The sequence below is a fragment of the Kosakonia sacchari SP1 genome (assembly GCF_000300455.3).
Taxonomy (GTDB): Bacteria; Pseudomonadota; Gammaproteobacteria; order Enterobacterales; family Enterobacteriaceae; genus Kosakonia; species Kosakonia sacchari.
Genome location: NZ_CP007215.2, coordinates 1725913 through 1783583, shown reverse-complemented (window position 1 = coordinate 1783583; position 57671 = coordinate 1725913). Strand labels below are relative to the sequence as shown.

Genomic DNA, 57671 nt, shown 5'->3' with positions numbered 1-57671 from the left:
ACTGGGAAAAAAACGACGGACTGCTGCCCGCCGTGGTACAACATGCGGTTTCCGGCGAAGTGCTGATGCTGGGTTATATGAACAAAGCGGCGCTGGCAAAAACGCAGGAAAGCGGCAAAGTGACTTTTTTCTCCCGGACTAAAGGGCGCTTGTGGACCAAAGGTGAAACCTCGGGTCATTTCCTTAACGTGGTGAAAATAACTCCTGATTGCGACAACGATACGTTGCTGGTTCTTGTTAACCCTATCGGCCCAACTTGCCACACGGGAACATCCAGTTGCTTTGGCGACACCAGCCACCAGTGGTTGTTCCTTTACCAGTTAGAAGAGCTGCTCGCCGCGCGTAAAACCGCCGACCCGGCAAGTTCTTACACCGCCAAACTCTACGCCAGCGGCACTAAGCGTATCGCGCAGAAAGTGGGTGAAGAAGGTTTGGAAACCGCGCTGGCGGCAACCGTAAACGACCGAGAAGAGTTGACTAACGAAGCTTCTGATCTGATGTATCACCTGCTGGTACTGCTGCAGGATCAACAGTTAGACCTGACTACAGTGATTGAGAATTTACGCAAGCGGCATAAATAGTAGACGTAAAAAAACCGGGCGCTGCCCGGTTTTTTTGTGCTTATGCTTTCGATTGACGATTTCGGAACGCATTACGTGTCAGCAAGAAACCTGACCCCAGGATACCCCCGAGTAAAATTGCCAATACCAGAGTAATTAACTTACGCGGGCTATCGCGATGGATAGGCAAAGTTGGTTTCATCACGTAACGATAAGCATGGATATTCTGCGGATTAACAACAATCGTCTGAATATTAAGAAGATTTTTTCTTGTTTTGTAGTAGTCATCAGAGAATATCAGTGGACGCGATGACTCATTCTTGATCATCGACTCCAGCGCTGCGCTGCCAAGCAGAAACAGCGTGTCCTGAGATACATTTTCCGTTTGTCGCACTTGTGGGGAGCGGACTTCTGCCTCTTTAGCAACAGAAAGCGCCTGGGCAATCTGTTTAATTCTGAGATCTTTTTGTTCTTGTGCAACCTTTTCTTGTGTCGACAGCGACTCAACTAAGTCGCGAGTGCGTGATTTGACACTGATTTGTAAATCATCAATTAGCTCTTTGGCGATTTGCTGATCGATTTTTTCAATGTATTGGGCCAGTTTTTGCTGCGCATCCTTGGCTGTTTGTGCCTGGTAGGTAAGTTTCAGCGGTAATGATTGCCCTTGCACCGCGGTATCGATAGTCAGTTTCTCGGGTTCTTCCTGGTTTCCCAGGGTTTCTGACAATGCCGAGAAGGCGGAATTAAAACGTACAATCACGCGCTGTTGTATACCTGCGATGTCATACTTTTCGTCGTTACTTAATATGCTCATCGCATTGGAATATCCCGCTATCTGCCCGGCATCCGGAGCACTGATCACCGCGATCGAAGTCCATTTTTCTTTGGCAATGCTTAAATAGACACCAGCAACAATAACAGCGACAAGAATAAATAAAGCTACAATCCACTTACCGCGCCAGACTTGCGATAAAACATCTAACAAATCAATCTGTTCTGAATCATTACTCTGCCTGGCAGGTAAACTTTGTTTTTCGTACGTCATAGCGACCCTAAATGAGAAGCGCAAAAGAGAATTATAGAGCGCGAGTTTAGCGGTTCGTTATTTTTTTTCTATAGGACTTCATGTAAATAAGTTTTACTGGGCACCATTTAAGAACTATGACCGCTTTTATAACTGATAGCGATTACCGGTCTGGGATCATACAATAGACAGATTGTACGTTTTAGATGTTAGAAAGGATTAGCTATGAAATTTCTGGTCACCGGCGCTGCCGGGTTTATCGGTTATCACGTCAGCGAACGCCTGCTGCAGGCGGGCCACCAGGTGGTGGGTATTGATAACCTCAACGACTATTACGATGTCAGTCTGAAACAGGCGCGTCTTGATTTGCTGGTCTCTCCCGATTTCCATTTTCATAAAATCGATCTCGCTGACCGCGAGGGGATGGCACAGCTGTTTGCGCGTGAGAAATTTGACCGCGTTATTCACCTCGCTGCACAAGCTGGTGTCCGTTACTCGCTGGAAAATCCGCACGTTTACGCAGAATCTAATCTGATTGGACATCTGAACGTACTTGAAGGCTGTCGTCATCATAAAGTGCAGCATCTGCTATATGCTTCCTCCAGCTCCGTTTACGGGTTAAACCGTAAGATGCCGTTCTCCACCGATGATTCGGTTGACCACCCGGTATCACTCTACGCGGCAACGAAAAAAGCCAATGAACTGATGTCGCATACCTATTCGCATCTCTATAGTCTGCCAACGACCGGCCTGCGTTTCTTTACGGTCTATGGCCCATGGGGACGCCCGGACATGGCGCTGTTCAAGTTCACTAAAGCGATGCTGGAAGGTAAGAGCATAGATGTATACAACTACGGCAAAATGAAGCGCGACTTCACCTACATTGACGATATCGTGGAAGCGATTATCCGTATGCAGGATGTGATCCCGCAGCCAGATGCAAACTGGACCGTCGAAAGCGGCTCACCAGCGACCAGTTCCGCGCCTTACCATGTTTATAACATTGGCAACAGTTCACCGGTTGAGCTGATGGATTACATCACGGCACTGGAAGAGGCGCTGGGGATTGAAGCGCAGAAAAATATGATGCCGATTCAGCCCGGTGATGTGCTGGAGACGAGCGCAGACACCCAACCGCTGTATGCTGTGACTGGCTTTAAGCCCCAGACTTCGGTCAAAGACGGTGTGAAGCGCTTTGTTGACTGGTACAGAAATTTTTATAACGTGTAAAAAAAACGGCCCTGACTGGGCCGTTTTACTTTCTGCAATAACAATTAGTCGTTACCGAATAAATCGCGGGTATAGACCTTCTCTTCCACATCCGCCAGCTCTTGAGCCATACGGTTGGAGATAATGACATCCGCTTCCTGTTTGAACGCTTCCAGATCGCGTACCACGCGGGAGTGGAAGAATTCATCTTCCTGCATGACCGGTTCATAAATGATGACCTGCACGCCCTTCGCTTTGATACGCTTCATGATGCCCTGAATCGAAGAGGCGCGGAAGTTATCGGAACCACTCTTCATGATCAGACGATAGACACCCACCACCTTCGGTTTACGCGCCAGGATGGAATCCGCAATAAAGTCTTTACGGGTGCGGTTAGCATCAACGATAGCCGAAATAATATTATTCGGTACCGACTGATAGTTCGCCAGCAGCTGTTTGGTATCTTTCGGCAAGCAGTAACCACCGTAACCAAACGATGGGTTGTTGTAATGATTGCCGATACGCGGATCCAGACATACGCCTTCGATAATCTGACGGCTGTTCAGCCCCAGGCTTTCTGCATAGCTATCCAGTTCGTTGAAGTACGCCACGCGCATCGCCAGATAGGTGTTAGCGAACAGTTTAATCGCTTCGGCTTCGGTTGAATCAGTGAACAATACGCGAATATCTTTTTTGATCGCGCCTTCCTGCAACAACGCGGCAAAACGTTCGGCGCGTTCGGAGCGTTCACCGATAACGATGCGCGACGGGTGCAGGTTATCGTACAGCGCTTTACCTTCACGCAAGAATTCCGGTGAGAAGATAACGTTATCAATACCGTATTTTTCACGGATGGATTGGGTAAAGCCCACAGGAATAGTGGATTTAATGATCATCACCGCTTGCGGGTTGATCTCGTGAACATCACGGATCACTGATTCCACACTGCTGGTGTTGAAATAGTTCGTTTTCGGATCGTAATCCGTCGGCGTGGCGATGATGACGAAATCCGCGCCGCGATAGGCATCGAGTTTGTCCGTCGTCGCACGGAAGTTCAGCGGCTTATTCTGCAAATACTCCTGGATCTCCTTATCCACAATGGGAGAGATCTTCTGATTAAGCATATCTACTTTGGACTGAACGATATCCAGCGCCACCACTTCATGGTTCTGCGCAATCAATATCCCGTTCGATAGCCCAACGTAACCTGTTCCGGAGATTGTTATTTTCATTCGATAAGCAACTTTTGTGAGTGTATGAAACCGGAGATGACGATCCCGTCGCCACCCGCTTAATATCAATAACTGTTGGGGTTTTTACCTCTTCTGTTGAGGGACTGTCAAGGCGACAATCAGCTGTCAACAGCAGCGTTTATGTATGGTTTAGCAGGCAATAATCGACAAAATGAATATGACTGCCCGAAAAAACGGCGGTTAAGACGAAAAAAAAGCCCGGTTTTAGCAACCGGGCCTGAGTAAATCAGAGGGGTGATTATCAGATTAATCCAGCCACTCGGTATGGAACACGCCGTCTTTATCGGTGCGCTTATACGTGTGCGCGCCGAAATAATCACGCTGAGCCTGGATCAGGTTCGCTGGCAGCACCGCAGAACGGTAGCTGTCATAGTACGCCACCGCTGCAGAGAAGGTCGGTACCGGAATACCATTCTGCACGGCATAGGCCACTACGTCGCGCAGCGCCTGCTGATAGTCATCCGCGATTTTCTTGAAGTACGGTGCCAGCAGCAGGTTTGCGATAGCCGGGGTCTCGGCATAGGCGTCGGTGATTTTCTGCAGGAACTGCGCACGAATGATACAGCCAGCGCGGAAGATCTTCGCGATTTCGCCGTAATTCAGATTCCAGTGGTGCTCGTCAGAAGCAGCACGCAACTGGGAGAAGCCCTGCGCATAGGAAACAATTTTACCGAGGTACAGCGCACGGCGTACTTTCTCGATAAATTCAGCTTTGTCCCCTGCTGTTTTCGCCTGCGGGCCAGACAGCACTTTAGATGCGGCAACACGCTGCTCTTTCAGGGAAGAGATATAGCGCGCAAACACGGATTCGGTAATCAGTGACAGCGGCTCGCCGAGGTCCAGCGAGCTCTGGCTGGTCCATTTACCGGTGCCTTTATTCGCTGCTTCGTCGAGGATCACATCAACCAGGTATTTACCTTCTTCATCTTTCTTGGTGAAGATATCTTTGGTGATGTCGATGAGATAGCTGCTCAGCTCGCCAGCGTTCCACTCACTGAAGGTTTTCGCCAGCTCTTCGTTAGAGAGATTCAGACCGCCTTTCAACAACGCGTACGCTTCAGCGATCAGCTGCATATCGCCATATTCGATGCCGTTGTGAACCATTTTGACATAGTGACCCGCACCGTCCGGACCAATATACGTCACGCAAGGTTCGCCATCTTCTGCAACTGCAGCAATTTTGGTCAGGATCGGAGCAACCAGATCGTAGGCTTCTTTCTGACCACCAGGCATGATTGATGGACCTTTCAGCGCGCCTTCTTCACCACCGGAAACGCCGGTGCCGATGAAGTTGAAACCTTCTTCAGAAAGTTCACGATTACGGCGAATGGTGTCCTGGAAGAAAGTATTGCCGCCATCAATAATGATGTCGCCCTTATCGAGATATGGCTTGAGGGAGTCGATAGCAGCATCGGTGCCTGCCCCCGCTTTCACCATCAACAGGATGCGGCGCGGGGTTTCCAGGGATTCGACAAATTCTTGTACGGTGTAGTAAGGAACCAGCTTTTTGCCCGGGTTTTCGGCAATGACTTCTTCGGTTTTTTCACGGGAGCGGTTGAAAACTGAAACGGTGTAGCCGCGGCTCTCAATGTTGAGCGCCAGGTTGCGCCCCATTACCGCCATACCAACAACGCCGATTTGTTGCTTGGACATTACATACTCCTGTCAGGTGTGGTCACCGCGGCATATGCGCGGCTTGAAATGTGCTAAAGATGTTAACTCAAGTTTGCTGATGTTTGTACATCTTAAAGGGTGTATAGCAAGGATTGCACTATTTTAGATGTTTCACGACAACCGCAGGATTACCAGCTAAGACAACATTTTCCGGGAAAGATTTTGTAACAACCGAGTTCGCTGCAACCACTATATTATCCCCAAGCGTTACCCCGGATAATATTTTCACATTATCGCCTAACCACACATTCCGGCCCAATGTAGTATCTCCTTTGACCTTAAGCGGCCTATTTTTGGGATAAACAGACAGCATATCAATATCGAATGAATGATCATGGTCAGTTATTAAAACATCACTTCCGATAAGGCATCCATCACCTATAATTATTTGTGATGCAGCGGCTATATGAACGTTTTGACTAAATGCAACATCATTACCGATGGTGATTGTTCCGGAGCCTATGGCATCTATCCAGGTTTGATTACCCAAACTTACATTGCTGCCTAACATTATATTCCGGGTCCCGCGAAGGGAAATAGATCGTCCTACGCGTAGCTTTTTAGTCCCCAACGCAATGGAATAATAGCAATTTCGCATTCTATTATATGGAAGGTAAAAGACACGAAGAAAAATCATCAACAATCGTTCGTTAGCCATCACATACCTCAAGATTTTATGACAAAATATTTTTTCTCGAACCGTTCTCAAGGCCATTTTTGTAACATAAGAATCTAATTATACTTTTCACATGCCAAATAAAACTTTTAGAAAATAACTTTCTGTTAGAATGCGCGGCAAGATGAATAGCTTGATGCTGGGGGTAATAGACGACTTTTTCACCATGAATCTGGTTAGCTCGATAACAAATGTCAATATCTTCACAATACATAAAATAACGAGTATCAAATCCACCGAGTTGGCGATACAAATTGCAGTTAAACATCAGGAATGATCCAGAAGCCCAATCCACTATCGTCGGTTTGTCGATTTTAGATTTATCAATAATTGTCTTATTTACACCAAAAATATATGAACTAGCGAAATCGACAGCGCGTGGATAACTTCGAATAGAATTATCGTACCTGGTACGTTCAAAGTCCTTAAATAAATTAATCGCTGCGATCTTTTGGTTATTTTTATTCATATCTTGAATGAGATTCGCGATTACAGAGGGTTCAATCGCAACATCCGGATTTAAAACCAGGAACCAATCATCCTCTTGCAATCCTTCGTGTTTTTGGCAAAATTCGAAGATAATATTATTATTTTCACCGAAACCTTTCGCTTCCTGATTCGAAAGATATTTAATATTATGTTTTTTGCACCATTCAGAAAGTCCATACTCATTGACATTATCAATAATAACCACATTGTAATATTCAGCGAGTCGGGGAAGTGAGGATAACTTTCTAATTACAGAAAAATGATTATGTGAAACGATAGAAATAAAAACTTTCACTTTGCGAACCCTTGAATCATATCTTTGGCATAACACAACCAAGTATTATTTATTTCCAAAAAAGAGTCCTTACGCTGTAATAAAAACTCTGCATCATCGTTATTTTTTCGTAAATTTCCATTAGTCGACAGTCTAGTGCTGATAATATCACTCACTAACTTAGCAGAACAGTCACTATCGACGATCTCAACACTTTCAAAATCAAGATCAGAAAGTAAACATCCAGAAGGTATTGGTGTTGAAACAATGTCACAGCCACAAACATATGCTTCCAGATTAGGCAATCCTAAACCTTCCCATTTTGACAGACAAAGAAATAATTTTGCATTCGATAGTATTTTTATAAATTCATCACGATCCAAATTATTGATAATAAAAGGATACTGGTAATCATGGCGTGTTCCATTAATAGCGATCACATTCCAACCACGCTTAGCAAGCTCAATCAATACATCCAGTGTTTTTTGTGGTGCTTTATATTCACCATCACGAATCACGGCAACCACGTCATGATTTCGTAGTTGATTACTGGCAAAAGTAGTAGGCAATTCAATAGGTATATAAGAAAAACCTTGTACATTAGATTTAATGCCAATCTTATATGCCAAATGAGGATTAGTAAATATTAAGTTTTCTGATGAAAGATAATTACTCCACAGTCTCTTACCAATCCACCGTAACTTCTGAGGGTAAAAATCACATTCGATGTCTTGTACTAAAGCAAAGCGAGATTTTTTGATAAAATTTAAAATGCAAGTCAAGTGATGACTCGCAACATAATTTTTAACAATAAGAGCATGAATTGATAAGAATAAAAAAGAAACCAAATTCAAAAATGAGTTTAATTTTCCTCTTTGCGGTTTCAATAAAGTAACATCGTTGGGTCTTTTAATTTTAAAACCTGAGCAACAATACACATCTATACCCTGACTGGACAGATATTTTGCCAAAGACAGAGTAACCAGGTTCCCACCGGAAAGCGCAAACCGGGGAATCGAAATATAAACGGGTTCCATTATTTTACCTTCATATAGCGCAAATCTTTATATTTAATACACATATACGCACGGTGAGCAAAATAATAAACATGTAAAAATACTCGCACGCCTATATTTTTTCCAAAAACGATTTTTTTAGATTGAACCATTTCGTTATATCGCGTACGTAATTTCTCTGAGTTGCAATTCAAAGTAGATAACGTTAAATCATGTGTAAATGAATAATCCATAACATAAATGACAGCAGAAAAGTCTCGGGCATACTTCATAATTGCATCATCTGTACAGTAGTTACGCAATTTCGGGTTATATCTAAAACCAGAACGCCGAATAAACGCAAGTGATATGATCATTCCACTATTAATCGCCGAGATTTCGCTGGAAATATAGCCTATTGGCTCGTGATCGAAATATGATCCTTTGATAAAAAATATTTTTGTCGGACTAATAACAGTATTTTTATAGTAAATAATAGGCAATATTATTTCAGGTTGTCTTTTTAATTCTGTACTGCTCTCAAGCTCATTAAAGTAACCAACATCAAATGTGGAATCCTGATCAAAAAGAATAAGAAAATCGTCACTCTCTTCGACTTTATCCAACACACTATTATATATTTGAGATAAAGGAAGATTCTGCGGAGTATGATGATATTCGGTCGTAACATTGAGAGCAGAAAAAATGCTAGTTACCTCACCGATATCGCTCTGTTGGTGTTCTGTTGGACTATTATCCCAAAAAATTAGATTATATTGATGTCGCGAAGCGTGTAATCTTGACAAAGACATTTTTAATGACAAAAATGTCGGCGTTTCCAATATTCTTTCGTTATAAATGATAACAAGTAATGAAAATTTCATCTTAGCTATTTCGGTTCTCAGTGAAGGTATTGAAAATTATCCAAAGGTAAAATGCCATCATTACTCTCTCAGAGAAAAATATGGGACCTTTCAAGACAAAACTGAATATCAATAAGACAAAAGTGATAATTAGTCCCATTTTAATCAAACCAGACTTCAAGTGAAGGTATATAATATAATTATAAATAAAATTCCCAGTATAAGCCAAGGTAAAAATAAGTCCCCAGATACCAAAAGCAATGTAATTAAGCAAAATCCCTGAATCTGTTTTATATAAAAAATGAAATTGTGTGCTTATATCAGGTTGCGCCCAAAAACCAAAACCGGTGAAAACAGGGACATCCCATGGAATAAACAAGTAATTATCCAACAGTTCGTTCGTTGATTCTGTTCTAAGTGAGCCAGTGTCAATAAAATTGTAGATCGGTTCAAATACAAACCTTAAGAAGAAATCGAACTTCTCCTCACCAAGTATTGCAATAATGAAAATGATACTTGTAACTATGCTGACGCAGAAAAAAATTGTATAGATACGTTTCCTTGGAGAGTATAAATAATAAAATAAAAAACAATAAAAACGAGAATGAAGCCGCTGCGACCAGCAATTAATGACAGAGCAATAATAACTAAAGAAACAGTAACGAATCTAATATTATCTTTATATTTTAGAGAAAAACACCACTCATAAAAAATAAAAAATAATAACCCATAGCATATTGATGTATCGTATATCGATAATCCACCAAGCCCGGTGGCTCTAAAGTGCCCTTCTTCAGAAAGGTGTTTCCATTCACTTGTAAGATCTATAATCGAGTTAAATTCACTACGAAACGTCGGCAGGGTGAGTTGAGCAATCGTAAAAAGAAATTGAAAACATAGTGCAAAAACAATCGCTGAGCGCAACAACTTCTGTCTTAAATATGGTTCGTCAGCCGCTAACCTGAGCACTAAATGTCTTATAAACAAACAACATCCCAAAGGAATCAAACATGCTTTTGTAATATACCTAAATATTAAAAAAAGAAAATCTGAGTTTTGGCTAATAAAAAAAGATAAACAACATAAAGCTAAAAGGACACCAATGAATATGAATTGCGTAACAAGGTTTTTGGGTATTCTATAGTTAGAAAAACATAATAAAAAACCTATAATTGCAAACAATGCTGGTGGATAAACCTTAATCCCACCCAAAATATAACTCCCAGAAAAGAGGCTGAAAGTTACAATCAAATTTAACATTGTTTTTTTTAGCAGATTACCAGTTAGCATAGTTGAGTACTAGAAGTTAAGTTTTTAGAATTTATGGTTACCGTAAATCTGAACGATTGAGACTTAGCGATTCCTAAAATTGTATTTAATCAGTGAGCTTCCGCCTTACTCCATCAATAATTGAAGCAATCCCGGTGACTTGTACCTGCGCAGATGTCGTATTAAGAGCAAACTCGCGGCATTCAAGTTTCATTTTATTTATTCCATCGAGACCTTTAAGGACAAAGTCAGATATGGATTTAGCCAATGCTAAAGATGTAAATTCATCTGCAAGCTGCCCCGTCTTGCCATCAATTATTAAGTCTTCCGCAACCCCCATTCGAAAAGAAATGACAGGCAGACCAGACATAATTGACTCATTAATCATCATTGGGCCAGCGTCTTCAATGGAAGTACAAATAAATGCATCCGCAAGATTGTATAAGTAAGGGTAAGTATTTTTATCTTTAATGAACTTTAGTTTAGTATGGCTAATTTTATCAAGAGAATTGTCGATTTCACCGCCGACAGTTAGAATAGAAATTTTCTCGTAGACTTCATGATTATTATTTTCTAAAATATTTAATGCGTCGAGTAAAAATTTATAACCTTTTCTTGGCACATTTAAAGACTGAGCGCCAACAAATAGAATAATTTTGTCATCCGGGAGCTTAACGTCGAGTTTTTTCTCTGCTAAGGATCTTTCCCGCAATTTAAATATTTCTTCGTCAATTCCGATAAGTACTTTCTCACACCCTAATCTGGCGCGTATAACGCTTTTGGAATATTTATCATCGAGCCAACTACTTGCTGAAAGGAATAAGCAATCCATATCAGCAAAAAGTGATCTACGTTCTTCCAGTTTTTTCTTAGCCAGTATATTAACACCAGGAAAATTTAATGCCGGACAGACCGAACATTTTTTTTGAAAACCAGTACATTCCCAAGGATAATGGCAACCACCTGTCAGCATACCAGCATCCATCATATAAAACGCAACCGGTGCTTTGTAATGCTTCTGGATCTTTTGGATATCATTCTCGGAAAGAAATCCTGAGACGTAATAGACCATTATCAAGTCAGGTTTAAATTTAACTGTCTGAATGATATCTGGCACACTTAACGTTGTTCCATATAGAAGATAAGCCCGATCTTTGTCAGTCTTTGCCCTAACTAGTAAGCGACGTATTATTTTATACACTATCTTAAAGGCAAAGATTCGCTTCGATGATGCCGAATACACATTTTTATCTTGCGATGTTTTTTCAGCGACATACATCACCGAATGATGTCCAAACCGCTGCAAATTTATGTGAGTTCGGTATGCACCAAAAAAAGCGCCACGATCATCGCCAGTTGATAAATGCAATATATTCAATTTAACATCCCTTATACTTGCTATTTAGCTTAATCATAACCTATTCAGACAGACAGACAGACAGACAGACAGACAGACAGACAGACAGACAGACAGATAATTTTCACGATTGAAATTTTATTCTTCTTAATGTTTTTTTAAATTTCATTCTGAAACTATAAAATATAACCATCGATATTAATAGATTAATAACTGGTGCGACTATCACATATATTAGCGGAAGCATTAATAATGACATTAACTGATACCATCCATTAAAAACGATAAGAGATATACCGAGTGTTGCTACTATGATTATAATAAATGGTATAATCAAACCAGGTATATTCCTGAAAAAATAGAAGCCGCCCCAGGCAATCCAGAAAAGAAGTGAGTGTGAAAAAACAAAGAGAGCGCTATACGAAGCCCCATAGAATTTTGCAACAAGCACTGATAATGGAATCGCGACCGCAGAGTAAGTCGCATACGCATAAAAATGCTGCTTAAGTTTATCTTGCGCATACAAGCAAATGAAAACAAAATTAATTAACCCGACAAAAAATGCCCCTCCCACAAGCCATTGTGCATAAATATTAATATGTACAGCGAGTTCAGCACTACCGACCCAAAGGGTAATTAGCTGATCACCAAAAATAAAGAAGAATGGAATAATTGGGGAAACAATAATAACATATGCTAACAATGACTTGGAAAAAATATTTATGAAGTCATCGAACCTGCCATCATGAAAAAGGACACTCAATCTTGGTAACAAGTACTGCGTTAATGGTATCGTAAATATTGTGATCGTTGCAGCGAGTTGTGCTGCAATTTGATAATGGGCATAATCACTTAATTGTACATACTTTGACAATACAATTTTATCTATCTGCGAGGCAATCACCCATATAGTGGATAAGCCTGATAGTTGTAATGAAAATTTTATAATATTTAAAAAAGATAGCTTCTCGTCATTCTCATATTCATAGCCACTTTTGGTATTTTTTTCGAGGTACTTAATATTTTTAATACTAAGATAAAGCATGATTAGAATAGTAATTAGCAAATCGAATAAAGTGACTAAAAGTATTGTCTGAAAAAATGTCACCAAATTATTCGACACATACTTCAATGCAAAATATGACCCTATGTAAAAGAAACTTGTGTAAAATACACCCCATATTGCATTAAGTTCCTGTCGCTCCATTCCATTAATAAAACTGGATAAGAATGACTTTAGGTACATTCCTCCCAAAATCATCCCAATCAGTTTCATACAAGCAATGACAGTATCATATTCAATGGTCGTATTGAGCCATTTCTCTGCAATATAATTTGCTTGAAAGTAAAAAGCAGCTATCACGAGAGTGAAACAAACAGAAAAAACACGCATACCTTTGAAAAAATTGCCAAAACTTGTTTGAATTTTAGTTCATTAAATCTATTTGTTGAAACAAGCTTGATAAAAGTACTACCGATACCTGCATCTAATAAGCCAACCAGACTAATTAACATTGAAAAAAAAGCGACCAGACCGTAATTCTCGCTGCCTAATATCCTTAAAATCACAGGCACAAATATCAAAGGCATTATGGCCTTATAAATTTGCGCAGAATATAATACGAATATTTTTTTTAACATATAGTCATCTTAAACTCTCTGTGCACATTTAAGCACAGAGAGAACTCATTATTCACCAAAGAAATTACTTATTTTTTCTATAATATTAGAAACCTGCTCTAACTCTAACTCAAAGTACATGGGTAATCTTAATAAATTATTTGTGAACTTATCACTATTTTCTAAAGTGATATCTTCATTATCTTTAAGATAGAACTCACTCTTATTCAGTGAAAGATAATGGAATACAGAGTGAATACCATTTTGCTTAAGGTGTTCAATCAACCTGGTACGTACGTCTAAATTTTCGCATACGATATAAAACATATGCGCATTATTTGTAGCAAAATCAGGAATAGTTGGTAGATCAATATAACCTTTCGCTGCGAGAGTACTTAATCCTTCATAATAACGCTCCCACAGAGACTTCCTTTTAGCCTGAATCGAGTCAATATTTTCAAGCTGCGCATATAAATACGCAGCAATAATGTCTGATGGTAAGAAAGATGAGCCAATGTCTACCCAACCATATTTGTTCACTTCACCTCTGAAAAAAGAAGCACGATTGGTACCCTTCTCACGAATAATTTCTGCTCGTTGAATATATTTTTCATCGCTGATTACTAACATTCCACCTTCACCGGAAATAATATTCTTGGTTTCATGGAAGGAAAATGTACCAAACGTACCGATGCTACCTAACGGTTTATCTTTATAATATGAATCAATTGCTTGAGCAGCATCTTCTACTACAGGTATACCATACTCTCTCGATATAGACATAATTTCATCCATATCGCATGCAACGCCAGCATAATGAACTACAACTATTGCTTTCGTTTTAGATGTAATGCTATTTCGGATAGCTATGGGATCTACATTCGGATTATCTTTATAGCTATCTACAAATACGAGTTTTGCGCCACGTAGTGAGAAGGCATTGACGGTGGATACAAAGGTGTAAGATGGTGCAATCACTTCATCATCAGGCTGTATATCCAGCAAAATTGCAGCCATTTCCAGTGCATCGGTACATGAGGTCGTTAATAGTACTTTTTTGAAACCGTATTTTTTCTCAAAAAATTCATGACATTTTTTTGTAAATATACCGTCTCCGGAAATTTTACCACCGCTGACAGCCTGAGAAATATAAAGCAGTTCATTCCCCTGTAAATAGGGTTTATTGAACGGAATCATTTTTTTTCCTTATTGCAGATCTGTAAAACTACTCGCTTGCATATCTTTAGCTGAAAGAATCAGCTTATCTATCGACAACGGCCATTGTATGGCTAATGTCGGGTCATTCCACGCGATACTGCGTTCTGCTGCAGGAGTATAATAATCAGTGGTTTTATATAAAAACTCTGCGCTCTCACTGAGAACCAGAAAACCATGTGCCAAGCCTTCTGGTATCCATAGCTGCCGTTTGTTATCTGCGGATAAATTAACCCCAACCCAATGGCCGAATGTGGTGGAACCACGGCGAATATCTACCGCAACATCATAGACTTCACCAACGACGCAGCGTACTAGTTTCCCTTGTGCATAAGGTGCAGCCTGGTAGTGTAAGCCACGGAGAACACCTTGTTTCGACCGGGAATGATTATCCTGGACAAATGTTAACTGACTGCCAATACTCTCTTCCAATGCCGCCTGGTTGTAGCTTTCATAGAAAAAACCACGGTCGTCAGCAAAAACTTTGGGTTCAAGAATCAGGACATCCGGGATTTCCGTTTTTATAACATTCATTCTTTTAATAACCTTTGATCATCTTCATCAGATATTGACCATATGCGTTTTTACAAAGCGGTGCTGCAACCTTTTTTACCTGTTCAGCATTTATAAACCCTTTACGAAACGCGATCTCTTCAGGGCAGGACACTTTCAATCCCTGACGTTCTTCTATCGTCGCGATAAAGTTGCTCGCCTCAATCAGGCTTTGGTGAGTACCGGTATCGAGCCATGCATAGCCGCGCCCCATCATCGCTACGGATAAACGCCCCTGCTCCAGATAAATGCGGTTGATGTCAGTGATTTCGAGCTCACCACGAGCAGAAGGTTTCAGGCTTTTCGCCATTGCAATAACATCGTTGTCATAGAAATAGAGGCCCGTCACGGCATAGTTGCTCTTCGGTTCGGCCGGCTTCTCTTCCAGACTGATCGCTTTGCCTTTTTTATCAAATTCAACAACACCGTAACGTTCTGGATCGTTGACGTGATAAGCAAAAACCGTAGCACCGTTTTCCCGATTGACAGCACCATCCAACAATTTAGGCAAATCATGACCATAAAAAATATTGTCGCCCAGCACGAGCGCGCAATCATCATTGCCAATAAACTCTTCACCAATAATGAAAGCCTGAGCCAAACCATCCGGGCTCGGCTGTACTTTATATTGGAGATTGAGCCCCCACTGGCTTCCGTCGCCAAGTAACTGCTGGAAACGCGGTGTATCTTGCGGCGTACTGATGATCAAAATGTCGCGAATTCCTGCCAGCATGAGTGTCGACAGTGGGTAATAGATCATCGGCTTATCATAAATCGGCAGTAATTGTTTGCTTACTACCATGGTTACAGGATAAAGACGCGTACCTGAACCACCCGCCAGAATAATACCTTTCCGTGTTTTCATTTTACTGTCTCAAACAATGAGTTAAATGGTAGTTGTTGCAAACAGTTCTGCTAGCATACGTTTGACACCGCATTCCCAATTCGGGAGAACCAGACCAAAAGTGCGCTGAAACTTTTCGGTACTCAGTCGAGAGTTATGCGGTCGCTGAGCCGGCGTTGGGAAACTTTCTGTCGCTACCGGATTTAATTTATTCAAAGCGAGTTCAACTCCCGCTTCTCTGGCCTCAGCAAAAACCAGCGCCGCGTAGTCATGCCAGCAGGTTTCACCGCCTGCGACCAGGTGATATAAACCAGCCACTTGAGGTTGTGCCAGTGCGATGCGGATTGCATGAGCCGTGCAATCTGCAAGTAATTCAGCACCAGTCGGGGCGCCAAATTGATCGTTTATCACCGAGAGTTCCTGGCGCGTTTTCGCTAGCTTCAGCATGGTCTTCGCGAAATTGTTGCCTTTCCCGGCGTAAACCCAGCTGGTGCGAAAAATAAGATGCTTCGGGCAGTTTTCGCGCAATGCATTTTCGCCATCGAGTTTTGTCTGACCATAAACATTTAGCGGGGCAGTGCTATCAGTTTCTACCCACGGCTTTTCGCCATCGCCAGGGAAAACATAATCGGTCGAGTAGTGAACCACCCATGCGTCAATTTTTGCTGCTTCTTGTGCAATGGCTTCAACGCTTTTCGCGTTCAGCAAAAATGCAAATTCCGGCTCGGACTCAGCTTTATCAACTGCGGTATGCGCAGCGGCGTTAACAATTACGTCAGGCTTTATGCGGCGCACAGTTTCGGCAACACCCTCAGGATTACTGAAGTTACCGCAATACTCTGTCGAGTTAACATCCAGCGCAATCAGATTGCCCAAGGGAGCCAGCGAACGCTGGAGTTCCCAGCCTACTTGTCCCGTTTTTCCAAATAACAGAATATTCATTCACTGCGCTTCCCGTAATTTTGTTCAATCCACGACTGATAGGCGCCGCTTTGCACGTTCTCTACCCATGTGCTGTTGGACAAATACCACTCAACCGTTTTACGGATGCCGCTTTCGAAAGTTTCAACCGGTTTCCAGCCCAGTTCTTTACTGATTTTATCGGCATCGATTGCATAACGGCGATCGTGCCCCGGACGGTCAGTTACGTAAGTGATCTGCTCACGATATGAGGTTGCCTTCGGTACGATCTCATCCAGCAAGTCACAAATCATGTGGACAACATCGAGGTTCTGTTTTTCGTTATGGCCGCCGATATTATAAGTCTCACCCACAACACCTTGCGTGACCACGGTATAAAGCGCGCGCGCGTGATCTTCAACATACAACCAATCGCGAATTTGATCTCCTTTGCCATACACTGGCAGCGCTTTGCCCGCCAACGCATTCAGGATAACCAGCGGGATCAGTTTTTCCGGGAAATGGAACGGTCCGTAATTATTGGAGCAATTGGTAACAATTGTCGGGAAACCATAGGTTCTGCGCCACGCGCGGACCAAATGATCGCTGGAGGCTTTAGAGGCTGAGTAAGGGCTACTCGGTGCGTAAGCAGTTTGCTCAGTGAACAGAGGCAATGATTCACCGGCGGTCACTTCATCCGGGTGAGGCAAATCACCATATACTTCGTCAGTGGAGATATGATGGAAACGGAAGGCCGCTTTGCGCGCTTCATCCAACTGAGCCCAATATTGGCGTGCAGCTTCAAGCAACACATAGGTGCCAACAATATTGGTCTCAATAAACGCGGCAGGGCCAGTAATCGAGCGATCGACATGGCTTTCCGCAGCGAGGTGCATGACCGCATCAGGTTGATGCTCAGCAAAAATCCGCGCCATTGCATCACTATCACAAATGTCCGCACGTTCAAAAACATAACGCGGGTCGTTATTGATTTCCGCCAGTGATTCCAAATTCCCGGCATAGGTTAATTTATCCACATTAACCACGAAATCAGCAGTGTTATTAATGATATGACGAACGACTGCAGACCCAATAAAACCTGCACCACCTGTGACCAGTATTTTCACGAGTTTCTTCCGCTTTTGTTTTGCTATGTTTTAATTTAAGGGTAGTTAAGAGTAGGTTATTAACTTACTAGAACATATTTTAGACACGCTACCGCCCCAGGCTCTTCAGCTACCTGTGCACTGTGTGCTTTTGTCAGCAATTTACAATGTTAACGACTGCGCTACCCTTATTTGAATTCGCCACTTGGCACAAAATGCTAAGCGGCTATTCTCCGCCGAAACAGGCACGGAAACAAGGAAAAATCTTGCTTACGTCAGCGCAATAATTACCCATGCCTACCTTTTTTAATCGTTGATTTTATAATGAAAACAAAAAGGGCAGTAAGAATAACCACAGGATGAAATGTCCTTGTGGCAACCCTATACCGCCCCTGCTGTAAATATCTTAACTACACCGCTTTAATTATTTACTGCGCCAGCAATTTTTTAATACTTTCGCGGAATTTCTGACCTTCTTTCAGGTTACGCAGACCGTAGTTCACAAAGGCCTGCATGTACCCCATTTTCTTACCGCAGTCATAGCTGTCGCCGGTCATCAACATCGCATCAACAGACTGTTTTTCTGCAAGCTCTGCAATCGCATCGGTCAGCTGAATACGCCCCCATGCGCCCGGCTCGGTTTTTTCCAGTTCCGCCCAGATATCGGCAGAAAGTACATAGCGCCCCACTGCCATCAGGTCGGAATCCAGCGTCTGCGGTTGATCCGGTTTTTCAATAAACTGCACAATACGACTGACTTTACCTTCTGTATCCAGTGGCTCTTTGGTCTGGATAACGGAGTATTCAGAGAGATCGCCTTTCATGCGTTTTGCCAGCACCTGGCTGCGGCCGGTCTCAGCAAAGCGTGCCACCATCGCCGCGAGGTTGTAACGCAGCGGATCGGCGGTCGCCGTATCCAGCACGATATCCGGCAGTACAACGACAAACGGGTTGTCGCCTACAATCGGACGCGCACAGAGGATAGAGTGGCCTAACCCCAGCGGCTGCGCCTGACGCACGTTCATAATCGTCACGCCTGGCGGACAAATAGACTGCACTTCCGCCAGCAACTGGCGTTTAACACGCTGTTCAAGCAGCGCTTCAAGTTCGTAGGAGGTGTCGAAGTGGTTTTCCACCGCGTTTTTTGACGAGTGAGTCACCAGAACGATTTCTTTGATCCCTGCAGCAACAACTTCGTCGACGATGTACTGAATCATCGGCTTGTCGACGATCGGTAGCATCTCTTTTGGAATCGCTTTCGTGGCCGGGAGCATATGCATTCCCAGACCGGCTACCGGAATAACTGCTTTCAAATTAACCATTATTTCTTCCACCTATAATAATTGGATGAATTATAAACCTTTAACCTGTTTTCGCCAGTGCGTTTGCAGCGAGGAAAGTGAAAGATGTTACGCCTAATGTCCCTGCAAGGCAGTAGATGTAATCCTAACCCTGGCGCTAAATCACCAGGATTTATCGTAAAAGGCCATTTCCCGCGCTTAGAGCCGCTTCGCCGGCAAACGGAAGTTCAAATTATCGGCATTCACTACATGCTGATCGACCCTGTCGATATCGACTGAACTTTGCCCATTTTCATTGACTGCGTGAATATTCGCCAACGACAGCAAGGTGTCCTGTTTCGCCATAAAACGCCCGCGCACATCTTTGCGTAAATCGAAGTTCAGCTTCAGTGCCGGGCCGTTGGCCGCCTCTTGCGTCACATTGATATTACGCAGGAAAAGATGTTGCGGTTTATTGTGCAGCTCCAGCGTCGCACTCTGCATTTTCACGTTGGTGATAGCCACAAACGACGTCGCATTGCCGGACGATATCTGGATACCGCGCAGTTTATATTTGCTGCTGCTATTGTCCTGCTGGATATCGTTGAGTTTGAAATTCTGCGGGATCGACAAATAGTCGCCTTTGATAACACCATAGCCAATCAGCATGCCAGCGCTATTGACCATTGAAACATTATCAATGACGAAATTATCACAGCCGTAAATCGCCACAGTCGCATTATCAATCCCGGCTTTTTTACTGAAATCCGGGGTGATGTTTTTCGCTTTAACGTTGCGAATAATAAAGTGTTTACCGTTTTCCACATGCACTAACTGGCGGCAGTTGCTGCCGGTAATATTCGCCACGACAAAGTTTTTAACCGCTTGATCTTCAGGGTAGTTATTGTCGTAGGTGCTGCCTGCCAGCCCAATACCAATGCCCCAGTTAATTTTGCCGTTGGTGCAGTTGATATTATCAATCACATGGTCGGAGATGAGGATGTTGCGGTCATTGATGGCCACATTCCATTCGATGGCATCACCTTGTAAGTCACTGAAATGGCCATTAGTAATCCGCACGCCGTCCAGTTCGTTGTGGAAACCCTGGCGTAAAATGCCATAGTTCGCTTTGCTCACCGTGATGTTATCGATGACCAAATTGCGCATCGCGCGCGCATCTTTGCCGCCAATGTAAATCTGCATCACCGGGCCAAAGCCGCTCATACTTACGCCCTTAATGACGCAGTCTGAACCGCGCACATCCAGCGTGATGTTATAGAAATTACCGCCCTTCTCTCCTACCACCCGGCTACCGTCCTGCAACACAAAGCGCCCGCGTCCGTTACCTTTCAGTGCGCCGCGCACCAGCAGCGTTTTGCCGGCAGGAATGAAAATACCGGTGTTGATATTGTCGCAGACCACACCTGCGGGAACTTCCACAGTTTGTCCGTCAGCAAAAGCTTGTTTAAACGCCGCGGGCCAGTCATTGCGGTTGTAATCACTGATACTGACCGTGTCGTTACGCCCCAGCGCGCGGGCGGCTGGAGTGTGTAGCAAAGGAAGTGCCGCCAGCGCGGAACTGGCGGCCAGGAAGGTGCGTCGCGAGAGCGCAGTTGCTGTATTCTTCACGGTCATAAAACCTCTGTTAAAGCGTCTGCAACAGACTGGCAAGTTGCTGGTTGATGATTTTCTGGTTGAAGTCGTTCTCGACTTTTTCGCGCGCCCGCGTCACCACTGGTGTTAAATCACGGCACTCCATGTCACCGAAAGCAGCCAGTCGCTGCGCCAGCGCCTCGGCATCATTTTCCGGTACCAGCCAGCCGGACTGCCCGGCATCGATCAATTCCGGAATGCCGCTGTGGACAGTTGATACTACCGGGATCCCCACCGCCATCGCCTCCATCAGCGCAACCGGGATCCCTTCCATATCCCCATCCGCGCCGGTAACTGACGGCAGCAAAAAAACGTCGGCTTCATCAAGCAGCGCTTTCACTTCATGGCTGGGTTTAAAGCCCGGCATTTCAATCACATCTTCCAGCTGGAATTGTTCGATAAGGGTGCGTAAGCGGCGTTCCCATGGACCAATACCGAGGATGCGATATTTGAAATCCACACCGCGTTCTTTCAATAGACGGCACGCCTCAATCGCAACATGCAGCCCTTTTTTCTCGGTCAGGCGCGCGACAGAGATAATTTGCAGTGGGCTACCGGGGTTTTTAACCGAGCGCAAACTAAAGCGGGCCATATCGACCCCCATGCGTGACACAGCGATCTTGGTCTCCGGGCAGCCCATGTTTTTCAGCCTACCGGCCCATAAATCGCTGATCGGCAGCATCAGATCGCCACGCTGGAAAAGCTGCTGATACTCCGGCGTATAGTGGTTCAACACGTCGCGATGCGAGATATCAATGCCGTGGAATACGGTGGCGATTTTGCCTTTAAGAACGCCAAGTTCCCGCAGTTTGGCGGCGGTAACGCCTGCCGGGCCAAAGTGGGCGATAAAGACATCGGCGCTGAATGTGCGCGGCGCGAGGCCACAAATGGCTGGCAGGATCAGGTTGCGGGCTTCGTCACCATAGCGCGACATATTCAACGCTTTCCAGGTGGAGGATTTCCAGATACCCCGCGCTATCGCCTGCCCGCGATAGCTCAGTTTTGCCATCTTCCCTTCCGGCTCGGCCAGCAGCCAGTGTGTTTTTTCCGCCAGCCGGTACTCGGTATACGCCGCGTGTGTATTGTTCATATCGCCCTTATGCAGGGCGACAATCTCAACCTCAAAACCCATATTGATAAAGGCGACAATCTGGTTGAGCACAAAGGTTTCGGAAGATAAGGGAAACTTCAGCAAAAAAAAGCTGACTTTCATTTCACCCCCTGTACGCGGTCGAGCACAGATTTGACCATTTTCATGCCGTGCTCGCGCTCAGCCGCCACCGCCGTTGCCAGGCGCTGGTTAATCGCAGGCAACTGCCCCAGCGTGTCGGCCGCCATCGCCGCTAATGAACCATCCAGCAGATGGCGAATGTCGACCGCCATTTCCGGCATCCCGAGTTGCTGCATGATGCCTGCCGACTTGTGTTCATAATTGATAGCAATCGCTGGCGTACCAAAGTTCATCGAGATAATCGCGGAGTGCAGGCGCGTACCCACCGTTAACTCACACGCGCCGAGGATCTTGCCCATCTCCAGATCGTTCAGTTCATCCATTACCACGTGGTAACGCGACGGATCGTTGACATACTGGCGCAGATTGAGCGCCACCATGCGGTCATCTTTGTTATAGCTGTCGATACCGGTGCAGGTGGAGAGCGCAATAACCTGATAACCTGCGTCAATAATCCGGTTGACCACCTCGGCAAAAGCCTGTTCATAGGCCTGTTGAGTGGTGTTAAGTCGTTTATCAAACGGCGCCAGTTCACGCAGCGTAATCGCCACGGTTTTCTCTTTCGTCGCCAGATCCAGCCAGTGCTGCACCGCATAGCTGGCCACAAAATCATGCTGATGGTGATCCACCAGCCAGGCGGTATCAACGCCCTGCTCGACTTTGCTGGTGGTGATGTCGCTTTGCTTCATCAAATTGAGGCTCACGGTTTCACGCAGGATCAGCGCATCGCAATGGCCAAAAACATAATTCGCCAGTTGGTTAAACGCCTCGTTCTGGAACGGTCCCACGCTGTGACCAATCATGTAGATCGGTTTTTTCGCCATAAACGTACACAGCGCGTGCTCAAACTGCGGCACGCCGTACAGATCAACAAAGAAAGAGCCGCCGACCTGAATAATCGCGTCATAGTCCGCCAGGCGGCGGACAAAATCGGTAAACCCTTGCGCGATCGCGATATTGCGCAGCTTTCCGGTATCCGTCACCCTGGAGAGCAGCACCTGGTGCTGGTAACGGCGGCGCAGCACCTTCTTCACGCGCCCCATTAACCCGGCGGCGTTGTTCTGCTCTTTCATCTGGCTATAGAGCGGGTCGCCCATCACCGGGCGGTTGAGTAACCAGGATGAGCTCACCGGATAGCGGCTCATCACATCCACCTCTGCATCCGGCTCAATCAGGGCAATCGCATCCAGCAGCCCACGTAAAATAGCGCTGTCACCACGGTTGCCGCATGTGTGATTGCCAAGGATCAATAATTTCATAACGACCTCATAAAGGGGTTCAATCAGGTTTCTTATCCTGCGCGAAGCAGCGTTTTAAGTTTCTCGTTGCGGCAAAACTGGCGTTTCATCTCCACCACCAGCGCATTACGCGACACAATCAGCATCCCGGCGAACGCCACCACGCCCGCCGCGACCTGAATCGCCAACATCGCCGCCAGCGGCAGATGTCCGTTCAGGGCCAGGCCCAGGCCGTAGCTCACCACCAGGGTCGGCAGCGACAGGTAAAAGGGCAGCCACAGGCTCAGGATGTACTGACGGTAGCTGGAACCGAGCACCGGTTTAATCATCACGAAGTAGCTCAGCACCGTGTTGATGATTTGCACCAGCAGAAAACCGAGTGTCACGCCGAGCGCACCCGCCAGATGTCCACCGACAATAATGGCGGGGATAAAGAGAAACGTTTTAAAAACATTGAATTTAAAGCTGATATCCACCCGCGCTTTCGCCATCAGCAGCGAACCAATCGGGTTACCCACTGCGCGCAACAGCCCGACGATACAGAGCAATTGCAGGATGGGAATGATGCTGTTCCATTTGTCGCCAAACACCAGCGGCACAAAGTTATTCGACACCACCATCAGCCCCAGCAGGATCGGGAAGTTAATGATCCCGACCACAGACAGCAGTTTGTAGAAGTTCACGCGCAGCTTCTCGGTGTCGTCCTGAATTTTGGCAAACGCCGGGAACAGCACGCGGGTGATGATAGGGTTGAGCTTCATCGGCGGCACTACCGCCACGTTGTACGCCAGGTTGTAGCCCCCGGCGACACTGGCACCGAGAATACGCGCCAGCACCAGCGTGGAGAGGTTGGTATTCACATAGTTGATGATGCTGTCTGCTGTCAGCCAGGCGCCAAAACGCAGGTTGGAGCTGACCGACGCCAGCGAGAAATGCAACCCAGGGCGGTAAATTTTGCGCCCAAAATAGCCAAACAGCAGCGTGCGCACGGCGCTGTTAACCAGATAACCGAGGATCGCGGTCATCGCCAGCGGCCAGAAGAACGCGCTGATGACCGTAAAACTGAAGCCCGCCAGCACCGACAGCGTTTCGATGGCGCCTATCTTGTTGAACTCCAGTTCTTTTTGCATCAAGGCGCGAAATTGCTGGCCGTGTGGGATCACCACGAAGGCCAGCGACAGCGTTTTAATCAGCGGTTCCAGATCCGGGTTATTCAGCACATTGGCGATCGTCCCGCTCAGGGAGAAAACGGCAATGCAGACCACGATGCCCAGCCCAACATTGAGCCAGTACAACGTAGTCAGTTCGAGATGGCTTATCTCTTTACGCTGAATAATCGAGTTAGCGATGCCAAAATCCGACAGCGTATCCGCCAGCGCGATAATCACCAGCGAGACGGTCAGCAGACCGAACTGGTGGTTATCGATAATGCGCGCCAGCACGGTCATCTGCACCAGCCCCAGACCAATAATGGTCAGGGTCGCCATGGCGGACCACTTCGCGCCGCTGATGGTTTTTTCTCTCAGGCTCATGACCTTTCCTTAATACGCCGCTTTGTTAACAAAGCCTTTAAAGACGGTCAGAAAAACGATTTTGATATCGAACCACAGACTCCATTCACGGATGTATTCGAGATCGAACTCAATGCGTTTTTCCATTTTCTCCAGCGTGTCGGTTTCACCGCGCCAGCCATTAATTTGTGCCCAGCCGGTAATCCCGGGTTTCACTTTATGGCGCAGCATGTAGCCCTCAATCAGCGAGCGATACTGCTCGTTATGCGCTACCGCATGCGGGCGCGGGCCAACAATCGACATCCCGCCGGTCAGCACATTGATAAACTGCGGCAGTTCATCGAGCGACGTACGGCGCAGGAAACTGCCGACTTTGGTAACGCGCGGATCGTTCTGCGTCGCCTGCGTTACCACTTTGTCGTTTTCCATCACCTTCATGGAGCGGAATTTCCACACTTTGATTGGCTTACCGTCCATGCCATAACGCGTCTGGCGGAAGATAACCGGCCCCGGCGAACTGAGTTTCACCGCCACCGAAATCGCCAACAGCACCGGGGAGATGAGCAGCAAAATCAGCGAGGCGAGAACAATATCTTCCAGACGTTTCAGGATGCGGTTGACACCGGAAAGCGGCGTGTCATACAGCGGCACCACTGGCACGCCGTTCACCTCTTCCACACGCGAGTGCAGAATATTAAAGGTGAAAACGTCAGGGATAAGGATCACCGAACAGGTGGTATCGGCGAGCTGGCGCACCAGCTTTTTAATGCAGGCCGCATCGTTCATCGACATGGCGATGTAGACGTTGTGAATTTTCCCGCTTTTCGCATCTTCCACCAGTTGGTCGAGGTTTCCCGCCCAGCCAGTCGTAATGCCGCCCGGTTGTGGATCGTGGTAAACCCCGACCACATCAAACCCGAGCCACGGTTCATTGCGAAAACCTTCCAGCAATTCCTGGCCCATCGGCATATCACCGGCCACCGCCACGCGGCGCGTGTTGTAGCCCAGGTTACGCATCCAGCCGGCGCCAAAGCGGATCACCGCCCGGCTCATCATCAGCCCCATCGAGGTCAACAAATACCAGGCGAGATAAATGTTGAAGGTGTTATCAAAATCATTATTGAACGCCAGCAAACCGGCGCTGAAAATCAGGCTCAGCGTCCAGTTCTGCAACAGCAGCGTCAGTTCAGTCATGATTTTTACGCCCCGCCAGGAGCGGTAAAAATCGGTCATTCCGCCGATCATCTGGAAAACAACCAGCGTAATCAGAGCCATCAGCAGATGCATGTAGAAGAACGGCAGCGCATTGACCTTACACACCAACCACAGGCCACCGAACATAATGGTGATGTCGGAGAAGCGCTGCACGATAGAGATTAACGATGCATTCGTTTTGGCCCGGTCGCGTTTTTTGAGATGAGTCATTGTTGTACCTGCCTGTAATGTTCACCCTCCCCGGCAGCGGGGAGAGGAACGCCTTATCGTTATTGATTCAACAGTGCCAGAATTTCCTGCGTTCGCGCTTTCATCAGTTCCTCGTCGCGCCGCGATTCAACATTCAGACGCACAACGGGTTCTGTGTTGGAAGAGCGCAAGTTAAAGCGCCAGTCGGCAAACGCGATGCTGATGCCGTCCGTACGGTCGATCTCCAGCGCACCCGGCGTGAAGTGTTGTTCAACGCGGTTGATAGCCGTCGCCGGGTCCGCCAGCTTGCTGTTGATCTCGCCGCTCGCCGGGAACGCCACCATGCGATCGCGCACCAGTTGCGCCAGGGTTTTACCTTTCAGGCACAGCAGTTCGGTGACCAGCAGCCACGGGATCATGCCGCTGTCGCAGTAGGCAAAGTCACGGAAGTAGTGATGCGCGCTCATTTCGCCGCCATAGATAGCGTCTTCTTCGCGCATCCGCTCTTTGATAAAGGCATGGCCGGTTTTCGACATCACCGGCGTACCGCCCGCGCGGCCAACCACATCTACCGTGTTCCACGACAAGCGCGGGTCATGAATAATTTTCGCGCCAGGATGTTTTTCGAGGAACGCTTCGGCCAGCAGGCCAACAATGTAGTAGCCCTCGATAAACTGCCCTTCCCCGTCGAACAGGAAGCAACGGTCAAAGTCGCCATCGAAAGCAATGCCCATATCGGCGTTATGCTCAATCACCGCATTGCGGGTATCGTCGCGGCACTCGGGCAGCAGCGGGTTAGGAATACCGTGCGGGAAGGTGCCGTCCGGCTCGTTATGCACTTTGACGAACGTCACCGGCACATTCAGCGCCTTAAAGCGGGCTTCAATGGCATCCACCACCGGACCTGCCGCGCCGTTACCGGAGTTAATCACCAGCTTCAGCGGCTTGAGGTTATTGGTGTCGATATAGCCCATCAGGTGATCGATATAGGCATCGCGCAGATTAATTTGCTCGTAGCTGCCGCGTTTTGCCGGGTTCACCGGCGGGAAATCATTGGCTTCCGCCAGGCGCTGCACATCGCGCAGGCCGGTATCGCCGCTGATCGGACGTGCGCCCTTACGCACCAGTTTCATGCCGTTATAATCCATCGGGTTGTGGCTGGCGGTCACTTCGATACCGCCGTCAACGCCCAGATGGAAAGTGGCAAAATAGATCTCTTCGGTGCCGGAAAGCCCAATATCCAGCACATTCACACCGGCGTCCTGCAACCCTTTCGCCAGCGCCAGTTTCAGCGCTTCGCTGGTCTGACGCACATCGCCGCCCAGCACGATGGTCTGCGGCTTCAGGTATTCCCCATAGGCGCGGCCAATACGCCATGCAATATCTTCATTGAGTTCTTCGCCCAGCTTGCCGCGAATATCGTAAGCTTTAAAACAGGTTAATTTTTCCATCATTACCTCTTCTTCAGGCAACAGTCAGCCGTGACCGTAAAATGGCCATATCTTGTTGATTAATTTAAACTTACAAACCGGATAACATTCGCGTTATCCGGCACGGGAATTAAATACGGCCGTAACGATCGGCAAACCGCACAATGTCATCCTCTTCAAGGTACGAACCGGAGCGCACCTCGATCAGATCGAGCGGGATTTTCCCAGGGTTTTCCAGACAGTGGCGCGCGCCGAGCGGAATATAGATAGATTCGTTTTCGCCCAGCAGTTTCACTTCGCCATCAATCGTCACTTTTGCCGTACCGGCGACCACCACCCAGTGTTCAGCGCGGTGGTGATGCATCTGTACGGAAAGTCCTTCGCCCGGCTTCACGGTAATGCGTTTTACCTGGTAGCGGTCGCCGGAATCAATGGAGTCATATTTACCCCAAGGGCGGTAAACTTCGCGGTGAATATGGTGTTCGTGACGCCCGTCGGCTTTGATTTTCTCGACCACTTTTTTCACATCCTGCACGGCGTTACGGTCGGCAATCAGCACCGCATCTTTGGTCTGCACCACCACCAGATCTTTCACCCCGACGGTGGTGACCAGGCCAGATTCCGCGTAAACATAGCTGTTTTCGGTTTTATGGCTGATGACGTCGCCGTGATGAACGTTTCCCTCCGGCGTGTGCTGGCTGATTTCCCACAGCGACGACCAGGAGCCAACATCGCTCCAGCCCGCGTCCATTGGCACAACAACCGCATCGGCGGTGCGTTCCATGACCGCATAGTCAATCGACTCTTCCGGGCAGGCGAGGAAAGACGCCTCATCGACGCGGATAAAGTCCATATCCGGGTCGGTGGCGTCCATTGCTTTTTCGCAGGCCTCAAGAATATCCGGGCGGTATTTTTTCAGCTCTTCCAGGTAGCGACCGGCGCGGAACAGGAACATGCCGCTGTTCCAGTAATACTCGCCGCTTGCCACATAACCCTGCGCCGTTTCGAGGTTGGGTTTTTCGACAAATTGCGCCACTTCAAACGCCACCGCATCGACGTCACCGGCTGAAACCGCGCCGCGACGGATGTAGCCATAACCGGTTTCCGGCAGATCCGGCACGATACCAAAGGTCACCAGTTTGCCCGCTTCGGCGTAAGGGATCGCATTGCGTACCGACGTGCGAAACGCCTCTTCATCCTGGATCACATGATCAGCGGCCAGCACCAGCATCAGCGGATCGCTATCCGGGCTGTGACGTTTTACCGCCAGCGCCGCCAGCGCGATAGCCGGAGCCGTGTTGCGACCTACCGGTTCGAGGATGATGTTTTCGGTCAGCTTGTGCAGCTGACGCAATTGCTCCGCGACGATAAAGCGGTGCTGTTCGTTACAAATCACCACCGGGCTTTCGCACTCCACGCCGTTCAGGCGGCAGATGGTGGTTTGCAACATGGTGAGTTCGCCTTTCAGGCAGAGAAACTGTTTAGGGTAAAGCACACGGGACAGCGGCCACAAACGGCTGCCAGAGCCGCCGGCCATCACGACCGGATAGAGTTGTGTTTGACTCATGATTTATCCCCATTGCCATCGAAGTTCAGTTCGCCGTCATGCACGCTTTCGCGGGCAGGTGCGGGCTGAGTGGAATTCTCCGGGCTGATATCTGCAATAAACTGGCTTAACACGTTCTCTTTTTCGAGCGTGCGTTCGGCATATTCACGTGCCACCGTGTTGTTTTTGGGCATCGCCAGTGCGCGTTCAATGCCCCAGGTCAACGCGTCAACCGATTCCGGTTCAACGCAGACCGCAATGCCAGACTGGGTCAGGCACAGTTGGCCAAGTTCGGTACTCTCTTCGGCGGTGATCACCGCATTGCCGCCGACCGCCAGAATGTTGGTCAGTTTCGACGGCAGCACGGCGTCAGCCGCGCCGCGTTTTTGAATAACCAGATGGCAATCACCCATTTTTAACAGTGCGGGCAGCGCGTCGTACGGCTGCAACGGGAAGAATTTCACGTTGTGAAGCCCACGCTCGCTGACCATTTTTTCCAGCCTCGCCTTGCCGCCGCCCTGGCCGACAATCACAAACAGCCACGGCTGGTTGTGCAGTTTTGCGGCGGCTTCAATGACGTTTTCCAGCCCCTGCTTCTCACCAATATTGCCGGAGTAAAGAATGATTTTTTTGTCATCCGGCAGGCCGAGCGTGCGGCGCAGTTGCGCGACGGATCCATCGTCGATATCGCGAAAACGCGCCACTTCGGACCAGTTCGGGAAGAAAATAATGTTGTCCGCAGCCACGCCTTTCTCCCGCGCTTTGTTCATCATCGAACGGGAGATGGTCGACACGTTGTCAACGTTATGCAGGTTGCTGCGTTCAAAAGCGGTCGCCAGCTTCGCCACGCGACCGTTTTTACCTTTGCCCGCCATGCCTAAACCCAGCATGGCGTCGACTTCATAATCCTGAATATGCAGCACGGTTTTCGCGCCGCTCAGTTTTGCCAGCAGGCGCATGCCCGGCGTGCAAAACAGGGTCGGCACGATGCCGATAATGCGATCCGGTTTCCAGCGACGCTGCGCCATCAACGGGAAAAAACTGCTCAGGGCAAAGCTGCCCAGATGCAGCAGCCGTTTTAAGGTCGATGGCTGCGCGGGCACATACAGCGGGCAGCGCCACACCGTGGCAACGCCCTGCTCTTTGCGCCAGCGCCAGGCGCTGTAATGCTCGCCCACTTTCCACTCCGGGTAGTACGGCGGCGCGGTGATAACGCGCACGTCATGGCCCTGACGAGCCATCCATTCCACCATTTCGCCGGTGTACTTACCGATCCCGGTCAGCTCCGGCGAATAGTTGATGCCATAGACCAGGATTTTCATAAGCCCGGTACTCCCTGCGCGTCGAGGAAATAGGCGCGGCTATTGTCATGTACCAGCGGGTCGGCAATCAGCGACTCCGGCGTTCCCCAGCGGTAGTCGTTGTGCTGATCCGGCGGCAGCGCGAGGGTGTCCTCATCCACGCGCAGGCGAAAGCCCAGCACGATGTAATGCGTGGTGAAATCCGGGCCGGAAAAGTTGTCGTCATAGAAGTGCTGCCAGACGCCGTAAAACTCGCCTGCCGACATCGGCAGGCGCAGTCCCAGTTCCGCCTGAGTCAGTCGCTCGAAAGCGGCCGCCAGCGGCTCGTCCTTTTGCACGCGTCCGCCCGGTACAAACCAGTATCCCTGGGCCGGGCGGTTAGTGCGCTTGCCGAGTAAAAACTCGCCGCGTGAGTTTTCCACGATCAAATCGATGGAAATCAGCGGGGTCGAACGCACCACCGTGGCAAAATCTTCCTGACTCAAAAACATACTTACCCCCGGAACCGGTGCTGGTTTTCAAGGAACCACTGGTAGGTGCTCGCAAGCCCCGCTTCCAGTGAGATCTCGTGATACCAGCCAAGCTGATGCAAGCGGGTCACATCCAGTAGTTTGCGCGGCGTGCCGTCCGGTTTGGTGGCATCAAATACCACGCGACCTTTGTAGCCCACCACACTTGCTACGGTTTGCGCCAGTTCACGAATCGTGCAGTCCACCCCGGTGCCGACGTTGATATGCGACAGCATTGGTTCGGTATTCTCCTGCCACACTTCGCGCGCCAGTTCCTGAACGTGAATGCTGGCCGCAGCCATATCGTCCACATGCAGGAATTCGCGCATCGGTGTGCCACTGCCCCACACCACCACATCCGGCGCATTTTCCTGCGTCGCTTCGTGGAAACGGCGCAGTAACGCAGGGATCACATGCGAGTTGCTCGGGTGGAAGTTGTCGTGCGGCCCGTACAGGTTGGTCGGCATCACCGAGCGGTAATCACGGTCATACTGACGGTTGTAGGATTCGCACAACTTGATACCGGCGATTTTGGCAATCGCGTACGGCTCGTTGGTCGGCTCCAGCGTTCCCTGCAATAGCTCACTTTCCGCAATCGGCTGGTGCGCCAGTTTCGGGTAGATGCAGGACGAACCGAGGAACAACAGTTTGTTCACGTCGTTCTTGTGCGCGGCGTGAATGATGTTGCTCTCAATCATCATATTTTCGTAGATGAAGTCCGCCGGGAAGGTATTGTTCGCCACAATACCGCCCACTTTCGCCGCCGCCAGGTAAACCTGGTCGATACGTTCGTTTTCGAAAAACGCATTCACAGCCGCGCTATCTAACAGGTTCAGCTCCTCACGGGAACGCAGCACCAGTTCGATATCCGCCCGCTGTTCGAGCTGCCGTACGATGGCTGACCCCACCATCCCGCGATGGCCAGCCACAAAAACACGTTGTTTGGTCATGCTCAGGACTCCAGCGCGATGGCAACCTCGTAACCGTGGGCCTTAAGCAGTGAGTGTTTTTTCGCTGCTTCCAGATCTTTTGCCACCATTTCGGAGACCATCTCCTGCAGGGTGATTTCCGGTTTCCAGCCCAGTTTTTCGTGCGCTTTGCTCGGGTCGCCCAGCAGGGTTTCCACTTCAGCAGGACGGAAGTAACGCGGGTCAACGGCAACAATCACATCGCCCGGTTTCACGCCCGGTGCGTCATGGCCGGTCACAGAAACGACAATGCCTTTCTCTTCCACGCCGGTGCCTTCAAAGCGCAGTTTGATACCCAGCTGTGCCGCCGCCATTTCGACGAACTGACGCACAGAGTACTGCACGCCAGTGGCGATAACGAAGTCTTCCGGTTTTTCCTGTTGCAGCATCATCCACTGCATTTTCACGTAATCTTTGGCATGGCCCCAGTCACGCAGGGAGTCCATGTTGCCGAGGTACAGGCAGGATTCCAGACCCTGAGCGATGTTGGCGATAGCACGGGTAATTTTGCGGGTCACGAAGGTTTCGCCGCGACGCGGAGATTCGTGGTTGAACAGAATGCCGTTGCAAGCGTACATGCCGTAGGATTCGCGGTAGTTCACGGTGATCCAGTACGCGTACAGTTTGGCAACCGCGTACGGAGAGCGCGGGTAGAACGGCGTGGTCTCTTTCTGCGGGATTTCCTGCACCAGGCCGTACAGTTCAGAGGTGGACGCCTGGTAGAAACGGGTTTTCTTCTCCAGACCCAGGAAGCGAATCGCTTCCAGCAGACGCAGCGTACCCATGGCATCAACGTCGGCGGTATATTCCGGGGATTCGAACGACACAGCCACGTGGCTCATCGCGCCCAGGTTGTAGACTTCATCCGGCTGCACTTCCTGCAGGATACGCGTCAGGTTGGAGGTATCGGTCAGGTCACCGTAGTGCAGATGGAATTTCGGGTTGCTGGTGTGCGGATCCTGATAGATGTGATCCACACGCTCGGTATTGAATGAGGAAGCGCGGCGTTTAATGCCGTGAACTTCGTAACCCTTCTCCAGAAGCAGTTCAGCCAGATAAGAGCCATCTTGCCCGGTTACGCCGGTGATGAGAGCGACTTTAGACATAATTTATTTTCCTCAATAGTCCCAGTTCAGGGAGTTACCTTTTCAACGCGTTCGCGCGTCACCACTGCGGGATTGCCACGGCAAATCACATTTGCCGGAAGCGATTTAAAAACACTGCTGCGCGCACCGACTACCGTCCCGTCGCCGATGGAGACGCCCGGCGCGACAAACACATCTGTCGCCAGCCAGCACTTCTCACCAATCACGATTGGTGTCGCGTTAATATCAAAATGCGCGCTCATATAATCGTGACTGCCGGTGCACAAATAACATTTCTGAGAAACCACTGAATTCGCACCGATAGAAATATCACCCAGCGTATATAACACTGCGTCATCTCCTACCCAGCTGTAATCGCCTAATGTTAATTTCCACGGATAAGTAATTTTTACCGATGGACGAATAACCACGCCTTTTCCAACCTTTGCGCCAAATAAGCGCAACAGGAATGCGCGCCAGCGATACAGCACCTGCGGGGACCAGGCGAATAATGTCGCCTGAACCGCCCACCACAGTTGAACCTTAATAGCGTTGCCGCCCCGAAAGCCTTTCGGCACGGAGAATCCTTTTAAATCCTGCATCATTTTTCCTTATATCTGAGCGTTATGCTTTGTTATATAAGGCTTTCGTTTTGCCGGTCGTCCGTAAACGCAACATATAAGACAACTGTGCCCAGAAGCCCGGCATGCGTAATATTTTACGCTGCACATTGCGAGCATCCTGACATAATTCAAGGTTATTAGACGTTGATACGCCGCCCATCGAAAATTCAGACACAAGGCCTTTCAAACGCTTAAACGGGAATCCCGCTTTAAACATTCTGGCGGCTAATGCGTAATCGGAAGAGACTTTATATTGCAGATCGTAGGGGTAAGTTTTCAGACCATTTACCGGGAAAAATATAGCCTGATGGCTGGCTGGTAAGCTGTGGTAAATATACCAGCCATGTTTTGCGCCACGACGTATTTTTGTACCATCGCCGAAATCCAGTAGCGCATCGCCAATATACATTGCATTCTCTTGCTCATCGTCCAGCTGACGAACAACATCCACAATTTCTTCATGGAAAATATCGCCGGAATTGAGAAACAGCGCAAAGCGTCCTGCGGCCATATCGATCCCTTTATTCATGGCATCATAGATGCCTTTATCGCGTTCGCTGATATAACGTAAATTGTACTGACCGTTGAGGTTTTTCAGAAATTCTTCAGTACCATCCTGAGAACCGCCGTCAACCACAATCCATTCGAATTCAATATTTTGCGCTTTCGCCAGGTGAGCCAGCGACTGCCAGGTTTTCATCACACCTTCATAATTACGAAACGCGACAGTAATAACACTTAGCAGCATTTGACCCACCTCTTCATGTAGCCGCGATATTCAACGCTTTGCGCAGAATAAACGGACAAACAATTAAAAACGCATATTCCGGGCTAAAGATAGACCCCGTAAAAAACAACGATATCGGAGTGAACAGATAAAGTTGAACGCGAAAATTCTGATTGTTGCCAAAGGCATTTATCGTCATTTTTCCAACTTTAAACAGATACCATCCGGTCAGTAATACCGCGAACCATGAAAAATAAATGATCAGCAGATACAACCCATTGTCTATTGTTTTCCCGACGTCCGCACCGTTAAAGATTCCGAATGATGCGACATATTCGTAAAGTGAGCCAAATCTTACTACACCATCAATATTGGTCAGTGAATATCCCACCATCACCAGCGGACCGATAATACGATAATACGAGGAAGAGCCTTCCGTACCTAAATCGCCGATTCGTTCTGCGATATATGGAAAAGCAAATACAACGCCAACAATAAACACTGCCAGTGAAATAATTGCCAATGGTAACTTTTTACGGATCGCCTCTTTGTTCAGATACTGGAAAGCCCATTCCAGCAGATAAAACAGGATAAATGTCATTACCCCTGAGAACGATCCCGAAAGAACTATCCCTGCCAAAATCATAGCATCGGTCTTCGGCGTTTTGATACCAAACTGTTTGATGCTGAGCCAAATTGAGATTAACGCCAGAGCGAAGAATGCCGGTTCGAAATATAACGCCGTAGTACGTTTACCGCCGAACTTGATAAAATTCAGCACGTAACTGTTGCTATAGATGAGATATTTCGAAATCCCCTCCATTAAACTGCTGCCGCCTGTGAGGATAATCTGCGCCATTTCCATCGCCGCCAGCAGCACCACGAATGCCACCACCGCATAGAAAAATCTCAATATCTTGCGGTAATTATGCGGTGAAATGGTTTTGAAGCGGATACTCCACACCATGCCGATGATGATCACGATATAAACAAACAGCATCGTCGAGGTGACATATTTACTGGCGTCCAGCGACTTACCGAATATGAAGTTAAACAGCGTCAACCCTGCCCCGGCACCCAGCGCTATCATCAGTTTTTTCACGCTGATGCGCTCAACATAGAGCAGCAGCAGCACCGGCAAAAACGTCACGATAGTGATGGGAAAACTCTCTCCTAACTGGAGGAGTTTGACGTTAACCAGCAGGTAAATGAGCGGCAGCAGGAGGTAGCTACAGACCTTGATAGAATGAGACATACTCCTCCAGCATCTGTTGGCCACTGTATGCCTGGCGGCTGCGCGCGCGGAACGCGTCGAGGCTTTCGCCAAATACCGCCTGGGCAATGTCGGCTTTATGGCACTGCACCAGCGGCAACACTTCCTGCTCGCTGAATGTCTTACCGCCAGATTTCTGTAACACTTCGCGCGCCGCATCGCTATGGGTGGCAATCACCGGTACACCGATAGATAATGCTTCGCACAAAATCAGCGGATAGTTATCAACACGAGAACTAAAGACCAGAGCGTCCATCTCGTTGAGTTCACTCATCAATTTGCGCTTATCGGTCAGAAAACCGTGGTTGATGACATTGTTACCCTCAAACGGGGAAAACTTACCGAAGGTATGCAGCTCCACGCGGTCATCCATCGCCATGATGTCGCGCACCAGTTGTTGGTTGGTTTTGCCGTCGTAACGCAGATCGTGCGCCACCACCGCAATCTTCGGTTTACCTTGCGTCTCTTTCACCGGCGACAGTTCGGCAAGAATGGCCTCTGTCGCTACATCAATGCCGTTATTGATAATGCTGCAACGCCCGGCACCATACAGGCTATTAAAGGCGTCCGCCACATGCTGGCTGGGGGATATAAACTGGCAGCCGAGCGCCAGCATGTCGTTGAATAACTGACGTTTGCTATCGACCAGCTTATGCGCACGATCAACTTTCACCGGCGGGTAGTTCGACAGCGTCGGGCATTTGCGACAATGTTCTTTCCAGCCTTCACAGCCATCGGTAAAGGCGCAGCGCCCGGTCACGCTCCAGTGGTCATGCAGCGTCCAGACAAAAGTGACATCCGGTTTGTGCGCTTTCACCTTCTGGCAAAACGTCACCAGTTCATCCAGATTCAGCCAGTAGCTGTGCATGACATGAAAGTGCAGCACCACCGGCCCTTCTGTGCGCGTCACAGTGCGATAGAGGTTATTCAGGTTGCCAAAAACATCGCGGTTAAACAGGCGAAACAGCGCCAGATTAGCGATGGAAGTCAGACGTGGTGTCTGTTTGTAGACCTGCGGATAGTTGTCGTGGCTGACGCTTTTTTTGCCGCCTTTGCCATAGCCGTAAATAAAACGTGATGAAATGCCTTGTTGCAGCGCGCGCTGATGTAAATCGAGCGCGACGCCTGCGGCACCGCCTTCTGCAAGGCGCACGTTAAATTGCAAAATATTCATTTAATCACCTTCACGCGCGCTTTTTCGCCAACCACCAGCGCGTTGTCCGGCACGCTGTCGAGCACCACGCTCCCCGCGCCAATGGTGACGTTATTACCAATGGTGATATCGCCAATCACCACTACGTTGGCACCCAGTTCAACGTTGTTGCCAATCACCGGGCAGGCCAGGCTATCAGGCCCACGGTTGCCGATGGTGACACCATGACGAATGGTGAAATCATCCCCGGCGACGGTATATTTATTGATCACCACCGCATAACCGTGATGAATGGTAAAGCGGCGACCAATGGTGGCTGCGGCCTGAATTTCATAGCCAAACAGGCATTCCGTGACAAAGCGGTACAACAAAATGACGGGCGCGGCCCAGAGATTGTTGATGACATGTTTTTTGCGCCACACGGAGCAAAAATGGGCAATGCGGTACGCCGCAACCATGCAGCACGGGCGCAAATTCCAGTGATTAGCGCGAAAATCTTCCAGACGCATTATTTCCCCCGCAGCCCATCAGCCAGACGCTTACCGTTACGCAGGGAAAACAGCGTCAACAACGTGCGCCAGTTCATCCGCTTATTGCGAATTTGGTAGAGGGTAAACAGCTGATATTTCTTGCTGGCGCGATCGAATTTGTCTTTGTGTTTACGATAAAAGTGGAAGTAGCCGGAAAACTTCTTCGGTGAAGAGGTGATCTGCATTTCACCGTGGTTAATGTGCAGGATCTGCGTGGCTTCTTCGATTTTCCACGGCTCGCCGTACTCCTCAACCATCCGCAGGAAAATGTCGTAATCCTGCGCCGCCTTCAGTTGGGTATCAAACAAACTCTCTTTAAAACGCCAGCCCCAGGTGAAAACCTGGTTGCCCACGATGTTGCGCTTGTAGAACAGCTTGCGCGAGAACGGCGATTTCGGGTACAGCGGCAAGCTCGCCGGTTGCGCATAGACTTCGCCCTGGCAGACATAATCGTTGGCGTACAAAAAAGCGCGGGTATTAAGTAGATGTTTGTGCGCCAGAAAAACGGACAGACGGTTTGGCGTCCACTCATCGTCATCGTCAATGCCGGTAATGTACTGGCCTTTCGCCTGCAAAATCGCCTGGTTACGCACCGCGCAAGCACCGGAGTTAAAGGCATTACGCGTGTAACTGACACGCGGGTCGCCCAGCTCATCAACATACTGCTGTAACTGTTCGAAGTTTGCGGAGCAGTCATCAACAATGATCATTTCCCAGTGCGGGTAATCCTGGCGCAGCACCGATTTAATCGCGCGGATCGCCAGCTGTTGCCGGTTCCAGGTTGGCATATAAATTGAAATTAACGGGTTTGCTGTTGTGCTCATGATGCGTTCCCTAATGCGTTCAACATGCCGCTTTCGCCCTTACTGCCGCCTTTTCCCATACGGGAAAAGGCGCAGCGCGTTGAGGGACAGAGGTAAGGTCTGGTTATTTTGAATCGGACTTGTATTCGTACTCGTAGTAGCCGTAATCCTGGTAGCCGGTCGCGCGGCGGAAAATCGAGTTCAGGATCACGCCTTTTACCTGAATACCGTTTTGCTCGAAGCGGCTCAGGCTGGTCTGGATCTCTTTGAGCGTGTTCACCGCATAACGCGCCACCATCAGCGTGGTGCCCGCATGGCGACCCACTACTGCCGCATCCGTTACCGCAAGAATTGGCGGGGTATCGATCAGCACCAGGTCGTAGTGGGTGCTGGCCCATTTCACCAGCTGACTAAAGCGTTCGCTCATCAGCAGCTCGGATGGGTTTGGCGGCACCTGACCGCGCGGCACCAGGTCAAAGTTGCTGATAGAAGTTGGCTTCGCGCAACTCTCGATAGTGCCCTTCCCGGCCAACACTTCGGACAAGCCATTTACGTTGTCGGTGCCCAGCAGTTCATGGGTGTAGCCTTTGCGCATATCGCAGTCGATCAGCAGCACGCGTTTATTGGTCTGGCTAATCACCGCCGCCAGGTTGGCGCAGACAAAGGTTTTACCGATTGACGGGCTAACGCCGGTCATCATCAACACATTGTTATTGGCCTGCATCATGGCGAAGTGCAGGCTGGTACGCAGGCTGCGCACCGCTTCGATGGCCAGATCCGTCGGGTTCCCCACCGCCAGCAACTGGCTCTGCTTATAGCGTTTAACCCCTTTGATAGTTTTGACGCTATCGCGCGCTTTTTGCCACTCCGACAGCGGAATGCTGGCGTAGACGCTGATGCCCTGTTCTTCGAGCACTTGCGGGCTTTCGATACCGCGGTTAAACAGCGAGCGCAGCAGCACACCGACCACCGAAACAATCAGGCCCAGGATAATGCTGCCAAGAATGATCAGCGCTTTCTTCGGCTTCAGTACGCCCGGTTGTGCGATGGCCGGGTCGACGATACGTACATCGCCAACGGTGCTCGCCTGGGTGATACGCAGTTCCTGCTGTTTGTTCAGCAGTTGCATATAAACCTGTTGGCCTGATTCGACATCACGCGTCAGACGAACAATCTCCTGCTGCGTTTCCGGCATCGCGGTGATGCGATCGTTCAGTTTCGATTTTTCATCTTCCAGCGCTTTACGTTTTTCCAGCAACGTGCGGTAAGCCGGGTGAACTTTGGTATAGAGCTTGGAGATTTCCGCTTCGCGAAAGGTCAGTTCGTTCAACTGTGCGTCGATGTTGACCATCGAATCGAGCACCGATTTCGCTTCCAGCGGCAGATCCACAGAGTCTTTGCGCTGGCGATAGGTGTTGAGTTTTTCCTCGGCAATATCAAGGTTTTTACGCACTTCCGGCAGTTGCTTATCGAGGAAGATTAAGCTCTTGGCCGCTTCTTCTGATTTGCGCTCAATATTCTGCTCAAGGTAGTTGCGCGTGATGCTGTCCAGAATGGCGCGGATCTGATCACGATCTTCGCCGGTATAAGTCAGACTGAGTACGCCCGTATCTTTACCGTTTTCGGCCACCGTCAGGTTGCTTTGCAGATTATTAATCATGCCCAGCGTCGAATATTTGGTGACGGTAAATTCGCTGTCATTCGAGGCCTGAATGGCACTCACCATCATGGTGACGCCTTGCTTGCTGAGCTGTTGCCCCACTTCGCCGCGCGCTTCAAAACCGCCGTCGCTGCTTAACAGATACTGTTTCGGACTGAGCACTTTTAATGTGAAAGTCTGCTCGTTCATGCCTTTTGGCAGCGTGAACGTGGTGACTTTCACCGTCTCGTTCTGCCGCCCCATCAGGCGATCCCACCCGGCCCCAAACAGTGGAAAGGTGTTTTTGACTACCGAAATATCCAGATCGAGATCGTCAACGGTTTTACCCAGCACCAGCCGTGACTGAATAAGCTGGATTTCCGCGTCCGATGCCGGTGGCTTGTTCGACAGCGCGCTGTTCAGATCCTGCACCAGCGAACTTCCGGTGTTCTGCTCGATTTGCACCAGCGCGTCAGCGCTGTAAATAGGGGTGGCGAACAGGCAGTAGACCACAGCAATCAATGCGAAGACCGAGGTGATGCCCAGCACCCACCAGCGAGCCTCAATGATTGTGCCGAGCAAACGGCCAATATCGATTTCATCGTTGCCCACCGCCGGGGCAGCAGAATGCGAATGGTGTGTTTTCTCTGTCATTATTATCCCTGCTGAGCTTGCAATGCCTGCGCCCAATGGCGGGCAGACTGGTCAAGTAAGGTGTAAATAGCTTCAAAAGCTTCACGACTTTTGCGATACGGGTCGGGGATCTCCCGCTCGTTATCCCAGTGGCCAAATAACATGACCTTTCCACGCATTTCCGGGGCAATCTCGCACAGGCGGGCAATATGACGTTTTTCCATCACCAGAATCAGGTCGTATTCGCGGCACATTTTTCCGGTAATTTGTCGCGCGCAATGCCCTTCCAGAGAGAGTTGATTATCCGCCGCCACACTCACGGCGTTGGCGTCCGCGCTACGTCCAACCAGCGCGCCCAGCCCGGCTGAGTCCACCGTTAAAGCGGGCTGGTATTTTTTCAGCAGCCGTTCTGCCGTGGGGGAACGGCAAATGTTCCCCACGCATACCACCAGAATTTTGTTGAACATAGTCATTGCAGATTTTGGATGTCGTTGGCCGTATTGGTCATGTAGCGAACGCCACTGATTGTCGGCAGCAACTGGTTGATGAGACGGTTCCAACGCGCAACCGGTGCGGTCGTGACATACACCACGTCATACGGCTGGAGACGGAAGTTCGTTGCCATAACCAGCGATGTGGCATCCGACATATCGAGCTGGTAAATGTTGGCGATCTTGTTGCCACGACCACTTTCGCTGCCTTTGAGCGGACGAATAACAAAAATGCCGCTGGCGTTGGAGGTGGTCAGATCGATACCTTCGGCCTGGCCGAGCGCTTCGGTCAGCGTCATGCCGCTGAAGTCCATTTTGAGCGTGCTCTGTTTTTTCACTTCGCCCATCACGAACACTTTCAGATCGTCATTACGCGGAACAAACAGAATGTCGCCGGGGTAGAGCAAACGGTTCTGGCTGAGATCGCCGTTTTGCATCAGCGCCTGCAGCGAAATGCGCTGCTCCTGGCCCTGGTGTGTCAGCACGACGTTGCGCCAGTCTGCGCTGTCGGTCAGACCACCCGCCGCGTTGATCGCATCAAGTACGGTAAGCGGTACGTTGGTGATCGCCTGCTGCCCAGATTTCGCTACCTGACCGGAGATATAGGCTTTTTGTGAGCGGAACGCGGCGATATTAACGTCCACCTGCGGGTCAGCAATATAGGTCGCTAAACGGCTGGTAATATCACTACGGATCTCATTCAGCGTCTTACCGGCGACGTGAATCTTACCGACATACGGATAGAACATGGTGCCATCGGGTTGTACCCAGTTACCGGCATCGCTCGAACTACGATACTGACCGGCTGGCGTGGTGAGTTCCGGGTGATCCCACACGGTTACGTTCAGCACATCCCCTGGGCCAACGCGGTACTGGTAGGCGGAAATCTCCTGATCCAGTGACATATTCGGTTGAGCAACATTGGTGCGCGGGCGCAATTGTTCAATCAGACGTGGGGTTAATGGATAGACATTCACCATACGGTCTATATCAAAATCAGCATCCTGCTGTTTAATCACATCCTTTCCCATCGTAGACATATTGCTCCCGGGGAAGACGGTGCAGCCACTCATCAAGCTAATGGACACCAATAATGGCATCAATTTCGTTTTAGATTTCATCATTGATTAATTATCACTTTGGCAGAGTAATTATCCTGTGCGATTTAAATAAGCGCTCAAGCTGTACACAGATTCAGAATGCAGTTAATTCTTGAGAAATATAACTGGCATCAGTCCTAAAAAGCGTTTATTCAACCACATGCGATTACAGAATAATCCAGGCTGATTGACATACCCGCAGGCACGCTACCGCCCCTGGCTTTCAGTTACCAATTCACTGATTGACGCTAAGTCATTGATAGTCATCCATTACATCCTCTTTCTGGTGGCGCTATTTGCCAACCAGATAAAATACGGCAGGTACCGGCTTTCGCACTGATTAACAATGCTGAAAATAAAGACGCTGGTATATTTGAACGATGCTGGAGGAATTGTTGCAGCTAAGCGAATAGCAGGCAAGGCGACATTCAGAGATAAACATCTTTTTAAGAATAATATTAAGACCAAAAATTTAGCTTTTTAGGATTTACCGCATATTGACAAAAAACTGACATAGCATTACCCATGCGACTTTTCTTATTTTCCATATTTAAATAGTGATAGTTAATCCCAGAAACAATAAGGAAATAACATTTAAAGCGTTTTAAATAACCACCTAAAATAAGATAAATCGCAGGCTAACATTGCAATTTATCTCAGCTTTATCCATGATCGCATTGTGACAATTGTCATATCACATAAGGTGTTACGTTAACGATGGAATGGATTGCCGATCCGTCAATCTGGGCTGGTCTGGTCACGCTGGTCGTGATTGAACTGGTGCTTGGTATTGATAACCTGGTTTTTATTGCAATTCTCGCCGAGAAATTGCCACCAGCGCAGCGTGACCGCGCGCGCGTCACCGGTCTGATACTCGCCATGCTGATGCGCCTGCTGCTGCTGGCCTCAATTTCCTGGCTGGTCACACTGACCCAACCTTTATTTACCGTACGCGGCCTCAGTTTCAGCGCCCGCGATTTAATTATGTTAGTGGGCGGGCTGTTCCTGTTGTTTAAAGCAACGGTTGAACTCAACGAACGCCTCGAAGGGAAAGACAGCGACAACCCCACGCAGCGGCGCGGCGCGAAATTCTGGGCCGTGGTAACGCAAATTGTTGTGCTGGACGCGGTTTTCTCACTGGATTCGGTGATCACCGCCGTGGGGATGGTTGATCACCTGGCAGTGATGATGGCGGCGGTGGTTATCGCCATTTCGCTGATGCTGCTGGCGAGTAAATCCCTCACCCGCTTCGTCAATAACCATCCGACGATTGTTATTCTGTGTCTCAGTTTCCTGCTGATGATCGGTTTCAGCCTGGTGGCCGACGGCTTTGGTTTCCATATTCCGAAAGGTTACCTGTACGCCGCCATTGGCTTCTCGGTCATGATTGAAGCGCTGAACCAGCTGGCTATCTTCAACCGCCGCCGTTTTCTGTTCGCCGACCGCACGCTGCGCCAGCGCACCACCGAAACGGTCATGCGTTTGCTGAGCGGGCGTAAAGAAGAAGCGGAGCTGGATGCCGATGCCGCCTCAATGCTGCGTGATGGCGACGATGATCAGATTTTCAATCCGCAAGAGCGGCGGATGATTGAGCGCGTGCTGAATCTTAATCAGCGCACGGTGAGCAGCATCATGACGTCGCGTCACGATATTGAACATATCGATCTGAGCGCGCCAGAAGCTGAAATCCGCGCACTGCTGGATAAAAACCAGCATACGCGCGTGGTAGTTACCGGTGGCGAAGAGGATGACACCCTGCTGGGCGTGGTGCATATCCTCGATCTGCTCCAGCAATCGTTGCACGGCGAACCGCTCGATCTGCGCGTGCTGGTGCGACAGCCGCTGGTGTTCCCGGAAGGATTACCGCTGTTGCAGGCACTGGAACAGTTCCGTAATGCCCGTACCCACTTTGCGTTTGTGGTGGATGAGTTTGGCTCCGTTGAAGGGGTGGTCACCTTAAGCGATGTGATGGAAACCATCGCCGGCAACTTGCCCAACGAAGTGGAAGAGATTGACGCACGCCACGATATTCAGAAAAACAGTGATGGTAGCTGGACGGCAAACGGTCATATGCCGCTGGAAGATCTGGTGCAATATGTCCCGCTGCCGCTTGATGATAAACGCGAGTATCACACCATTGCCGGGCTGCTGATGGAGTATCTGCAACGCATTCCCCAGCCGGGAGAAGAGGTTCAGGTGGGGGATTACCTGCTAAAAACGCTGGATGTCGAAAGCCATCGGGTGCAAAAAGTGCAGCTTATTCCGCTTGGCAGCGACACTAATCTCGATTACGAAGTGTAAAATATGCCGGGGCTCGCCCCGGCCATTTCCTGCCTGTTTTCCTACGCTTTGACAATCGCGATACCACGCCGGGCAAACGGCTCCAGTATGCGCGCATCGGTTTGCGCATCAACCACCAGCGTATTGATAAGTCCGATATCACCGATCACCCATGGTGAGGCGGTGTTTAATTTTTCCGGTGAGGCCAGCACCACCGTCTCCGCCGCCCTTTGCGCCATGGCATGCTTGATACGCGACTCTTCGAAATCACCGGTGCTTAAACCCGCTTCAACATGCACTCCAGTCACCCCCATAAAAAAGAGATCGGCGCGCACGCGAGCAATCCCCTCCAGCGCCGCCGCACCGACATTGACGATAGAGTGTTTATAAAGCTGACCGCCAATCATCACCACGTTAATGAGCGGATGTTGTGCCAGCCCAACAGCGATACTCGGGCTGTGGGTGACGACGGTAATGCGCAAATCTTCAGGGAAGAAGCGGATTAACTCACTGGTAGTGGTGCCGCCATCGATCATCACCACTTGCCCGGGTGATATCAGTTCAGCCCCTTTCTGCGCGATCCGCCGCTTGGCATCTGATTGTAATGTCTGTCGCTCGGAAAAAGTCACCACTGCAGCCGATGCCGGTAACGCACCGCCGTGGACCCGCTGTAAGCGCCCTTCCGCCGCCAGCTCGCGTAAATCGCGGCGCACGGTATCTTCTGAAATGCCGAACTGCTCACTGAGATTTTTTGACAGCACCTGCCCCTCTTCAGCGAGCCGGGCAAGGATCAGTTGTTTGCGTTGTGAAGTCAGCATAGGGTGCCCCTGCTTGCACGAAATAGCTTGTTAATGCACGAAACTGCACGATAAGATGCAATCTTACGTCCTGAGGAGCGAATATGCCATCTGAAAATGCACAAGTACGCATTATTGCGACCAAACCCTTATCAGAAGATTGGGGCAAACTGACGAAGTACACCTTTGACTTTCGCCGCAGAGACGGTGAATGGCAGCGCCAGAGCCGCGAAGTTTATGACCGCGGCAACGGCGCGGTCATCCTGCTGTATAACGTGAGCAAACGCAGTGTGATCCTCACCCGGCAGTTTCGCTTGCCGCTGTTCGTTAATCATCACAGCGGCTTTTTGCTGGAAGCGGCAGCCGGCTTACTGGATGAACTTGCCGCGGAAGAGCGCATAAAACAGGAAGCAGAAGAGGAGACCGGTTACCGGCTTGAGCAGGTGCAAAAGGTGTTTGAAGCATGGATGAGCCCCGGCTCGGTCAGCGAAAAATTGCACTTCTTTATTGCTGAGTATGATGACCGCCGACGCACCGGCAATGGTGGTGGTTTAGCCGATGAAGGTGAGGATATCGAAGTGGTGGAGATGGATTTTAGCGCCGCACTGGCGGCTATTCGCAGCGGTGAGATTGCCGACGGTAAAACCATTATGTTGTTACAGCACCTGGCGCTGGAAGGCATTTTGTAAATTGCGTTGCCGGGTGGTGGATCGTTCACCCGGCAAACTGTCTCGCTTACATCTTCTCGAGCAGTTTTTTCACATCTTTGCCACTCTGGCGATCTTTATTGCGATCCGCCCAGTCATTTAACCGGCGTTTCGCTTCATCCTGCAGATGTTTACGCAGCAATTGATCCACTTGCAGGCTGTAGTTGAGCGCCTGCCATTTACCGTATACGCGCAGTGGAACCGGGGTATTTTTCAGAAAATCGATAAGCTCGCTCTGCCCTTTCCAGCCTTCCATCACACGCACTTCAAAGCGGGTATCGGCCTGCTCTTTCAGCAGATCCATTTCGCCTTCCCCGGTAAGCGACAGCAGCGCAGAACTGCCCTGCATATCACTGAATTTCATCAGCCCTTTATCCAGCGACACATCGCTGGTGAAGCTATCAAGGCGCGTAGCGTTATCGTAGTTTTCCTGCGCCTGTACATCGCTGCTGCGCGCCACGGCTTGCTGCACCAGTTGCTGGAAGTTGAGCCCTTCCATACGGCTGTTTTTCAAATCGACATGCGCCTCGCCCTGCCAGTGACTGCGGAAATCCTCGGCGTCGATATTCGGTCCGGAAAAATCCCCCGTCATGCTCAGACTGCCGGTCAGGGCAATCGGATAATTGAAGGCTTTCAGGATGGTGCCGATTTCAACGTTATCCAGTTTTGGCTGGAAGGTCGCAAGGGAACCCTCACCGCGTACATCCAGCTCGCCAGGTAGCGAGATCTGTCCGTTGCCCATTTTGCCTTGCAAGGTGGGAATCGACAGCAAACCGGCATTATTGTTGAATTGCCCGACTACATCCGCAAACTGCATTCCGCGCCAGCGCACGCTTTTCGCGCTAATGCCAATCTGTGCGGTAAAACTGCGTAACCCGTTGTACTCCGGTGTGTCCAGGCTGGTGGAGATAACCGGGCGCGGCAGGCGGTTTTGCGCCTGCCCTTGCTGCTGCGGCGAGCCGCTGTTATCGGCGGTCTGCTCCGGCGGTAACAAATTATCAAGATTGAGAGAATCAAACTGTAAATCGAGCGCCCACACCGGCAGGTTGCCAAACGTCACGCTGCCGTTACCAGTGAGCGCGGTGTCGTTCGCGCGCAGGCTCAGATCGTTGAGCGTCAGGCGCTGCTGGGCACGTTGCCACTGCGCCTGTAAGCGCCCTTCTCCTTCGATGCCCTGCGTCGGGACATCGCCGCCCTGCAATTGCCATTTCAGGTTATCGACGGCAGCGGTGAGGTTATGCGGATAGTCGCGGGCATCGACTTGCGCGCTGAAAGAGAGGGTTAAATCACGTTGATTGCGGTTAATGCGCCCGGCGAAATCAAGCTTTGCCTGGTGCAACGAATCCTGCTCCATTTGCAGGCGGATATCGCGCACCGTCAGTTGTTCATCATCATCGTGCTGGAATACCAGCACGCTGTCAGCCACTTGCAGGCTGGCAATATCCCATGACCAGCCGCGATCCCCTTCCACCTGCGGCAGGTTGTTTTCACGGGGTGCCACGGGAGCGCCTTTTTGCGGCGCAGCGGCGCTTTGCGGCGTTAACTGGATAACCGCGCCTTTCAGCATTACCTGTTTGACGTGCAACTGGTGCGAAAGCAGCGGCCAGAGATTCACGTCAAGGCGCATATTGTCGGCTGCGACCACCGGCATCTGCGCACCGGGAGCGGTTAAGGTCATCCGCCCTGAGAGAATGCTAAGCTGCGGCCAGACATGCCAGCGCAGCGGGCCATCAAGCTGCAATTGATAACCGCTACGGGTTTCAACCTGACGCACCATATAAGCGCGAAAATCGTTGGGATTGACCAGCAGTACCAGCGCCGAAAGGCCGGCTACCAGCACGACCAACAGGATCATCAGCGTGGTTAACACTCTTCTCATGGCATCCTCAGTAGGTCTACTTCACTCAGTCTTTATCAATACGGCTGGCGACCGCACCTTGCTGATCGCGATATTTCGCATCTTCACGGCGGTTATACGGGCGTTCAGCCGGGCCGGATAGCGGCTCAAAACTCAACGCACCAATCAGCATGCCCGGACGCAATGCCAGCGGCAGTTTGCCTGAATTATAGAACTCCAGCACGATGCATCCTGACCAGCCGGGATCAATGCGGTGCGCAGTAACATGCACCATCAAACCCAGACGCGCCAGCGACGAGCGCCCGTCCAGCCAGCCGACCAAATCTGCAGGTAACGTGACGGATTCATACGTCACCGCCAGCGCAAGTTCACCGGGATGCAGGTAAAAAGCGTCACCTTCTGCCAGCACAATTTCATCGCTCATCACCCGGTCAAGCGCGGCGCTGACTTCATGTTTCGGGCCGCTGAGATCGATAAACGCCGCCGTGTGCCCGCTGAATGTGCGGAATTTGTTGCCCAGGCGGACATCAACCGTCGCACCGTTAATACGCTCAACCGGCGGGCGCGGGTTAATCGCGAGCCGACCGTCGTTCAACCAGGCTTCAATATCTCGGTCACAAAGACGCATGGCACATTCTCCTTTTGATGCGGCATACCCCTGAGCGCGCCTCAGGGGTCGGACAAATTAATACGAACGGTGACAGCCTAACATTATTACTCAAAGAATTGGCTGATTTTGGCTTTCAGAATATCAATGGCGATGCGGTTTTTACCGCCGCGCGGCACGATAATATCGGCATACTGTTTGGAGGGTTCAATAAACTGCAGGAACATTGGACGCACGGTTTTTTGGTATTGCGCCATGACCGAATCCATTGAGCGGCCACGCTCGTTAACGTCACGTTTAATACGGCGCATCAGGCAGATATCCAGCGGCGTATCGACGAAAATCGAGAAGTTCATCGCATCGCGCAGGCGTGAATCGGTCAGCAGCAGGATCCCTTCCAGAATGATGACTTTTTTGGCTTCAATGCGAATGGTTTCTTGCGTACGGGTATGTTCAACGTAGCTGTAAACCGGTAACTCAATGGCTTCGCCGCGTTTAAGCGATTCTAAATGCTGGAATAACAGGCTGTGATCCATCGCGCTCGGATGGTCATAGTTGGTTTTTACACGTTCTTCCATCGACAGATGGCTTTGATCTTTGTAGTAACTGTCTTCCGGAATAACGCCAATATGTTCATCACCTACCTGTTCGCGCAGTTCGCGGTAAAGAGTACTGGCAATAAGGCTTTTACCTGAAGCGGATGCGCCGGCGATACCGATAATGACGCACTGATGAGACTGATCAGTCATAAATTTAGCGACCTGATAACCTGGATGTAAAGGAAGGGCGACGCCAGAGCGTCAAACGCCGCAATTATAGGGATTTCACCGTCGCGATACCAGTCGAATAGACACGGGATCCAAGTGTGATAAAAAGTCGCCAATTTTTACCCGCAAAACGCATTATTCGCAAAGCAAACCGCTCAAAAATGGAGCGCGGTGCGCGTTTTATTCATCCACTAAGTAATTAATAACACTATGATGTCAAATTATGAGCGCCCGCCATAGGAATTGTAAATTGTTTGTACTAGCATAATCCAAATTTCAAATTTCATTCGTCGGACTCTGTTCCGGACGGCACAGGGCTTGCGGATTAAGCGGTAATGAAGAAACAACACCAGCGCGTTTTGGTTACCACACCCTATCCTGGACTGCGGCTGCTCAGTTTAGGGCTACTCTCTTTTATCTTCACCCTGTTCTCGCTGGAACTGATCCGCTTTGGCACCGTCATTGCCCCGCTCTGGTTTCCCACCGCAATCATGACCGTGGCGTTTTACCGCCACGCAGGCAAGATGTGGCCCGGTATCGCGTTCGCCTGCGCGCTGGGGAATGTTGCCGCCACCGTCCTGCTTTTTTCCGTTTCTTTTGTCGATCTGCGCTATACCGCCGTAAATATTGTTGAAGCGGCCGTCGGTGCCGTGCTGCTGCGTAAATTGCTGCCCTGGTATAATCCGCTGCAAAACCTGAGCGACTGGATCCGCCTTGCCATCGGCAGTGCGGTAGTTCCGCCGCTGGTCGGCGGGGCGCTGATCTGTTTGCTGGTACCGCCAGAAAATGTTTTGCGTACCTTTATTATTTGGGTGTTGTCAGAATCCATTGGCGCGCTGGCGCTGGTGCCGCTTGGGCTGTTATTCAAACCGCACTATCTGCTGCGCCATCGCAAACCGCAATTACTGCTGGAAACGCTGGCGACGCTTGCCATTACGCTGACGCTCAGCTGGCTGTCGCTGCACTATTTACCGTGGCCATTTACCGCCGTCATTGTGTTGTTGATGTGGAGTGCGGTTCGTCTGCCGCGCATGGAAGCGTTTCTGGTGTTTCTGATAACCGTCATGATGGTGTCGTTGATTATCGCGCGGGAACCGAACCTGATTATCGCGCCGAAAAGCGGCGTGATGACCAACGCGCCCTGGCTGCCGTTTTTGATGATCCTGCTGCCGGTTAACGTGATGACTATGGTGATGTACGCCTTTCGCGCCGAGCGTAAGCACATTACCGAAAGCGAAGAACGTTTTCGTAACGCCATGGAATATTCCGCGATTGGCATGGCGTTAGTCAGCACCGAAGGGCAGTGGCTGCAGGCTAACAAAGCGCTGTGCCAGTTTCTGGGTTACAGCCAGGATGAACTGCGTTTAATGAACTTTCAGCAGCTCACCTGGCCGGAAGATTTACACAAAGACCTTGAGCTGCTTGACCAACTGGTGCGCGGCGACATTCCCACCTACTCGCTGGAAAAGCGCTATTACACGCGTAATGGCGATCTGGTCTGGGGCCTGCTGGCCGTTTCCGTCGTGCGCCATGCCGACGGCACGCCACTCTATTTCATTGCCCAGATAGAAGATATTAACGATCTGAAACAAACCGAGTGGGTGAACAAACGCTTGATGGAGCGTATTACCCTTGCGAACGAAGCGGGTGGTATCGGCATCTGGGAGTGGGAGCTGGAGCCAGACATCATCAGTTGGGATAAACGTATGTTTGAGATGTACGAAGTCCCCGCGCATATGAAACCGACCTGGCATCTGTGGTACGAACGCATTCTGCCGGAGGATCGCCCGGAAACCGAGCGCGTTATCCGCGATGCGCTGGCCGCCCGCGTCGCCTTCAAGCTGGAATTCAGAGTGCCGGTTAAAGAGGGGATTCGCCATATTCGCACCCTTGCAAACCGCGTACTCAACAAGAACGGCGAAGTTGAGCGACTCCTCGGCGTCAATATGGACATGACCGAGGTAAAACAGCTTAACGATGCGCTGTTCCAGGAAAAAGAGCGGCTGCACATTACGCTGGATTCCATCGGCGAAGCGGTGCTGTGTACCGATGTTGATATGAAAGTCACCTTTATGAATCCGGTGGCAGAAAAAATGAGCGGCTGGCCGCAGGAACAGGCCATTGGTCAGCCCTTATTGACGGTGCTGCGCATCACCTTCGGTGATAACGGCCCGGCGATGGAAAACATTCATAGCGGCGATATGTCGCGTACCGCGATTGAGCAGGATGTGGTGCTGCACTGTCGCACCGGCGGCAGCTTCGATATCCACTACAGCGTTACGCCGTTAAGCACGCTGGATGGGCAGAATATCGGATCGGTGCTGGTTATCCAGGATGTCACCGAGTCACGCAAAATGCTACGCCAGCTCAGTTATAGCGCCTCTCACGACGCCCTCACCCACCTCGCAAACCGCGTCAGTTTTGAAAATCATCTCAAGCGCCTGCTGGTGACCGTGCAGGAGTTTCATCAGCGACACGCGCTGGTGTTTATCGATCTCGACCGCTTTAAGGCAGTGAATGACACCGCCGGACATGCCGCCGGTGATGCCTTGTTACGTGAAATTTCCTCGCTGATGCTCAGCATGCTGCGATCCACCGATATTCTCGCCCGTCTCGGCGGCGATGAATTTGGTCTGCTACTGCCAGACTGTAATGTCGAGAGCGCGCGCTATATCTCCGGGCGGATGGTGGAAGCCATCAATGATTACCAGTTTATGTGGGAAGGCCGTTTACACCGCATCGGTGCCAGCGCCGGGATTACGATTATTGATGAGACCAATTACCAGGCATCAGACGTCATGTCGCAGGCGGATATCGCTTGTTACGCCTCCAAGAACAATGGTCGCGGTATCGTTACCGTCTACGAAGCGCAGCAAGGGCTGATGCAACATGAGCGCAGCATGATGTCGCTGGATGAGCAGTGGCATATGATCAAAGACAACCATTTGCTGATGATTGCACGCGGCGTGGCCTCTCCGCGTGTGCCGGAGGCCTGCAATTTCTGGCTGCTGTCGCTGCGCCTGTGGACCAGTGAAGGGGAAGTGATGGAGGAGCACGCGTTCCGCTCAGGGCTGACGGAACCGGAACTTATCCGCGCACTCGACAGACGGGTGTTTCACGAATTTTTCCGCAACCACGCAACTGCCGTCGCGGGTAAAGGCCTTGGCGTCGCCCTGCCCCTTTCCGTTGTTGGGCTGGCAAGTCAGTCTCTGGTGACAGAACTGCTGCAAATGCTGGAAAGTGGGCCACTGCCGGGTCGTTTGCTGCACCTGATTATTCATGCCGATGCGCTGATGCGCGAAGGCAACACTATTAATGAGAATCTCAAACGCCTGCGCCATGCGGGTTGCCGCATTATTTTCAGCCATATCGGGCACGATCTGGAAGTGTTTAACCACCTCACACCGCATATGGCCGACTACCTGTTGCTGGAGCCTGAGCTAGTCACCAACGTCCACGGTAATCTGATGGATGAGATGATGGTGACCATTATTCAGGGTCACGCGCAGCGGCTGGGCGTGAAAAGTATTGCCGGGCCGACTCATCAGCCGCTGATGATGGATACCCTGTCGGGAATCGGTATTGATTTGATCTACGGGGATATTATTTCGCAGGCGCAGCCGCTGGATTTGATGCTAAATACCAGTTATTTCGCCATTAACTGACAAGAGGTAATAAGGCTATTTTACTTGCCATTTTGAAACCGGGCAGTGCTCAAAATCCTCACGTACTACGTGTACGCTCCGGTTTTTCCGCGCTGGCCGGTTCCAAACTTGCTGCACCAATAACGCCTCATTTTCCTCTTGGGCTCAATTAATAGCCTTATTTCTCCTCCATCTCCGGCTGCCAGCCATCCGTATACCAGATATGCAACAACGCATATGAACGCCACGGCTGCCAGCGCGCCGCGTAACGGCGAATTTGCGCGGGCGTCATCCCGGCAAAACGCTGCTTAATAAGATAATCATCCGGCAGGAACACATCTTTCGCCTGCCAGCCACGCAACGCGAAATAGTTCGCGGTCCAGCGACCGATACCCGGCCAGGTTTGCAGCGCTTTCACCCCTTGTTTCACATCCGCGGGTGGGCTAAGCGGAAATGTACCGTCGCAGACCGTCTGCGCAAGAAAAATGAGCGACTCCGCGCGTTTTAACGGCATGCCCAGCGCTTTAAGTTCTTCCGGCTGCGCTCGCGCCAGTTGCTCTGGCATGGGGAAACAGATCATGCCCGGCGCGTCTGCCAGCGGTTCACCGAAGCGCTGCGCCACTTTTGCGGTCAGTTTCGCCGCCATCGCCACACTCACCAGTTGCCCCAAAATCGCCCGCACCGCCTGTTCAAACGGGTCCACGCTGCCCGGCAAACGCAAACCGGGACGTGCCGCGCCAAGTGAGCCCAGCGCGGTATTCACCGTTTCTGCGTCGCAATCCAGATCAAACAAGCACCGCAGGCGCGCCAGACAGTGTTCAGCCACCGGCATAAGCCCATCGCTAAGCGTAACCTTCAGCGTCGCTGCCGCTAAGTCAGGTTCTGCGGTGATTAACCCACGATGCCCGTGGTAGTGGAAAGTGCGCACATAACGCGTTGCGCCAATTTCCTCAACGCCCGCCACAGCGCGCGCGCGTAAAAAATCGAACATCCACGCCCAGTCATATGGCTTGCGCCAGTGCAGTGTGTACATAGCAACTCCTGAATAGTGACGCTAACAGCATAACAAACCGGGGATTTTCCGCCTTGCTTTCATATTCCGGTTGTCGCCCGTCACGCATTCGGCTAAAGTCGCCCCCCTTCTTCACTGGCATGGGGATAAACACGTGTTTGTTGGTTTTGACTACGGTACAGCAAACTGCTCAGTCGCGGTGATGCGCGACGGCGCAGCGCAACTGCTGAAAATGGAAAACAACAGTACCTTACTCCCGTCGATGCTCTGTGCACCGACGCGTGAAGCGGTCAGCGAGTGGCTCTATCGCCACAATCAGGTTCCGGCAACAGACGGCGAAACCCAGGCGCTATTGCGTCGGGCGATGAGCTTTAACCGCGAGGAAGATATTGAGGTTAGCGCCGCCAGTGTGCAGTTCGGGTTGGCTTCATTGCGTCAATACGTCAGCGACCCGGAAGAGGTGTACTTTGTTAAATCGCCGAAATCCTTCCTGGGCGCCAGCGGCCTGAAACCGCAGCAAATCGCCCTGTTCGAAGATCTGGTCTGCGCCATGATGCTGCATATTCGCCAGCAGGCAGAAACGCAACTGCCGGAAAGCATTGATCAGGCCGTGATTGGCCGCCCGATTAACTTCCAGGGGTTGGGCGGCGATGAAGCGAACGCGCAGGCGCAAGGTATTCTTGAGCGTGCTGCGAAGCGCGCCGGGTTCCGTGATGTGGTGTTCCAGTTCGAACCGGTCGCCGCCGGGCTCGATTTTGAAGCCACGCTGAGTGCGGAAAAACGGGTACTGGTGGTGGATATCGGCGGCGGGACCACCGACTGCTCATTATTGCTGATGGGGCCGCAGTGGCGCGATAAGCAAGAGCGCGCCGCCAGCCTGTTAGGGCACAGCGGCTGCCGCGTTGGCGGTAACGATTTAGACATTGCGCTGGCGTTCAAAAGCCTGATGCCACTGCTCGGCATGGGCGGTCAGACAGAAAAAGGCATCGCACTGCCGATCCTGCCCTGGTGGAATGCAGTAGCGATTAACGATGTTCCCGCGCAGACCGAGTTCTACAGCGCAGCCAATGGTCGCTTGCTTAACGATCTCCTGCGCGACGCCCGCGATGCGGAGAAAGTGGCGCTGCTGGTAAAAGTGTGGCGGCAGCGTCTGAGTTACCGGTTAGTGCGCTGCGCCGAAGAGAGCAAAATCGCCCTTTCCGATGACGCGCAGGTTAGCGCACAGTTGCCCTTTATTAGCGACAATCTCGCGGCGGCAATTGACCAGGAAGGTCTGGAAAGCGCGCTAAATCAACCGCTGCAACGCATCCTTGAACAGGTGCAACTGGCGCTGGAAAACAGTGCGGAAACGCCGGAAGTGATTTATCTCACCGGCGGTAGCGCGCGTTCACCGCTGATTAAAAAAGCGCTGGCGCAGACCCTGCCGGGGATCCCGATTGCGGGCGGCGATGACTTCGGCTCCGTCACCGCCGGTCTTGCACGCTGGGCGCAAACACTGTTTCGTTAATATCTTGCCGGGAGGATCCCTCCCGGCATTATTTTCTTCTTTGAAATCCCCCTAACGCAAATTACCCTACCTGCCATACGTTTCCAGACAGTGTTTCATTTTTCCTCCATTTTTCCGGGGCATGCCGTTACTAAACTAGTATTATTTCGCCATTAGTTTTCCGATGAGATACCCATAACGATGAAAGGCAGTGTTACGTTTCGCCGCACGCTGGTCGCGGCCGTGGTCATGGCGGTAGCGGGCGTAGCCTGGTACCAGTTCGCACATAAAGAGACTTCTTCCTCTGCCACCGGGCAGACTCAGCGCCAGGGCGCGCCGGGCGGAGGTCGCCACGGTATGCGCGGTGGTGCGCTGCCGCCGGTGCAGGCAGCGACAGCAACCCGAGAAGCCGTACCGCGTTATCTCTCCGGGCTCGGCACCATTACCGCCGCTAACACCGTTACCGTGCGCAGCCGCGTTTCCGGCCAGCTTATGGCGATCCATTTCCAGGAAGGCCAGCAAGTAAAAGCTGGCGATCTGCTGGCGGAAATCGATCCAAGCCAGTTCAAAGTGGCGCTGGCGCAAGCGCAGGGCCAACTGGCGAAAGATAAAGCCACACTCGCCAACGCCCGTCGCGATCTTTCTCGCTACCAGCAACTGGCGAAAACCAGCCTGGTTTCACGCCAGGATCTTGATAGCCAGCAGGCGCTTGTGACCGAATCGGAAGGCACCGTGAAAGCGGATGAAGCGTCCGTTGCCAGTGCACAGTTAGAACTGGACTGGAGCCGCATCACCGCCCCCATTTCCGGGCGAGTGGGTTTAAAACAGGTGGATATCGGTAACCAAATCAGCAGCAGCGACACCACCGGCATCGTGGTGTTGACGCAAACGCACCCTATCGATCTGGTGTTTACCCTGCCGGAAAGCGAAATCGCTACTGTGGTGCAGGCGCAAAAAGCGGGCCAGCAACTGGTGGTGGAAGCCTGGGATCGCACCAACAAACAGAAGCTCAGCAGCGGCACATTATTAAGCCTCGATAACCAGATTGACGCCACCACCGGCACCATCAAACTGAAAGCCCGCTTTGATAACCAGGACGATGCCCTGTTCCCCAACCAATTTGTCAACGCGCGCATGCTGGTTGCCACGCAGCAGGATGCGGTAGTGATCCCGGCCGCTGCCCTGCAAATGGGCAACGAAGGCAACTTCGTCTGGGTTCTGAACGATAAAAATCAGGTCAGCAAACACACCGTCACGCCAGGTATTCAGGACAGCCAGAAAGTGGTAATTGCCGCCGGTCTGTCGGCGGGCGATCGCGTGGTGACGGACGGCATTGACCGCCTGACCGAAGGGGCGAAAGTGGAAGTCGTGGATGCGAAAAACGCCGACGCCGTACCGGCAAAGCGTGAACATCCGGCCAAAGGAGCGCATTCCTGATGCAGTTGCTACCGCCGGGCCGGACGGGCGGCCCTTCCCGTCTGTTTATTTTGCGTCCGGTCGCCACCACGCTGTTGATGGTGGCGATCCTGCTTGCCGGTATTATCGGCTACCGTTTTCTGCCCGTTTCCGCGCTACCCGAAGTCGATTACCCGACCATTCAGGTGGTGACGCTCTACCCCGGTGCCAGCCCCGATGTGGTCACCTCGGCGATTACCGCGCCGCTGGAGCGCCAGTTTGGTCAGATGTCCGGCTTAAAACAGATGTCGTCGCAAAGTTCCGGCGGCGCGTCGGTGGTGACCTTGCAGTTCCAGCTTAGTTTGCCGCTGGATGTCGCCGAGCAGGAAGTGCAGGCGGCGATGAATGCCGCAAACAGCCTGCTACCGTCCGATCTGCCCAACCCGCCGGTCTACAGTAAAGTTAACCCGGCAGATCCACCGATTATGACGCTCGCCGTCACCTCTTCCGCCATGCCCATGACCCAGGTGGAAGATATGGTGGAAACACGCGTCGCGCAGAAAATCTCGCAGGTTTCCGGTGTCGGCCTGGTGACGCTTTCTGGCGGCCAGCGCCCGGCGGTGCGCGTCAAACTCAATGCCCAGGCGATTGCTGCTCTCGGGCTGACCAGCGAAACCATTCGTACCGCCATCAGTAATGCCAACGTCAATTCAGCAAAAGGCAGCCTCGACGGCCCAACCCGCGCCGTCACGCTTTCTGCCAACGATCAGATGCAGTCGGCCGAAGAGTATCGCCAGTTGATTGTCGCTTATCAGAATGGCGCGCCGATCCGCCTTGGCGATATCGCGACCGTTGAACAAGGCGCAGAAAATAGCTGGCTTGGTGCCTGGGCCAATAAGCAACAAGCGATTGTCATGAATGTTCAGCGCCAGCCAGGGGCGAACATTATCGACACCGCCGACAGCATCCGGACGCTGCTACCGCAGTTAACCGAAAGCCTGCCAAAATCGGTAACGGTGAAAGTGCTGTCGGACAGAACCAACAATATTCGCGCGTCGGTTGACGACACCCAGTTCGAACTGATGCTGGCCATCGCGCTGGTGGTAATGA

50 protein-coding genes (2 of these 50 only partly in view) are annotated in these 57671 nt (G+C 50.3%); 8 read left to right on the top strand and 42 right to left on the bottom strand.

The features are described from left to right. Positions 1-581, top strand: partial view of a bifunctional phosphoribosyl-AMP cyclohydrolase/phosphoribosyl-ATP diphosphatase HisIE gene (gene hisIE, locus C813_RS31390; protein ID WP_017458458.1) — the 3' portion only. The gene continues 31 nt to the left of window position 1, outside the view; the window shows 581 of its 612 coding nt (coding positions 32-612); its start codon lies off the left edge, out of view; its stop codon occupies positions 579-581. A gap of 40 nt (positions 582-621) precedes the next feature. Here the strand turns inward: hisIE and wzzB are convergent, their stop codons facing one another. Continuing rightward, on the bottom strand, positions 622-1605 hold the full coding sequence (wzzB, locus tag C813_RS31385) for an LPS O-antigen chain length determinant protein WzzB (protein WP_017458459.1): 984 nt from the start codon (positions 1603-1605) through the stop codon (positions 622-624). A gap of 204 nt (positions 1606-1809) precedes the next feature. Between wzzB and C813_RS31380 the strand changes: the two genes are divergently transcribed. Then, entirely contained in the window at positions 1810-2814 is a 1005-nt protein-coding gene (locus C813_RS31380; protein ID WP_017458460.1) for an NAD-dependent epimerase, read from the top strand. Between the two features lie 44 nt (positions 2815-2858). Here C813_RS31380 and ugd read toward each other — a convergent pair whose 3' ends face one another. From ugd to C813_RS31200, 36 genes are all read right to left on the bottom strand, one after another. After that, positions 2859-4025, bottom strand: coding sequence for a UDP-glucose 6-dehydrogenase (gene ugd / locus C813_RS31375; RefSeq protein WP_017458461.1), 1167 nt, complete (start codon positions 4023-4025; stop codon positions 2859-2861). A gap of 267 nt (positions 4026-4292) precedes the next feature. Further along, positions 4293-5699, bottom strand: coding sequence for an NADP-dependent phosphogluconate dehydrogenase (gene gndA / locus C813_RS31370; RefSeq protein ID WP_017458462.1), 1407 nt, complete (start codon positions 5697-5699; stop codon positions 4293-4295). A 118-nt stretch (positions 5700-5817) separates the two neighbouring features. Continuing rightward, the gene (locus tag C813_RS31365; RefSeq protein WP_017458463.1) at positions 5818-6231 is read right to left on the bottom strand and encodes an acyltransferase; all 414 of its coding nucleotides are present in this window, start codon (positions 6229-6231) and stop codon (positions 5818-5820) included. A gap of 163 nt (positions 6232-6394) precedes the next feature. Next, positions 6395-7180, bottom strand: coding sequence for a glycosyltransferase (locus tag C813_RS31360; protein WP_025263555.1), 786 nt, complete (start codon positions 7178-7180; stop codon positions 6395-6397). Then, positions 7177-8196, bottom strand: a complete 1020-nt coding sequence (locus C813_RS31355; RefSeq protein ID WP_017458465.1) for a glycosyltransferase — start codon at positions 8194-8196, stop codon at positions 7177-7179. The genes C813_RS31360 and C813_RS31355 overlap by 4 nt, the downstream gene beginning before the upstream one ends. Further along, positions 8196-9038, bottom strand: a complete 843-nt coding sequence (locus tag C813_RS31350; protein ID WP_025263554.1) for a glycosyltransferase family protein — start codon at positions 9036-9038, stop codon at positions 8196-8198. The genes C813_RS31355 and C813_RS31350 overlap by 1 nt, the downstream gene beginning before the upstream one ends. A gap of 501 nt (positions 9039-9539) precedes the next feature. Next, on the bottom strand, positions 9540-10277 hold the full coding sequence (locus C813_RS47130) for a hypothetical protein (protein ID WP_238593048.1): 738 nt from the start codon (positions 10275-10277) through the stop codon (positions 9540-9542). Positions 10278-10392: 115 nt separating this feature from the next. Continuing rightward, a complete protein-coding gene (locus C813_RS31340) occupies positions 10393-11664 on the bottom strand; it encodes a glycosyltransferase (protein ID WP_040016473.1) in 1272 nt (423 codons plus the stop codon). A 103-nt stretch (positions 11665-11767) separates the two neighbouring features. After that, on the bottom strand, positions 11768-13006 hold the full coding sequence (locus tag C813_RS31335; protein ID WP_065507213.1) for a lipopolysaccharide biosynthesis protein: 1239 nt from the start codon (positions 13004-13006) through the stop codon (positions 11768-11770). Continuing rightward, on the bottom strand, positions 13003-13284 hold the full coding sequence (locus tag C813_RS47635) for an oligosaccharide flippase family protein (RefSeq protein ID WP_025263912.1): 282 nt from the start codon (positions 13282-13284) through the stop codon (positions 13003-13005). Before C813_RS47635 ends, C813_RS31335 begins: the two co-directional genes overlap by 4 nt. 48 nt (positions 13285-13332) lie before the next feature. Then, positions 13333-14460 (bottom strand): dTDP-4-amino-4,6-dideoxygalactose transaminase, encoded by a 1128-nt coding sequence (gene rffA / locus C813_RS31325; protein WP_017458470.1) that lies wholly within the window; start codon positions 14458-14460, stop codon positions 13333-13335. Between the two features lie 9 nt (positions 14461-14469). Continuing rightward, on the bottom strand, positions 14470-15012 hold the full coding sequence (gene rfbC, locus C813_RS31320) for a dTDP-4-dehydrorhamnose 3,5-epimerase (protein WP_017458471.1): 543 nt from the start codon (positions 15010-15012) through the stop codon (positions 14470-14472). Between the two features lie 4 nt (positions 15013-15016). After that, positions 15017-15895, bottom strand: coding sequence for a glucose-1-phosphate thymidylyltransferase RfbA (rfbA, locus tag C813_RS31315; RefSeq protein ID WP_017458472.1), 879 nt, complete (start codon positions 15893-15895; stop codon positions 15017-15019). Positions 15896-15916: 21 nt separating this feature from the next. Beyond that, positions 15917-16816, bottom strand: coding sequence for a dTDP-4-dehydrorhamnose reductase (gene rfbD / locus C813_RS31310; RefSeq protein ID WP_017458473.1), 900 nt, complete (start codon positions 16814-16816; stop codon positions 15917-15919). Further along, entirely contained in the window at positions 16813-17901 is a 1089-nt protein-coding gene (rfbB, locus tag C813_RS31305) for a dTDP-glucose 4,6-dehydratase (protein WP_017458474.1), read from the bottom strand. Before rfbB ends, rfbD begins: the two co-directional genes overlap by 4 nt. Before the next feature lie 407 nt (positions 17902-18308). Further along, positions 18309-19202, bottom strand: a complete 894-nt coding sequence (gene galF / locus C813_RS31300) for a GalU regulator GalF (protein ID WP_017458475.1) — start codon at positions 19200-19202, stop codon at positions 18309-18311. A 177-nt stretch (positions 19203-19379) separates the two neighbouring features. Then, positions 19380-20795 (bottom strand): colanic acid biosynthesis protein WcaM, encoded by a 1416-nt coding sequence (gene wcaM, locus C813_RS31295; protein ID WP_017458476.1) that lies wholly within the window; start codon positions 20793-20795, stop codon positions 19380-19382. A 10-nt stretch (positions 20796-20805) separates the two neighbouring features. After that, positions 20806-22026, bottom strand: coding sequence for a colanic acid biosynthesis glycosyltransferase WcaL (gene wcaL, locus C813_RS31290; RefSeq protein WP_017458477.1), 1221 nt, complete (start codon positions 22024-22026; stop codon positions 20806-20808). Then, entirely contained in the window at positions 22023-23303 is a 1281-nt protein-coding gene (gene wcaK, locus C813_RS31285) for a colanic acid biosynthesis pyruvyl transferase WcaK (protein ID WP_017458478.1), read from the bottom strand. Before wcaK ends, wcaL begins: the two co-directional genes overlap by 4 nt. A 32-nt stretch (positions 23304-23335) precedes the next feature. Further along, positions 23336-24814, bottom strand: coding sequence for a colanic acid undecaprenyl disphosphate flippase WzxC (gene wzxC, locus C813_RS31280; protein WP_017458479.1), 1479 nt, complete (start codon positions 24812-24814; stop codon positions 23336-23338). Between the two features lie 9 nt (positions 24815-24823). Then, positions 24824-26218: an undecaprenyl-phosphate glucose phosphotransferase gene (gene wcaJ / locus C813_RS31275; RefSeq protein ID WP_017458480.1), complete on the bottom strand. Its 1395-nt coding sequence runs from the start codon at positions 26216-26218 to the stop codon at positions 24824-24826. A gap of 59 nt (positions 26219-26277) precedes the next feature. Further along, the gene (cpsG, locus tag C813_RS31270; RefSeq protein WP_025263911.1) at positions 26278-27648 is read right to left on the bottom strand and encodes a colanic acid biosynthesis phosphomannomutase CpsG; all 1371 of its coding nucleotides are present in this window, start codon (positions 27646-27648) and stop codon (positions 26278-26280) included. Positions 27649-27757: 109 nt separating this feature from the next. Continuing rightward, on the bottom strand, positions 27758-29194 hold the full coding sequence (gene cpsB / locus C813_RS31265; protein WP_017458482.1) for a mannose-1-phosphate guanyltransferase: 1437 nt from the start codon (positions 29192-29194) through the stop codon (positions 27758-27760). Further along, complete coding sequence (wcaI, locus tag C813_RS31260) at positions 29191-30495, bottom strand: colanic acid biosynthesis fucosyltransferase WcaI (RefSeq protein WP_017458483.1); 1305 nt, start codon at positions 30493-30495, stop codon at positions 29191-29193. Before wcaI ends, cpsB begins: the two co-directional genes overlap by 4 nt. Continuing rightward, positions 30492-30965, bottom strand: coding sequence for a GDP-mannose mannosyl hydrolase (locus C813_RS31255; RefSeq protein ID WP_017458484.1), 474 nt, complete (start codon positions 30963-30965; stop codon positions 30492-30494). Before C813_RS31255 ends, wcaI begins: the two co-directional genes overlap by 4 nt. A gap of 2 nt (positions 30966-30967) precedes the next feature. Then, the gene (gene fcl, locus C813_RS31250) at positions 30968-31933 is read right to left on the bottom strand and encodes a GDP-L-fucose synthase (protein WP_017458485.1); all 966 of its coding nucleotides are present in this window, start codon (positions 31931-31933) and stop codon (positions 30968-30970) included. Positions 31934-31935: 2 nt separating this feature from the next. Beyond that, positions 31936-33057, bottom strand: coding sequence for a GDP-mannose 4,6-dehydratase (gene gmd / locus C813_RS31245; protein WP_017458486.1), 1122 nt, complete (start codon positions 33055-33057; stop codon positions 31936-31938). 26 nt (positions 33058-33083) lie between these two features. Continuing rightward, positions 33084-33638, bottom strand: coding sequence for a colanic acid biosynthesis acetyltransferase WcaF (wcaF, locus tag C813_RS31240; RefSeq protein WP_017458487.1), 555 nt, complete (start codon positions 33636-33638; stop codon positions 33084-33086). 22 nt (positions 33639-33660) lie between these two features. After that, complete coding sequence (gene wcaE / locus C813_RS31235) at positions 33661-34407, bottom strand: colanic acid biosynthesis glycosyltransferase WcaE (RefSeq protein WP_017458488.1); 747 nt, start codon at positions 34405-34407, stop codon at positions 33661-33663. A gap of 13 nt (positions 34408-34420) precedes the next feature. After that, positions 34421-35641, bottom strand: a complete 1221-nt coding sequence (gene wcaD, locus C813_RS31230; protein WP_017458489.1) for a colanic acid polymerase WcaD — start codon at positions 35639-35641, stop codon at positions 34421-34423. Beyond that, positions 35616-36833, bottom strand: coding sequence for a colanic acid biosynthesis glycosyltransferase WcaC (gene wcaC, locus C813_RS31225; RefSeq protein ID WP_017458490.1), 1218 nt, complete (start codon positions 36831-36833; stop codon positions 35616-35618). The genes wcaD and wcaC overlap by 26 nt, the downstream gene beginning before the upstream one ends. Further along, on the bottom strand, positions 36830-37321 hold the full coding sequence (wcaB, locus tag C813_RS31220; RefSeq protein ID WP_017458491.1) for a colanic acid biosynthesis acetyltransferase WcaB: 492 nt from the start codon (positions 37319-37321) through the stop codon (positions 36830-36832). Before wcaB ends, wcaC begins: the two co-directional genes overlap by 4 nt. Further along, positions 37321-38166 (bottom strand): colanic acid biosynthesis glycosyltransferase WcaA, encoded by an 846-nt coding sequence (wcaA, locus tag C813_RS31215; RefSeq protein ID WP_017458492.1) that lies wholly within the window; start codon positions 38164-38166, stop codon positions 37321-37323. Before wcaA ends, wcaB begins: the two co-directional genes overlap by 1 nt. A gap of 103 nt (positions 38167-38269) precedes the next feature. Continuing rightward, complete coding sequence (gene wzc / locus C813_RS31210) at positions 38270-40438, bottom strand: tyrosine-protein kinase Wzc (RefSeq protein ID WP_017458493.1); 2169 nt, start codon at positions 40436-40438, stop codon at positions 38270-38272. A 2-nt stretch (positions 40439-40440) separates the two neighbouring features. After that, positions 40441-40884 carry a low molecular weight protein-tyrosine-phosphatase Wzb gene (gene wzb / locus C813_RS31205; protein WP_025263910.1) on the bottom strand — a complete coding sequence of 148 codons (444 nt, stop codon included), beginning with the start codon at positions 40882-40884 and terminating at the stop codon, positions 40441-40443. 2 nt (positions 40885-40886) lie between these two features. Then, the gene (locus C813_RS31200) at positions 40887-42032 is read right to left on the bottom strand and encodes a polysaccharide export protein (protein ID WP_017458495.1); all 1146 of its coding nucleotides are present in this window, start codon (positions 42030-42032) and stop codon (positions 40887-40889) included. A 693-nt stretch (positions 42033-42725) separates the two neighbouring features. On the opposite strand from C813_RS31200, the gene C813_RS31195 reads away from it, so the two are divergent. Next, positions 42726-44309 carry a TerC family protein gene (locus C813_RS31195; protein WP_017458497.1) on the top strand — a complete coding sequence of 528 codons (1584 nt, stop codon included), beginning with the start codon at positions 42726-42728 and terminating at the stop codon, positions 44307-44309. 41 nt (positions 44310-44350) lie between these two features. Here the strand turns inward: C813_RS31195 and C813_RS31190 are convergent, their stop codons facing one another. Next, positions 44351-45106, bottom strand: a complete 756-nt coding sequence (locus tag C813_RS31190) for a DeoR/GlpR family DNA-binding transcription regulator (RefSeq protein ID WP_017458498.1) — start codon at positions 45104-45106, stop codon at positions 44351-44353. A gap of 83 nt (positions 45107-45189) precedes the next feature. On the opposite strand from C813_RS31190, the gene C813_RS31185 reads away from it, so the two are divergent. Next, positions 45190-45774: an NUDIX domain-containing protein gene (locus C813_RS31185; protein ID WP_017458499.1), complete on the top strand. Its 585-nt coding sequence runs from the start codon at positions 45190-45192 to the stop codon at positions 45772-45774. 46 nt (positions 45775-45820) lie between these two features. On the opposite strand, the gene asmA is transcribed toward C813_RS31185, so the two are convergent. From asmA to udk, 3 genes are all read right to left on the bottom strand, one after another. Further along, entirely contained in the window at positions 45821-47671 is a 1851-nt protein-coding gene (asmA, locus tag C813_RS31180) for an outer membrane assembly protein AsmA (protein ID WP_017458500.1), read from the bottom strand. Between the two features lie 25 nt (positions 47672-47696). Then, positions 47697-48278: a dCTP deaminase gene (gene dcd, locus C813_RS31175; RefSeq protein ID WP_017458501.1), complete on the bottom strand. Its 582-nt coding sequence runs from the start codon at positions 48276-48278 to the stop codon at positions 47697-47699. Between the two features lie 86 nt (positions 48279-48364). Further along, a complete protein-coding gene (gene udk, locus C813_RS31170; RefSeq protein WP_017458502.1) occupies positions 48365-49006 on the bottom strand; it encodes a uridine kinase in 642 nt (213 codons plus the stop codon). A 353-nt stretch (positions 49007-49359) separates the two neighbouring features. Between udk and C813_RS31165 the strand changes: the two genes are divergently transcribed. Beyond that, complete coding sequence (locus C813_RS31165) at positions 49360-52689, top strand: diguanylate cyclase (RefSeq protein ID WP_017458503.1); 3330 nt, start codon at positions 49360-49362, stop codon at positions 52687-52689. 157 nt (positions 52690-52846) lie between these two features. Here C813_RS31165 and alkA read toward each other — a convergent pair whose 3' ends face one another. Further along, the gene (gene alkA, locus C813_RS31160) at positions 52847-53701 is read right to left on the bottom strand and encodes a DNA-3-methyladenine glycosylase 2 (protein WP_017458504.1); all 855 of its coding nucleotides are present in this window, start codon (positions 53699-53701) and stop codon (positions 52847-52849) included. A 133-nt stretch (positions 53702-53834) separates the two neighbouring features. Between alkA and yegD the strand changes: the two genes are divergently transcribed. The 3 genes from yegD to C813_RS31145 all read left to right on the top strand — a co-directional run. After that, positions 53835-55187, top strand: a complete 1353-nt coding sequence (gene yegD / locus C813_RS31155) for a molecular chaperone (RefSeq protein ID WP_017458505.1) — start codon at positions 53835-53837, stop codon at positions 55185-55187. A gap of 180 nt (positions 55188-55367) precedes the next feature. Next, a complete protein-coding gene (locus C813_RS31150) occupies positions 55368-56603 on the top strand; it encodes an MdtA/MuxA family multidrug efflux RND transporter periplasmic adaptor subunit (RefSeq protein ID WP_017458506.1) in 1236 nt (411 codons plus the stop codon). Beyond that, positions 56603-57671, top strand: partial view of an MdtB/MuxB family multidrug efflux RND transporter permease subunit gene (locus tag C813_RS31145; protein ID WP_017458507.1) — the 5' portion only. It continues 2054 nt past the right edge of the window; 1069 of the gene's 3123 nt are visible here — the first part of the coding sequence; the start codon lies at positions 56603-56605; its stop codon lies beyond the right edge, outside the window. Before C813_RS31150 ends, C813_RS31145 begins: the two co-directional genes overlap by 1 nt.

Coding starts and splice junctions, on each gene's coding strand:
- wzxC (WP_017458479.1), bottom strand. CDS start 24,814: ATGAGCCTGAGAGAAAAAACCATCAGCGGCGCGAAGTGGTCCGCCATG.
- udk (WP_017458502.1), bottom strand. CDS start 49,006: ATGACTGATCAGTCTCATCAGTGCGTCATTATCGGTATCGCCGGCGCA.
- wzzB (WP_017458459.1), bottom strand. CDS start 1,605: ATGACGTACGAAAAACAAAGTTTACCTGCCAGGCAGAGTAATGATTCA.
- C813_RS31185 (WP_017458499.1), top strand. CDS start 45,190: ATGCCATCTGAAAATGCACAAGTACGCATTATTGCGACCAAACCCTTA.
- wcaI (WP_017458483.1), bottom strand. CDS start 30,495: ATGAAAATCCTGGTCTATGGCATCAACTATTCGCCGGAGCTGACCGGG.
- C813_RS31150 (WP_017458506.1), top strand. CDS start 55,368: ATGAAAGGCAGTGTTACGTTTCGCCGCACGCTGGTCGCGGCCGTGGTC.
- rfbC (WP_017458471.1), bottom strand. CDS start 15,012: ATGAATGTTATAAAAACGGAAATCCCGGATGTCCTGATTCTTGAACCC.
- fcl (WP_017458485.1), bottom strand. CDS start 31,933: ATGACCAAACAACGTGTTTTTGTGGCTGGCCATCGCGGGATGGTGGGG.
- alkA (WP_017458504.1), bottom strand. CDS start 53,701: ATGTACACACTGCACTGGCGCAAGCCATATGACTGGGCGTGGATGTTC.
- C813_RS47635 (WP_025263912.1), bottom strand. CDS start 13,284: ATGTTAAAAAAAATATTCGTATTATATTCTGCGCAAATTTATAAGGCC.
- wcaM (WP_017458476.1), bottom strand. CDS start 20,795: ATGACCGTGAAGAATACAGCAACTGCGCTCTCGCGACGCACCTTCCTG.
- cpsB (WP_017458482.1), bottom strand. CDS start 29,194: ATGAGTCAAACACAACTCTATCCGGTCGTGATGGCCGGCGGCTCTGGC.
- wcaJ (WP_017458480.1), bottom strand. CDS start 26,218: ATGACTCATCTCAAAAAACGCGACCGGGCCAAAACGAATGCATCGTTA.
- asmA (WP_017458500.1), bottom strand. CDS start 47,671: ATGAGAAGAGTGTTAACCACGCTGATGATCCTGTTGGTCGTGCTGGTA.
- gmd (WP_017458486.1), bottom strand. CDS start 33,057: ATGTCTAAAGTCGCTCTCATCACCGGCGTAACCGGGCAAGATGGCTCT.
- wcaE (WP_017458488.1), bottom strand. CDS start 34,407: ATGCTGCTAAGTGTTATTACTGTCGCGTTTCGTAATTATGAAGGTGTG.
- wcaK (WP_017458478.1), bottom strand. CDS start 23,303: ATGAAATTATTGATCCTTGGCAATCACACATGCGGCAACCGTGGTGAC.
- C813_RS31165 (WP_017458503.1), top strand. CDS start 49,360: ATGAAGAAACAACACCAGCGCGTTTTGGTTACCACACCCTATCCTGGA.
- wcaD (WP_017458489.1), bottom strand. CDS start 35,641: ATGTCTCATTCTATCAAGGTCTGTAGCTACCTCCTGCTGCCGCTCATT.
- C813_RS31190 (WP_017458498.1), bottom strand. CDS start 45,106: ATGCTGACTTCACAACGCAAACAACTGATCCTTGCCCGGCTCGCTGAA.
- cpsG (WP_025263911.1), bottom strand. CDS start 27,648: ATGGAAAAATTAACCTGTTTTAAAGCTTACGATATTCGCGGCAAGCTG.
- wcaF (WP_017458487.1), bottom strand. CDS start 33,638: ATGCAGGATTTAAAAGGATTCTCCGTGCCGAAAGGCTTTCGGGGCGGC.
- rffA (WP_017458470.1), bottom strand. CDS start 14,460: ATGATTCCGTTCAATAAACCCTATTTACAGGGGAATGAACTGCTTTAT.
- C813_RS31380 (WP_017458460.1), top strand. CDS start 1,810: ATGAAATTTCTGGTCACCGGCGCTGCCGGGTTTATCGGTTATCACGTC.
- gndA (WP_017458462.1), bottom strand. CDS start 5,699: ATGTCCAAGCAACAAATCGGCGTTGTTGGTATGGCGGTAATGGGGCGC.
- C813_RS47130 (WP_238593048.1), bottom strand. CDS start 10,277: ATGTTAAATTTGATTGTAACTTTCAGCCTCTTTTCTGGGAGTTATATT.
- wcaA (WP_017458492.1), bottom strand. CDS start 38,166: ATGAGCACAACAGCAAACCCGTTAATTTCAATTTATATGCCAACCTGG.
- galF (WP_017458475.1), bottom strand. CDS start 19,202: ATGGTTAATTTGAAAGCAGTTATTCCGGTAGCCGGTCTGGGAATGCAT.
- wcaL (WP_017458477.1), bottom strand. CDS start 22,026: ATGAAAGTCAGCTTTTTTTTGCTGAAGTTTCCCTTATCTTCCGAAACC.
- wzb (WP_025263910.1), bottom strand. CDS start 40,884: ATGTTCAACAAAATTCTGGTGGTATGCGTGGGGAACATTTGCCGTTCC.
- ugd (WP_017458461.1), bottom strand. CDS start 4,025: ATGAAAATAACAATCTCCGGAACAGGTTACGTTGGGCTATCGAACGGG.
- C813_RS31350 (WP_025263554.1), bottom strand. CDS start 9,038: ATGAAATTTTCATTACTTGTTATCATTTATAACGAAAGAATATTGGAA.
- C813_RS31365 (WP_017458463.1), bottom strand. CDS start 6,231: ATGTTAGGCAGCAATGTAAGTTTGGGTAATCAAACCTGGATAGATGCC.
- rfbA (WP_017458472.1), bottom strand. CDS start 15,895: ATGAAAACACGGAAAGGTATTATTCTGGCGGGTGGTTCAGGTACGCGT.
- C813_RS31355 (WP_017458465.1), bottom strand. CDS start 8,196: ATGGAACCCGTTTATATTTCGATTCCCCGGTTTGCGCTTTCCGGTGGG.
- C813_RS31200 (WP_017458495.1), bottom strand. CDS start 42,032: ATGATGAAATCTAAAACGAAATTGATGCCATTATTGGTGTCCATTAGC.
- wcaC (WP_017458490.1), bottom strand. CDS start 36,833: ATGAATATTTTGCAATTTAACGTGCGCCTTGCAGAAGGCGGTGCCGCA.
- C813_RS31195 (WP_017458497.1), top strand. CDS start 42,726: ATGGAATGGATTGCCGATCCGTCAATCTGGGCTGGTCTGGTCACGCTG.
- dcd (WP_017458501.1), bottom strand. CDS start 48,278: ATGCGTCTTTGTGACCGAGATATTGAAGCCTGGTTGAACGACGGTCGG.
- wzc (WP_017458493.1), bottom strand. CDS start 40,438: ATGACAGAGAAAACACACCATTCGCATTCTGCTGCCCCGGCGGTGGGC.
- C813_RS31255 (WP_017458484.1), bottom strand. CDS start 30,965: ATGTTTTTGAGTCAGGAAGATTTTGCCACGGTGGTGCGTTCGACCCCG.
- rfbD (WP_017458473.1), bottom strand. CDS start 16,816: ATGAATATTCTGTTATTTGGAAAAACGGGACAAGTAGGCTGGGAACTC.
- wcaB (WP_017458491.1), bottom strand. CDS start 37,321: ATGCGTCTGGAAGATTTTCGCGCTAATCACTGGAATTTGCGCCCGTGC.